The following is a 47907-nucleotide window of genomic DNA, read 5'->3' on the forward strand; positions in this document are numbered from 1 at the left end:
CCCTGCTGAAGCAGGTGGCGCCGCAGGTCAACCTGTCCGCCGGCATGCCGGCCGAGGCCTCGATCCAGACCGGCACCCGCACCGCCCTGCAATACGCGGTCGACCCGCTGGTCCACGCTTTCCAGCGTAGCTTCGTCGAGGATTGAGAGGCGGCTGCCCCTCAAAACCGGAGCGCATTGGCCGACGCTGCCGCCGGACGTGGGCATGAGGGGAGCGACTTGGGGGCCATGACGGTCTGGGAAGGAGGCCATTTGCAGGTTTCGCGAGCAGATCCGTAAAGGCAGCCCGCCCACACATCCGATTCTGCACGGAAACGAGGCTCTATGTATCGTCCAGAAAGCAGATTCCACGAGATGGCTCGACGCGAGCATGAGAGCCGGCGTCATGGGGCATTGCGGACAACTTCTTGCGCATCCGATGCTGCCGGCGACCCTATACCCTTCCTCCCGCCTCCGTTCACTATGGCGTTTCAGCCGATTGTCGACGCGGCGGACGGTTGCCGCATCTTCGCCCATGAGGCCCTGGTCCGCGGTAAGGCTGGTGAGGGCGCGCAAGCCGTTTTCGGGAGTATCGTGTCGCAGTATCGACACGGCTTCGATGTGGCTTGTCGGAACAAGGCCTTCGCCTTGGCGTCGCAGTTGAAGCTGCCTGCATGTCTGAGCATCAACTGCGGCCCCGAGGCTGTAATCGCCGGATACCATTCTCCGCAGGACATCTGCGATGCTTCTGAGCGGTCCGGTTTTCCGGTCAGTCGGGTGATCTTGGAAATAACGGAAGGGCCGATTGGCGATACCAAGCTTCTGGCCGCAGCCCTGATGGAGTTTCGCCGGGTCGGGATCAAGATCGCCTTTGACGACTATGGTGCAGGCTATGCCCGCGAAGGCCTTCTTTCCCTATTCCAGCCCGATTTCTTCAAGATCGACATGTCCCTGATCCAGCGGATTGACGACGCCGTGACGCATAGGATCATCGTCCGGAATTTTCTCCGTCTGTGTGCCGAATTCCACATCGTCCCGATCGCCGAAGGTGTCGAGACGCTTGGGGAGATGCTGGTGTTGCGCGACATGGACGTCGCCCTGATGCAAGGATATCTCTTTGCCCGATCGGCCGTCGAGAAGCTGCCTATGATCAATCTCCCATATTCCAATTCTCCCGAGAGAGCATAAATTCTGCATGTCGATTTGCTTATATCTGATGGACGATGCGAAGGACGGCATGTCGATGAAGATCGAGGCCCCGTACGGTTGAGCAAGAATGACGAACCAATCAGCGACGACATGCTGACGCGCAGGGCCGGGCCGAACCGCTTCGTCTACGTCACGATTGGCGACAGCACGGTGGCCTCCCAGGATGCGTTCCGCGACTTCGCTTCCGGAGACAAGATCGATCCGTCGGCGATCCGATGCTGACACGAATGCGGGCAACGGCAACGCTGCGGTCGTCGGCTCCTGCTCCAATCACAGATTGATCGGCGACAACGTCAACATCTCATCTGGCTCCTGGCGTTGCGGCGTCAGCTGACCGATTGCCGGGGGGAGCACTTCGATTCCAGCGGCGCCGCGTCCCGGACGCCGTCTGCCACGAGGGGCTACAGCCGATCTACCCGCTGGACACAAGCCTCGTCGCCCTTGGTCGCACGCTCTTACGATCCCCGGGACCGATCAACGTTCGAAATCGTCGGTCCACAATCCGCCTCCCCCAAGAGCTCCCGAAGCTCCGCAGAGAAGCCCCAAACCGACCGAAAATTCAATTCTCTGGAGCCAGGGCTGAATTGCGATGAGAAAGATGGACTGGAGGAGCGTCAGACGCTCCCCCAGCGAGCATGTCAGCGGAGACTCCTGGTGCAGGTCCGGATCCGGCGCATGAGTGAATTCGCATCGGACGGTCTCGCTGCCGTGGGCCTCAAAGCACGAAGTCGCCGGCCTGCAACGCGATCTCGCCGTAGAGGACGATCTGGAAGTCGACCACGCCATCGCCGGTCACTTCGCCCTCCACCAGCGTGTTGCCGCCCTTCTGCTCATAGCGCAGCCGCCCGGCTTGGCCCTCCACGAAGCTGTTGATGCCGATAAAGGCGAAACTCTGATCGCCGGACTTGGTCGTGTCGGCATCGATCCCTGACAGGTCGATGCGGTCGTTCTCGTGCGGGTCGAAATCCTCGATGCAGTCGCGATTTCCCTCGCCCGGCCTACTTTCCGCCACCGTCACATAGCCGAAGCGATCGGTTCCGTCCCCACCGGCAAGAACGTCTTTGCCGGCCGCGCCGTAGAGGACGTCCGTTCCGGAGCCGCCCCGGAGCTCGTCGCCGCCAGCGCCGCCCAAGAGCTGATCATTGCCGGAATCGCCGACCAGGACGTCTGCGTCGTCGCCACCATTGAGGAGGTCGTTGTCATCCCCGCCTTCAAGCCGATCGTTGCCGGAAGTGCCATACAGCCTATCCTTGCCCGAGGAACCCTGCAGGACATCGTCGCCGGCACCGCCATCGAGCACATCGTCTCCCTTGCCGCCATCGAGAGTGTCGGCGGCGGCATCAAGGCCGCCGCTCAGATAGTCATTGCCGTCGCCGCCGTGAAGGGAATCTGCGTCGAATTCGCCATAGAGCTTGTCGTCGTCGTCCCCTCCCTCCAAATGGTCCTTGCCATAGCCGCCCATGAGGACATCGTCGCCATTTCCCCCCTTGAGGGTATCTACGCCATCCCCGCCGAAGAGAAGGTCGATGCCCGCATCGCCACAGAGAATGTCGTCGCCACCGCGGCCATAGGCTTCGTCGTTGCCGGAGCCGCCGTGGAACTCGTCGTTGCCGCCCTCGCCGCGGAACTCATCATGGCCATCCCCCTCTGGAAGCGCATCGCAACTGTTGCGGACGAGGGGAGGGATGGTCCCAGCAGCAGGCTGGTGGGCGCTGGCCGCATCACGAGTGTCGACCGCGCTTTCGCTGCCATAGATGAGATTGACGAGATCTTCAGTCAGCCGACGCTCGATCATTTTCTTTACTCCGGATGATGGCATGGTGTTGCGAGCGGGCCACATGTTGGAGGGCAAGCAAAGCCCGGCATGGTCATCGCGCTCTCTGTATTGAGAGATTCCGCTACCGTGACGGAGAGTCAATAGGAAATATGGCGAATGATGTTCAAATTACCAAATATAGTATTTTTATAACCAGAAATATTTTGAATTTTGAGCGATTTTATGAATTTCATTGTTCATGGTGTTGAAATTTTTTTGGGTGATATTGGATTATCGTAAGAATGATATATGTGGTGCCTTCTGCAGATGTGGGAAGATCGAATGGATCCGGGTCTGCTGCACCAAGCTGCACGGTCTTTCTTTCCAGAGACCATCTCGATTCCCAGCCCAGGGTGGCCTAGGGCTCCGGCGATGTCGGCGATGAGCGACGTGTGGCCGGACTTGTGGAACGGCCAGCGATCGGCCAAGTGTCACCGGCGAAACATTGAAGCGTCCCGACAACGCAGCGCCCAGGCGTCGGGACGGAGGCGGCGATATTGAACCTCTCGAAGCGCCGGTGTGCTGGAACGGGGCTACGACAGTGGCATTGGCGATGTCGGAGACGTCAATAAAGTCGCGGGCGGCACCGAGACAGCCCATGCGGATCTCGGGTCGTGACGGTCCTATGCGCTTCAGGACCTGGAGGATCAGGCGCGGGGCGGCCTCGCCCGGGCCGAAGAGGTGTCTGGCGTCAGGCGATTGGATCGCCGATGAAGCCGGCCCCGCAATCGAATGCGCATGAAATCCCGCGCCCTTGCTCAGAGAGGTGGCATCGTCGTCCTCGTCATCGACGTCAGGCGGGCATGGACGACGTCGGCTGCGGCGAGAGGCGAGGTTGGCCTGCCGAGGATGTTCTGGGGATGATCGAGCCGGGACCCGCGAGCGGTCTCACGCCGAGCGCCGCCTGAGCCTCCGATCTGGCCCCATAGCTTGGTTTTCCCCGTTCGCGGCCGCGACGACGGCATCGCGATCACGCACCGGCATCAAGCGCCATCTGCCAGAAATCGGCCTCCAGCCGCGCGGCCTTGGCGAAGATGCTGCAGAGTTCAGGGAAGCGGCGTTCCGTGAGAGATCGAGCCGCAAGGCGAGACAGGTGTTCGCGGGCAAGGTGCGCAACGGCTTGATAGGCATGGCCACCATATTCTTCGATCCAGTCACGATAAGGGTGGTCTGCAAGGAACGCGGCTCCTTTCGTGGCAAGTCCTCGGCCGATCTCGGCGTAACCGATAACGCAGGGAGCCAGGGAAACATGGAGATCGAGGAGATCGCCCGAGGCCCCGCAGTCGAGCACGAAGCGGGTATATGCGACGGTTGTCGAATGCTCTGGCGTCGCCTCGATCTCGTCGGGGGACAGACCCCATCGGCCGCAGAGTCGGACATGCAGGTCCATTTCGACATCAAGGATCGCGGAAAGCGCCTTCTGCGCCGCGCGCATCTCGGCCAGTGTTCGGCTCTTGTAGATGGCGAGCGCATTGGCGCGCGCGAACTGGATCAGGAACAGGTAGTCCTGGACCAGGTAGGCCTGGAATGCGGGTTTCGGCAGCGTGCCGTCCCCCATACTCTCGACAAAGCTATGATCGACGTAGCAAGACCACTCTGTGGCGCATGCCGCCTTCAGACGCTCGAAGACATCCATCATCATGTTCGTCCTGCGGTCTGCTCCGGGCGCCTTCTCGACCCGGCAGAGAGCGCACCGATGTCGTCAACCGCGCAGAGCCGCCTCGTCCGCATACACGGCATCGAAGAATGACCGCTCGAGCGCCACGGTGCGACGAAAGAAATCGACGCACAGGTTTCTCTCCGTTGGGCCCACCCGGTCCAGCTCGGCGCGGAGGAAATCGACGAAGGCGCGGAAGCCCGTATTGTCGTGCAGCATGATCCATTCGGCATAGATGAAATTCTTCGGCAAGGATCTGGGCGCACGCATGGCCCAATCGAGATAGAGCCACTCTGCCGCCGTCAGGACCGATAGGGCTGCGGGGTAGCTGCGAGTCACGGCCGCCTGGCACATGATAGCCTTGAAGCCGGCTGTCGCCTGCGTGTCCGGAATGCCGACTCGTTGTTCGGAGGTCGTTCCGAGCGCTTCGAAAGCGCGCAGGAAATACGTGTTCTCCTCGCCCGACACGAGGCCGGTGAAGCGGCCGAACCGCAGACGCGCCTCGAAAGTGTCGGCACTGGCCATCGCCGCCCCCAGAAGCATCAGGAAGCTGTCGAGGAATCTGTGATCCTGCACCAGATAGTGGACCATTACGGCATCGGGCACTGCGCCTGCAAACAGGTCCGAGATGAAGCGGTGTCGGACGGCCTCTGTCCAGTTGGGCTCGCTGGTGGCGCGAAGGGTTTCGGTGAAGCGCTCATGCGCGAGCGGCGGTGGCTCCCAGACCGGCACGCCAATCTCCGGTTTCGTGTTCATCAGAGCACCTCATTCGTTGTCATGCCCCACATGTGACCCTGCAGGGACGGGAACGCGCGCTTGTGCATCTGGCCGCCACCGACCGGGATGCGACCGAGCCGCCCTGGCCTCACATGATCGTGCGTGCGCGGGCGGTGATGTCTCGGGGCAGGCCTTTGGCCGGCGGCCTTTGATCGGCGCGGCAACCTCTCTGTCGTGGCCCCAACGGCATCTCGGAAAATTTGGTGAATCATGGTGCTCCCACTTGCCAGCGGACCAGCAGACGAGCGCCATGATCGACCACGGCGTAGAGCGCCAGCGCGACGACCATCACGATGACGACGGCTGCGAACAGAAGATCAGTCTGCATGCGGGAATTGGCCTGCAACATCAGATGGCCCAGCCCTGCACTGGAGCCGACCCATTCGCCTATGATTGCACCGATCGGTGCCACGCCCGCCGCCACGCGGACGCCCGACGCCATCGCCGGCAGCGCCGCGGGCACCCGGATCTGCCACAGGACGGCGCCAGGTCGGGCGTTCATGACTCGAGCGAGGTCGAGCCAGCCGCGTTCGATCCGCCGGAGTCCGTCGAAGAAGGAGGTGGTCACCGGGAAAAAGATGATGAGCACGGCCATGACGATCTTAGAGCTCATGCCGTAGCCGAGCCACAGCACCAGAAGCGGCGCCAGAGCAAAGACGGGGAGAGCCTGGCTGCCGACCACGATCGGCATCAGCCAGCGCCGGGCCGCTTGGGATGCCATGACGAGCAGCGCCAGGCCCGCGCCGATCGCAGTGCCGAGCACGATGCCGAGCACGATTTCGGTGAGGGTGACGAGCGCATTGCGGAAGAGGAGGCCTGGCTGTGCGAGCATGGAGGCGATGACCGCGCCAGGGCTGGGCAGGATGAACTTGGGCAAGCCGGCCAGGTGGACAAGCAGTTCCCAGACGAGCAGGAGCCCTGCTGTCGTGATCACGATGCGAAGCGCATTCATCAGCCAGCGCCGTGGCGTGTGGGATCTTGCGACGAACTGCATCAAACTCGCGCCACTCGCTGTGACCGCGACGATGCCGAGCACGACCTCGGCAAGTCGGTCGGATCGGAAACTGGTACCGAGGTTCGCCAAAAGCACGTCAGCACCGCGATGCGGGAAGACCTCATCTGCGTCCTCCGTCCATGGGCGGGAGGAGAGCCAGCTGGCGGAGGAGGCGAGCTTCAAGATCGGATGCTGCGGGATCATCGATCGGTCGCGGCGGGCGGCCAGGCGGCCGAAACACATCGAGGGCGCGTGCCGGCGTGCCGCCCAATACAATCACCCGATCGCCGAGGCGAAGCGCTTCCCTCGGGCTATGCGTCACCAGCACGACGGTTCGGCCCTTGAGCAAATTGGCGGCCAGCTCCTGCAGGCGATAGCGCGTTATGGCATCCAAAGCCGAGAACGGCTCGTCCATTAGGACGAGCGGACGGTCCTCGATCAGAGTACGAGCAAGGGCGACGCGCTGCCGCATGCCTCCCGAGAGTGTTACGGGCAGGCTGCCGCGGCGGTCCCCGAGACCGAGCTGCGCGAGAAGCTCGCCGGCTCGTATCCGTAGGCGGCGCAGCTCCGAGCGTCGCGCCCCGCGCAGGCGATATCCGAGGAGGACATTGTCTTCTGCAGTCAGCCAGGGCAGAAGCTGGTCTTGCTGGGCCATGAGAGCGACGCCGCATGTGAAGGCTGCCCCTTCGCGGGAGAGCGTTGCTCCGGGCAGCAATCCGCCGATCATGTGCAGCAGGCTGGTCTTGCCGACGCCGGTAACGCCGAGAATGCAAGTGCAGCGACCGGCGTCGAGGCCCATTGTGAAGTTTCGGAACAAGGTGCGGCCGCCCAGGGCGAAATGCTCGATCGCGACGGCAATATCCGATGGCGCGGGCCCCCGCGAGGCGAGCTCGTGATCTTGGCCCAAGGGGAGGGGGGCCCCGGTTTGACCGATCGACTGAATGGTCATGCGGGATGTCCTCTCCATTGATGAGATATATCTGCTGCGGTCAGCGCATCGCGTCAGCGGGCTTGGTCCGACAGGGCTTCTGAATGACAGATTTTGCCTTCCAAAGATCATGGAAGTGGTGAACGGGACCACGACCCCGCCCGATAGCGAGGACGTCTGCGGCCGCAATGGCATCCGCCACATAGGTCTTTGCAACCCGTACGGCATCGGGCAAGGAAAGTTCTTGGGCAAGCAAGGCGGCGATCGCCGCCGAGAGCGTACAGCCGGTACCGTGTGTCCGTCTTGTCGGCACACGCGCTCCGCAAAGCCAAAAGCGCGCACCCTCGCAATCAAGGAAGTCCGGGCTGTCGTCACCTTCGAGGTGTCCGCCCTTGAGGAGGACTGCCGCGGCCCCTTCGGCCCTGAGCCGATCGGCGATCAGAGGCATCTCGCCGCGAGTGGCGACAGATCCTTCATCGAGTAGGGCCGCCGCTTCCGGAAGATTAGGGGTGACGAGGCTCGCCAGCGGCATCAGCCGCGATCTGAGGATGGCGATGGCGGCCGGATCCAGCAGATTGTCTCCGCCCTTTGCGACCATGACGGGATCGAGCACGATCCAGCGCGGCTGCCAGAATTCCAGTGCCTCGGCGACAGCCTCCACGGTTGCCGCGGAGTGCAGCATCCCGATCTTGACAGCCGAGACGTCGAGATCGGCAAAGACCGCGTCGATCTGCTGTCGGACGAATTCGGGAGCGAGGGCGACGATGGCAGCTACGCCGATCGTGTTCTGGGCGGTCACGGCCGTGAGGGCGGTGCAGCCGTAAGATCCGAGCGCTGAGATGGTCTTCAGATCGCCTTGGATCCCAGCGCCACCGCTGCTGTCGGAGCCGGCGATCGTGAGCGTGATGGACGTCATATCTCAGCCTCTCTTAAGCGCCGATGGACCTTGGCGGGTACGACAGTTCCGTCACGGCGCCGTCGCGAACAGATCCACCGCGTAGCTGCTCAGAGGCGGCAGATTTATCACCGAGTGCTGCGCCTCCAGGAATGCTGCGAAGCGCTGATACTTACCGAAAGCCAATGCGGCCGGGCTCTGCGCAAAACGTGGCCACGTGTCCTGCCATGCGCGTCGGTTGAGTTCGTCGTCGAGACCGTCGTCGCTGGCCTTGAAGACATCCCAGGCCTCGGCTGGATGGTTCAGTATCCAGTACGTGGCCTGCTCCAACGCCAGTAGGAAGCCTCTGAGTTCGGGCGCGGCAAGCTTGTCGCGCCGGGTAACGTATATGAGCTCCTCATAGGCAGGCACGCCCTCATCCTCGAGAAAGAAGGCCCGTCCGGGATGGCCATCGATCGCCATCTTGTTGAGCTCGAAATTGCGGTATCCGCCGATGATGGCATCGACCTGATGGGACAGCAGCGCCGGCAGGAGGGAGAAGTTGACGTTAACGAGATCCACGTCATCGAGCGTCAGTCCGGCGCCGGCCAGAACGCGCGCCAGCAGGACCTGTTCGGTGCCTGCCACGGAGTAGCCGATGCGCTTGCCGCGCAGATCCGCAATGGTCTTGATCGGGCCGTCACGCAAAACGATCACCGTATTGAGCGGCGTCGCGATCAGTGTGCCGAACCGGACAAGCGGGAGGCCAGCTGCGATCTGCAGCGGCAACTGCGGCTGATATGTCACGGCGATGTCGCCTTCGCCAGCGGCGACGAGCTTCGGAGGGTCGTTTGGATCAGAGGGCACGCGCAGTTCGACATCCAGACCTTGGGCAGCGAAGAACCCCCTGTCGCGAGCCACGATCAGCGGGCCGTGATCCGGATTGATCGACCAATCGAGATAGACGACGAGCCGCTCGGCCGCCGATGCGGATGGCGTGGCCAGGAAAAGCAATAGAAGGATCGCCAAAAATCTCGCCATGGACTTCTCCCTCATTCCGTGATTGGCAGATGGCCGGCTGCCTTGTGACTCGGGGAAGGCGAGCGCAGACGTTGCGTGGGATATCGGGTGCGACGGCTACTTCGCCGCCCAGGTGTTGAAGCGCTCGGTCAGGCTGTCGATGTTCTCCAGCCAGAATTCGGCGTTCAGCTCGATCGCCTGGGACATGTTGGCCGGGTTGGTCGGCAGGCCGGGCAGGTACTGGGCCGGGATCAGCGGCGTCGCCGCCTTGTTGGTGACGCCATAGGTGATCTTGGTCGGCAGCTTGGCCTGATTCTCCGGCTTGCCGACGAAGGCCAGGAACTTGGTGGCGGCGTCGACATTGGGCGAACCCTTCAGGATCACCCAGCTGTCGATGGTGAACAGGCTGCCGTTCCAGACGATCCGGAAATCCTTCTTGTCGGCGTCGTTGGCGGCGGCGATGCGGCCGTTATAGGCGGTGGTCATCGCCACCTCGCCCGAGGCCAGCATCTGCGGCGGCTGGGCGCCGGCGGCCCACCAGATCAGGTTTGGCTTCAACTCGTCCAGCTTGCGGAAGGCGCGGTCCACGCCCTTGGGCGTCGCCAGCACCTTGTAGACATCGGCCGGGGCCACGCCGTCGGCCATCAGCGCGATCTCCAGGTTGGTCTTTGGCCCCTGGCGCATCGCCCGCTTGCCGGGGAACTTCTTCACGTCCCAGAAATCGGCCCAGCTCCTCGGCCCATCAGGTAACCTCGCGCCGTCGTAGGCCAGCACATAGCTGTAGATCACCGAGCCAACGCCGCAGTCGTTCACCGCGGCCGGCAGATAGGCGTCGCGGCCGCCGATCGCGTCCCAGTTCAGGAGTTCGAACAGCCCTTCCTCGCAACCCAGCGCCAGGCTCTCCGCCTCAGCCTCGACGACATCCCAGCTCGAATCGCCGCCCTCGACCTTGGCGCGCAGCACACCGATGCCGCCATCCCAGGTGTCCTCCCGCATCGGTATGCCAGTGGTGCGGAACGGATCGAAGTAGATCTCCTTCTCCACCTGCTGATAGGCACCGCCCCAGGACACCACGGTCAGGTCCCGGGCCGCGGCCGGCGTGGCGATAGCGGCCGCCAGAATCGCTGTTGGCAGGACAAAGACGTAAGGGCGCATAACATTCTCCGAATGGGACGGAAGGAGATTGAAGCGGTTCGTCCAGCCACACACGCGATCGCACGGCCACCCGTTACATCGGCAACCAAATCCTCTCCGGATCAGGTCGCGTGCAGACCCATGCGGCTTCCAATGACAATTTGGCGAGATGGCTCGGGGTCTGTTGGCCGGAGTCGTGCCCTCAGCTTGAAAAACTCCAATATCAACCGCCCCAATTCATTATCAACAATGCGAGGATTTGGCAATAGGCTTAAATAGTTTCATCAATTATAACTGATGATTATTCAGTAATATAAAAATGTTATAGTTAATGCTTATAGATCTGAGTTTGGATCTATGAGATCTTAATGACGATGAAGATTCGGTGCGCGCCGACCGGTCTCGTCGACTATTGAGTGTGGTGCGAAGCGCCTCCCTGGGAATCCGGACGCCAGAGCGATGACAGGATCGCGCTCCGGATCTTGGCCTCCTTCTGTGCCTCCGGCGATCACCGGAAAGGAGATCTAGTGATGCTTCGGTGTCATTCGAAATTCGATCTGTATCTCGTAACCGATCGCGCGATTTGCGCGGAACGGGGATTGGTCTCGATTGTCGATGCCGCCTCGTCGGCCGGTCTCGACGCCGTGCAGATTCGAGACGACGTTACGCCAGACGCCGAGTTGATCGCCCTCGGGCTCGAGTTGCTCGCGTTCCTTCGCCCGCGTGGCGTGGCTCTGATCATCAACAATCGGGTCGAGATCGCGGCGGCGATCGGTGCCGACGGCGTTCACATCGGCCAGTCCGACATGCCGCCCGCCCAGGCGCGGGCCATGCTCGGGCCATCGGCTGTTATCGGACTCAGCATCAACGACCCTGCTCAGGTCGCGGCGGTGGATCCCGATATCGTGGACCATCTCGGTGTGGGGCCAATCTATGGCGTCGAAGTCAAGACGGATGCCGCTCCGGCCATGGGGCTGGAGGGGCTCCGGAGGTGCCGCAAGGCGACCTCGCTGCCGATCGTCGCCATCGGAGCGATTCACACTCACCACATCCCTGAATTGATTCGCGCTGGCGCAGACGGCATCGCTGTGGTCCGAGCCATCATATCCGCCGATGATGTTGCCGGCGCAACACGTGGGCTCGCATCGCAGATGGCCGAGGCCAAGATGCGCCACACAGTCTGATGCGATCCACACTGGCCCGACGGGCGATCGCGAGAGCATCGTGGGTGAGAAGGGACTCCCCGGACCCCAAAGCCGCCGCGAGCCGGCCGGGATCATCACGGCAACCACTCCCTCGGCAAGGCTTTGCCAGAGTACGGCGCAGGAATCCGCCTGGAAAATCGGCATGAGGCTTCTCGGAGGGGTGGATTCGTGATGCAAGCTCGGGCGAGGCAGAGATGAGACCGGATTGCCGAGATCGCCCGGAAGACTAAGTGCCGCCCTTGGGTTTGACGAATGAAGAATGGAAGCGGATCGCGCTGCTGATGCCCGAGCCATCGCGTCGGAGGAGACCGATCTGAGGGCAGTGATCGGCGCCCAGCGCTGTTGGGCTACGCTGGGAGTTGTTGCCGGTCCATTTCATCCCTGGCAGACGGTCTACTGGCGGTTTCCCCGGCTGATGCGTCGGTTCCTGTTCCAAGAGCATCCCTGACCTCTGGCTGACGTGCGACGGAGAGCAGTCCAGGTGAGAGGATTCTCCGTGACCGACGGACGAATGGTCATCAAGGCGGTGTCGGTCAGATCTGACCCAATAGTCGGTGAGCGCCTTCCGACCGGGCATCGCAATCCTGGGAACAATACGATGTCATTCACATCGGCTTCCGTGTTGATGCCGCTATGACACCCAATATCTTTGGCCGCGTCGGCCAGGATTGCGGCGCGCAGCGGCTATCGCTGCGGCTCTGTGTCCTCGATGCTCGGCGCAAAACCTGTCTGCAGTGCACTGAGGACGAGGTCCAGAAGCGCTGCCCTGCGATCGCCTCTGCCGACCAGAGCGATGATGTCCAGCACAGGGAAGTCGGCGAGGGGAACGATCCGCGCGCTGCTGCCTGGCACGGCGTTCCGGGCGACGTGCCGTTCGACCAGAGCAATTCCTGCTGGACTACTGATCGCCAAGGATGCGGCGGCACGCTGCGTTCTGGCCTCGAGCCGCACGTCAGGTGTCAGCCCGGCACGCAGGAACATCTGATCGAAGAGTGCTCGAAGCGGATGTGGCGAGGAAACCAGAATCAGCCTTGCGGTTGCGAGATCGGCAACCGTCAGTTGCTCGGCGACGCTCAGCGGATGGCCATCAGGGACCACGGCCACGAGCGGCTGCTGGCCGAGAATGATCGGCTCCAGTTCGGGCGGGCAGACGACGGGGCCGATCAACACGCCGACCTCCGCGTGCCCCAACGAGACGGCCCGGACGATGCCCTCGTAGTTGTCGATGTTGAGGGCGATCTTCACATCGGGATGCGGGCCGAGAACCTTGCTGACGATCTTCGGGATGGTCTCTTCGCCATAGGCCGGCAGGGTGCTGATGCGGACCAGGCCGCGCGCGCCGCGCTTGATGGCCTCGATCTGGGTCTTGATCTCATCGAGGCCTATCAGATTCCGCCTCACCGTCGAGAGAAAGATCGAACCCTCCAGGGTTGGCCGCATCCCGAAGCGCCCGCGCTCGAACAAGGTGAGGCCCGTCTGGGCTTCCAGATTGGCAATGGATTTCGTGATCGCCGGCTGGGTCACGCCGACCTTCTGAGCCGCCAACGTCGCCGAGCCAGTTTCGACGACCGCCTGGAACATCTCGAGAGACCGGAAATCGATCATCAGTTCACCCAGTATGATTCTGTCGGCTGCTCTCCTTGCTCTTCCACGACGAACTGAGCGCAAGCCATATGCCGAGGCGGGGATCGCATGGCAAACTATCCAGAATATAAAGATGATTCCGACAGAATGCAAGAATGTAATTCAATAAAAATAAGTTATGCAAGTTTCTGTTTTTGTAATATCGCAAGTTATCCAGATAATTATCGGCGTATTGGCATTGCAGACATTCGGCGGCTCGTGCTGGAATGATCAAAAGATCGAAATTGGTCACAGGGATCGCAGTATTCGACCGATTCTGCAGCGGCCGCCTTGTGCGGCGCGATCGCGGGCGGCATGGGGCGGGACGTTGAGCCCAAAGATCGGGGACGGACGGACTAACGGCCGAAGCGTCACCGCTCATATGCTCCGACTCGTCCTTTCGGCTGATCTGGTTTGTCCTTCCAGCCGATATCCGGACGGACGAGCCGACGCCGAACCTCGCTCGCGACGTTGGCCGAGGGGATGGATCCGCCTGTCAAGTTGATGCTGCTGCAAGTGACTGCTGCTGAAAGGTGGACGCAGATGAAGCGATTGGACAGCCATACCGTCGAAGTGTTTCGTGCCGTCGTCGAGGCGGGGTCGGCCACGCATGCCGCCGCTTCACTTGGGATCACGCAGCCGGCGGTCACGAGGGTGATCAGTGGGTTCGAGAAGCATTGCGGCTTCCGTCTGTTCGAACGGGGGCGGTTCGGGATGCGTCTGACACCCGATGGCCGCGTGATCTACGAGGAAGCTCAGCGCAGTGTTGTCGGTCTGGACAGATTGCAGCGCTGCGTGGCGTCGGTCCGCGACGGCGTCGGTGCCATGTTGAGCCTCGGCCTCGTCGCGACGCTGGCGGAGGGGCGGATGGGACAGCGGCTCGGGGACTACATCAGACGGACCCCGGGTCTTCACGTCCAAATCGCCGTCGATCCGCCGAGCCGGATCGTGAACGATCTGCTCCTCGGCCGCTGCGACGCGGGAATCATCTGCGGGGCTTATCTCGCGGATCCGCGGGTCGAGGTCACAGTTCTGGGGCGGCGCGCGCTCGCTGCCGTCATGGTGCCCGACCATCCGCTGGCGCAGCGTCCAAGGCTCGAGCCGTCCGACCTCGCGAGAGTTCCCTTGATCCATCTCGAGCAGAGCGATCCTTTGCGCCGCCTGTTGGACGGTGCCTTTGCGCGAGCGGGTGTGGTTCCGAATGTGGTCGGCGAAGTCTCGACGCAGAGAGCCGCCGCGACCATCGCGTCGGGGAGCGCAGGCGTCGCTCTGGTCGAGATGGAACTCGCGGCCCAGATGTCGCCGCTCGGACTCGTCAGCGTACCGCTCTGGGACGTTGGCTGTGAAGTCTTGGCGATCATGCTGCGATCGAAGATCCGCACCGCGGTGCTCGATCGGCTCCTCAATTGGATTGCCAGACCCGATGATGATGCCGATCAGCCCGACTTCGACGGCCACGGGAGCGGCGACTCGGCCCCGCGAAAGGGTAACGGTTGGCAACCGCCGCCGACCGATGTTCAGGCAGCCCACCCCGACTAAAAGTCATGCAACCAATAACCAAAACAAGGATATCTATTACTCATAGTGATTTGAAATCTACTTCCATCACGGCTACTTATTGTGGTGCGTGTATGTGGGTATTCCGTTGCACGGGCGTGACGTGATCTGGGTGGGCGACGCGTTTCAGCGCAAGCTTCCACGGGCCGAGATCCGCAACGCACCGAGGCATTCGTGGTCCGCGGCCGGGGTTAGAGGCATGAAGATGGATGAGGGAAAGGCCGGGCTCGGATCTGATCCTATCCCAGGCCTGTCGGCGGTCGGCGAGAGCGTCCGATACAGTTCGGAGTTCGAGGCTCTGGAGGCGCAGATCCGGCTTCTCGATCGCCAGGGGCCTGCCGCGGTCGACTGGGGGGAAGTCGAGAGTCGATCCGCCGATATTCTGCGGAACAGATCGAAAGACATCCTTGCTGCAATCTATCACGCCTACGCATGCTGGCGGCGTGATAGCTTCGCCGGCCTTGCAGCCGGGCTGACCGTCCTCGACGAGTTGTGCGCGTCCTATTGGGAGGATGCGCTTCCACCCAAGACGCGAATGCGGGCTCGGATCATTGCCTTCGAGTGGCTGGATGAGCACCTGGCTGCCGACCTGGGCGCCCGTCAGGACAACAGGGCGCCACCGGAAGCGGTCTGCCAGGCTCATGAGGCGTTTCGGCATCTGCTCGACAGCCTCGCCGCCGTCGGTGGCCTTGATCGCATTTTCGGGAAGACCTCCTCACCATTGCGCACTTTGGACGAGCAGGCTCGCAGTCAGTTGCAGCGGGTATCGCAGGAGGATAGGAGCGCGGACGGCGCCATGGCGGCGCATGCGACCGAGGCATCCTTGCGTGACGCAGCCAGCGGTGCCGACGGAGTGCCCCTGGCGCGGGTGTCCGATCCGGATCGGGCGATCGAGATCTTGCGGGCGGCGATGTCCGATGTCGGTCTTACACGGCTGGCGGCCGATCCATTCGATGTGCGTGCCTATGCGCTGCTCGGCGAGGCAACGTGGCTGTCCGTGCCGGCTCTGCCTGTCGCGGACGGGGGGCGAACCGGCCTGACCGCGCCGGCGCACGAACAAGTCCAAGGGCTGACAGCCTTGCGGGCGGACGACCCGCGGCGATGCCTCATGGAGCTCGAGCGCTTCTGCTCGGGGCCGGGTCTCTTCTGGCTCGACGGCCAACGTCTGATCGCGGAGCTCCTGGCGCGTGCGGGAGATGCGGCGCAGCCCGCGCTGCGGTGTCATGCCGGGAGGGTTGGACTGGCGCTGCGGCGCCTTGACGGTCTGGAGACCTTGGCGTTCAGCGACGGTCAGCCCTTCGCGGACGCGGCGACACGCGCCTGGCTTGGAGGCCTGAGCGCAGGCGATGGCGAGGCCAACGCAGTGGAAGGCCCGCCGCCTTGGGAGACCGCCTTCGAGGAGGCATCCGCCCTCGTTGCCGCCGGACGGGTCGAAGATGGATTTAAGCGGCTGCGGCCGCCCGCGTCGTCGTCCAAGGGTAGGGAATGCGCCTGCTGGCTCGTCGCGCAGCTTCGGCTCTCGATCCACGCCGGTGAGATTGTCGCCGCACAGGGGCTCGCACGTCATCTGGCCGGCCTTGTCCGGGATCACAGGCTGGACTGCTGGGAGCCGGATCTGGCAGCCGACATCCTTGAAATGGCGTGCCGCTGCCACCCCGCCGTGGACATCGGAAACCCGGAGCGGTCCGCGATGGTCGACGGGTGGATGACGCGGCTCGCGGGGCTCGACCTGTCGAAGGCGCGTGCCGTTCTCTCGAACCCATCAATCCGTTGACGCGAGAAAGGATTCGAACATGAGTAACGATGGTTCCGTGGCACCCAAGGACCGGGTCAACATCCGCTATATCCCAGCCGGTGGGGACCAGAAAGAAGAAGTTGAGCTGCCCTTGAAGCTTCTGGTCATCGGCGAGTTCGCGACCAGGGCGGACGACTCGCCGATCGGCGAACGCGAATTGATCTCCATCGATAAGGATACCTTCAACGACGTGATGCGGGGCCAGAACCTCAGTCTCGATCTCAAGGTCCCGAACCGTCTGAGCGATGCGGATGCGTCGGAGGAGAAGGAGGATCTCGCCTTCAACCTGACCTTATCGACCCTGAAGGATTTCGATCCGGACGGCGTTGCCGCCCAGGTGCCTGAGCTCCGGAAACTCCTTGAACTCCGGGAGGCGCTGCTGGCGTTGAAAGGGCCACTCGGGAACGTGGCCTCCTTCCGGAAAGCCCTTCAATCCCTGTTGGGAGACGAGCAAGCCCGGGCCCGGCTGCAGGAAGAGCTCCTGCGCATCCCCGGGCCCGACGCCTGACAGCCCGCTGGATCGCTTGATCGTCCCGTTGCTTCATGGAGAGATTCATGCCCTCAGATGCACTGACCAACCAGGCGGCAATCGCTGCGACCACCGCCACATCCGGTTCCCTGCTCGACGAGATCCTTCAGAAGACGCAGCTTCGCCCCAGTGACGACGGGTATGACGTGGCCCGAAGAGGCGTCGCGGCCTTCGTGTCCGAACTCCTCAAGCCATCCGCCGAGAATGAACGCATCAATGTCGGCCTCGTGGACAGCATGGTGGCGGAGATCGACTTGAAGCTGGGAGCTCAGGTCAACGAGATCCTTCATACGCCGGCATTCCAGAAGCTCGAATCTGCGTGGCGCGGTGTCAAGTTCCTGGTCGATCGGACCGACTTCCGTCAAAACATACGGTTGAACCTGCTGACCGCGAGCAAGACGGAGCTCCTGCAGGATTTCGAGGACTCGCCCGAGATTTCGAAGAGCGGCCTCTACAAGCACGTCTATACGAACGAGTTCGGTCAGTTCGGCGGGCGACCGTTCGCGGCGATGATCGCCGACATGCCGTTCGGACCAGGCACGCAGGACATCACGCTCCTGCAGGACATGTCGAGCGTCGCCGCCATGGCGCATGCGCCGCTCATCGGAGGGGCGTCTCCGGAATTCTTCGGCGTCGAATCATTCGAAGGCTTGGCTAATCTGCGCGACATTCAGGCGATCCTGGAAGGCCCCAAGTTCACGAAATGGCGCGCGTTCCGGGATTCGGAGGATTCGCGATATGTCGGCCTCGCCATGCCACGCTTTCTCCTCCGCGAACCCTATCATCCCGGATCGGTCCAGGCGCGCAGCTTCAACTTCGAGGAGGAGGCCGCAGGCCGGAGCGCGAACTACTTATGGGGAAATGCCGCCTTCGCCCTGGCGTCACGCCTGACCGAGAGCTTTGCCGATTACCGCTGGTGTCCCAACATTATCGGGCCGCAGTCTGGAGGCACGGTCGAGGACATGCCTGTTCATCTCTTCGAGAGCATGGGCCAGACCCAGGCGAAGATTCCGACGGAAGTCCTCATCTCCGATCGACGCGAATATGAGCTAGCGGAGCAGGGGTTCATTCCTCTGACGATGCGCAAGGACAGCAACAACGCGGCGTTTTTCTCGGCCAATTCGGTCAAGCGTCCCAAGGTGTTCTCCAACACGCCGGAAGGGAAGGCAGAGGAACTCAACTATCGGCTCGGAACGCAACTGCCGTACCTCTTCATCGTGAGCAGGCTCGCGCACTATATCAAAGTCATGCAGCGCGAGAATATCGGCTCCTGGAAGAGCCGCACCGAGCTGGAGACGGAGTTGAGCAACTGGATTCGCCAATACGTCTCTGATCAGGAGAATCCTTCGGCCAGCGTCCGGTCGCGACGGCCCCTGCGCCGCGCGGAGATCAGGGTGGAAGACGTCGAGGGTGAACCCGGTTGGTTCCGTGTCGCGCTGACCGTCCAGCCGCACTTCAAATATATGGGGGCCGATTTCTCGCTCGGCCTCGTCGGCAAGCTGGACAAGGCCTAATCCCGAACGCGTCATCAGGTACAGCGATCATGTCGGAATGGACGTTGTTGGAACGGCTGAGCAGGCCGTCCGCCCTGCGCCAGACCGGCGCGGGGCAGATCGAGAGCATTGTCGGGAACCTTTCTGCTCTCTTCAACTCCCGACAGAGCAGCTCGCTCTCGCGCCCGGACTACGGCCTGCCTGATTTCAACGACCTGCTGCATGAGGTCCCGGGCATCATCCCGAGGCTCGTTCGGATCATCGAAGAGCAGATCGAATTGTTTGAGCCGAGGCTGGTCCGATGCCGGGCGAGCCATGTCGATGATGCGGAGACCTCTTTGGTTCTCAAATTCCTACTCAATGGCGCCCTGGCCGAAAATCCGGATGTGCGGATCCGGATCGAGACTTTCGTCGGCCTCGGGGGACGCTTCAAGGTCAGGCTGTGACGATGAGCATGCGTCGATACTATGAAGAGGAGCTGGCCTATCTTCGGGATCTCGGAGCGGAATTCGCCTCCGAGAATCCCGGTCTGGCACCCTACCTCATGCGCGGCAGTCAGGATCCGGCCGTCGAGCGGTTGCTCGAGGGATTCGCATTCCTGACTGGGCGCCTGCGGGAGCGGCTTGACTCTGAGCTGCCGGAGCTGACGCATGGGCTGCTCGAGCTCCTCTGGCCGCAGATGCTGCGGCCCATTCCCTGCACGTCGGTCGTCAGCTTCGAGGCCCGTGCGGACACGGGCTTCAAAAATGAGAAGATCGCGGCCGGGACGCAGGTCCAGAGCCGGCCGGTCGCCGACGTACCCTTCATCTTTCGAACCTGCCATGATCTCATACTGCGGCCGGTGCGGCTGTCCGCGGCGACGTTGAGTGATGTCGCCGGACGCTCCGTGCTCAAGATCGGTCTTGCCTTTCTTGGCGGTGCGCCCGCGGAGCTTCAGGATCTCAGTCCTCTCCGGCTTTTCCTCAATTTCGGCTGGGACCGACACGTCGCCAGCGACCTCAGGCTGATGCTGTTGAGGCATGTCCGATCCTGTTCGGTTCTCTGCGAGGACGGCCGCACCATCTCGTTGGAGACGAACTGCATCCATCCCGTCGGATTCGAGCCGTCCGAGGCGGTGTTGCCGGTGCTCGACAGCGCCTTCGACGGATTCCGGCTTCTTCAGGAATACCTGATGATTCCGGACAAGTTCATGTTTGTCGACGTCGTCGGACTGCCGCCGGGACAGGTCCTCGGAGCGAGCTTCACTTTGATCTTCGAGTTCGAACACGCCGTCCCGACCAACATCCGGCTGAGCCCCGACCAAATCCAGGTGAACTGCACCCCTGTGATCAATCTCTTCGAAATCGATGCCGAGCCGATCACGATGCATCGTCGGCGCAGCGAATACCGGCTGCGCATACCCTCCAGCCGAGCGGTTCAGCGTCGACTGTACCAGGTTCTGGAGGTCGCAGGCTGGCAGCGGGGCAGCGCCCGCCGTGTCGCATACCTGCCGTTTGAGCAGTTTGCGATTCTCAACTCCGATCAGGCGGCCGGCTACTACCGGCTTCGCTTCCAGTCGGGCCTATCCGAGGGCGTCGAAGCCTATCTGTCCTTTGTCGATCGACACGACCGACCGATTCCTGCAGCAGCTGAGACGATCGTCGCCTCCGTTCTCGCCTGTGACGGATTCGGCCCGGAGGCGCTCGGCGTGAACATGATCGATCAGCCGACCACGGACTCTCCGACCTTTGCCAATTTCCGCAATCTGACGCCACCGACGGCTTTCGTGAACGCCCCGATCGGCCGGCACGGCCTTTGGTCGGTCGTGATGATGCTGGCCAGAAACTATCACTCGCTGATCGATCTGGAGGGGCTGCGGATCCTGCTCGCGCAACTCAATGTGCGTGCCGTCCACGATCGGGATGCCCAAAGCCGCCAGGAGCAGATGGGGCAGGCCCTGCTGCGTATCCAGACGCAGGGCATGGACACTCTCATCCGCGGGCTTCCTGTGCGGGGGCGGCGGATCCAGCTGGATGTTAACGAGATGCAACTGGGGGGCATCGGCTCAGCCATTCTCTTCGGGGACGTCTTCGATGCCTTCCTGCGCATGTTCGCGACGGTGAATTCCTGTCACCAGTTTGTCCTTCGCTGCGCCAATCGCAATGCGGTGTACCAATGGCCGACGCAAATCGGATCGACGCTGCCAATTTGACGGCGGCCCCGTTCTCCTTCGATTTCTTCCGGGCGGTGGCCGTGACGGAAGAAGTCGTGGGCGGGGGGGCCTTGATCGGCCAACTCGGTCCAGCGCAGGCGGAAGTGGTGCGCTTCCATACGCATAGCGGATTCGAATTCCCGGCCAGCGAGATCGTCTCCGCGGAGGTGCTGCCGGCGGCTGAAGGTGGTCCCGTTCCGGAGCGGCTGCATCTGACCATCACATTCTTCGGTCTGAACGGCACAGTGTCGCCGCTGCCCACCCACTACGCCGAAAGTCTTCTCTTCACGGTGAACGACAACACCCGTGATCTGTTCGATCTGTTCAATCACCGTCTGATCTCGCTGCTGTATCGGATCTGGCGCAAGTACCGATTCGAACTGAAATCCAGCGACTCGGACGTTTTTATCAGCTGTCTTCTGGCCCTGGCCGGTATACCGGCGGAACGCAGGGGCGATGCCGGGTGGCTGCAGGCGGACCGGGTGCTCGGTATCCTCCCGCACGCGATCCACTGGTGCCGGTCGCCGGCCAGCATGGCCGTGATCCTGCGGCACTGGTTCGAGGGCATTCCATTCAGAATCGTCGAGTTTGAGCGGCGGGAGGTCTCGATCGATCCATCGCAGCTTTGGGCGCTTGGGTCCGCCGCGCTGGATGGCGAGGCCGTTCTCGGCGACGTTGTGGAGGACATCGCCGGCAGCTTCCGGGTGGTCTGCGGGCCGCTCGATCGCGGCTTCCTGATGCGTCTTCTTCCCGATGGAGAAGACTACGGGGAACTGATCCACATCCTTCGGTTCCTGTCCCGCGACGCTGCGAGCGTCGTTCTGCAACTGACGCTCAAGTGGGAGGAACTCACCGGTATGACGCTGGGATCGGACGACGATCGGCTCTCCTTCTGCGGCTGGCTGGGCCGTCCTGACGTCGATGACGAGATCGAGTGGCCCTGCTTCGTATTGGAGGACCTGTGAGCGCCGCAATGGGCAAGAACGCGCCCTCTGACGACTGGATGGCGTCCGCCACGCCGGCTCCCGAAAGAGGGCTTTCCTGCGACGCCGTCGAGGAGGTCCTGCAACTCGGGACTTTGCTGGCGACCGAGCGGGATCCCGATCGCCTGCTCGATCTGATCCTCGAGGCCGCATGCCGGCTGACCCGTTCGGGTTGCGCTCGGATCTACGTGCTCGACGCCACGAAGACCTTCCTCGTGCTCCGGGCCTGTCATCCCGAGCCGGTTCAGACTCGCGGACCGGGGCCGTCCATTCCGCTCTATGCCGGCAGGACCCAGAACCTGGCCGAGCCGCGGGCCCACGCGGCGCTGACCGGCCGCACCGTCAGGCTCGCCGATATCCGTGAGCCGACCGGCTACGACTGCAGCCTCATGCTGGCGGACCAGAGGGAGGGGCCGGCCTTTACCGCCTTGCTGGTCGTGCCGCTCAGCGACCCGGGGCGATTGACGCTCGGCGTCCTGGAGCTCGGCGATCCGTGCTTGGCCGCGGTGGGCGATGTGTCATGGTCGTCTGACGCCGTGGAGCGGGTGACCCGGGCCTTCGCGTCTCTGGCCTCGGCGGCGCTCACGAACGCGGCTCTCTTGGTCGGCAACGGCGCACGCATCGAGGTGCTTGATCGCGAGAAGACCACTCTTCGACGCGATAACATCCGGCTCCGCTATCAGCTGGGCGCCGCCCCGGACGCCCGTTTCGAGACGATCATCGGCAAGAGCTTGGCGATGGAGCGGGTCTTCGTGCTGGTCGACCGGATCATCGACACCCATGTCCCTGTCCTGATCACCGGTGAGACGGGTACGGGCAAGGAACTCATCGCGCAGGCGATCCATCGCAACAGCCCCCGGCGCGACAAGGCGTTCATCGCCCAGAATTGCGCTGCGATGCCGGCCGAGCTGCTGGAGAGCGAGTTCTTCGGCTATCGACGGGGAGCGTTCACGGGCGCGGTCCAGGACAAGATCGGTCTTTTCGAGAAGGCGAATGGCGGCACGATCCTTCTGGATGAGATCGGAGACATGCCGCTCAATCTTCAGGCAAAGATCCTTCGTGTTCTCCAGGAGGGCGAGATCCGCCCGCTCGGCGATACCAAGAGCCGCACGGTCGATGTGCGCATCCTGGCAGCCACCCACCGGGACCTCCGCGCCCTGATTGAGGCCGGACAGTTTCGGGAGGACCTGTTCTACCGTCTCTCGGTGTTTCCCATCCGCCTGCCGGCTCTGCGGGAACGGCCGGAAGACCTCCCGCAGTTGGTCGACCATTTCCTGCGGAAGTTCGCGGCGCTGCACCAGCGGCCGATCGCGGGGCTCGACAAGGAGGTGCGGACGGCCCTGGACCGCTATCCGTTCCCCGGGAATGTCCGGGAGCTCGCCAACATCGTCGAGCGGGCGGTCCTGCTCTGCCCGCCAAATCAATCGATCATACCGCAATATCTGCCCTCCGAGGTGCTCGATGCCCGCCACGTCGAGCCGCGGGAAACGTCGCTTCCGGTCGTTGAAGATGATCAGGGTCTGCGTGGAATCATGAGGCGCTTCGAAGCAAACGTCATCGAGTCCTATCTGGAGCGCCACGCCTGGAACCAGACGCGCGCCGCGGATGCGCTGGATATCTCGCGGCGCAGCCTGATCAGCAAGATGGATCTCTACGGGTTGCGACGGACGCGACGCCCATGAATTTCAAAGCGGGGCGATGGAACCACGCTCTTCGCCGCCCTCAGCGTTCTCGATGGCACCGCGGTCGGCCGCAACATGCAGCGCCACCGGCATCAGGAGTTCATAGGGAGCACGTCGCGGCCTTTGGACGCGGGCGGCCGGAGAGGGATTGGGGCCGGCGGTTGGCCATGCGACGGATGATAAGGATCTATGCGATGGGCAACACCGATCCGCCCATGTCAGTCCAGTGAAGCCTGCGCAGATTCCTGCGCAACTGCGCAAGCTGTTTCGCAGCGGGAGCCGCAAACATTTGCTCCGGGACGAACGACCGTCCTCTACATTGCTCGGTCGGCCGTGGCTCTCGATCCGTCGGAGCATTCTCCAGGTTTGGCACGATTCTTGATTGCCGGAGGCAGGCGTCCCCTCTCAAGACCTCGGATGACGTCCTCCTCCGAGACGGAGATCCGAGAATGCCGACCTGTCTGACCGCCATCGGTGTGAAGCAAGGATTGATTTCCAAGGGAACTGGCGCAGGCGTCCGGCAGTGCAGGCGCCGATGGGCTGCAGTCCGATACACGTGGACGCACTGATCGGATCTTGTCCCTTGCCGTCGGCCCGGTACCGAGATCCGGCTCGACGGCCGATCGTCGAGGCAGAGTCGTGACGGTTCCCCCACCCCCGTCCGAATCGGCCTCGATCGATCCCGCGCCCTGGCCGCGCCAAATGGCGGGCCGGGCGCGGGGCGTCTTTCGACCTGCGGGGCCGGCAGAACGTTCATGGTCTTCAGTCGCCACTGCCCGCACGCCTTTGACGGACGCGGGCTGCCTCGCTGCGGGAGTGCCCTATGTCCGCCATCCATTTGAAATCCCTGATCAGCAAGCTTGATGCAGATTGCCGCCGGGCGTTGGAAGCAGCGGCCGGTCTCACGCTCTCAAGCAGCCACTTCAATGTCGAAATCGAGCACTGGCTGCTCAAGTTGATCGAAGATTCCCAGACCGGTCTTGCGACTTGGCTCAGGCGCTATGCAATCGATCCCGATCGGGTCGCTGGCGACTTGACGCGATCTCTCGAGCGTCTGAAAACCGGTAACATGCATCCCCCCGCGCTGTCGGCGTCAGTCGTGAACTGGGGGCGGGAAGCTTGGCTGCTGGCGACGCTCGACTACGGCGAGCAGCATATCCGGTCTGGCCATCTTCTTGCGGCATTGATCTCCAACGACATCCTGGCCCAGCAGGCCCGCGGCGCCTCGTCGCGGCTTGGCCGAGTCCCGGTCGATACGCTGCGTCAGGACCTTTCACGCGACTATGATCCGGCGGCGGCATCGACATCCGAGGATGCTGTCGAAGCACCGCATCCTGCGGCCGGCGCAACGCCCGCCCTTGATCGCTATACGGTGGACCTGACGGATCGTGCTCGCCGCGGTCTGGTCGATCAAGTGCTTGGCCGCGACGCTGAAATCCGCCAGGTCGTCGACATCCTGACCCGTCGGCGGCAAAACAATCCTATTTTGACAGGCGAGGCGGGGGTCGGCAAAACCGCCGTCGTCGAGGGCTTTGCGTTACGCATCGCGGCCGGCGATGTCCCGGACCCGCTCAAGCCAGTCAGCCTTCGGCTGCTCGATCTCGGTCTCCTGCAGGCTGGTGCCGGGATCAAGGGCGAGTTCGAGAACCGTCTCAAATCTGTGATCTCAGAGGTCCAGGCCAGTCCGCGACCAGTCATCTTGTTCATCGACGAGGCCCACTCCATGATTGGCGCCGGCGGCGAAGCCGGCCATGGGGATGCGGCCAATTTACTGAAGCCGGCGCTGGCCCGGGGCGAGTTGCGCACGATCGCGGCAACCACCTGGGCGGAGTATAAGAAGTATTTCGAGAAGGACGCCGCGCTGACCCGTCGCTTTCAGGTCGTCAAGATCGATGAACCTGACGAGGCTTCGGCAATCGACATGATGCGGGGTTTGGTCTTCATGCTCGAGCGCCACCACGGCGTCCGCATCCTCGATGAGGCCGCGATCGAGAGTGTACGTCTGTCGAAGCGCTACATTGCCGGGCGCCAGCTTCCAGACAAGTCGGTCAGTCTCTTGGATACCGCATGTGCCCGGGTTGCAATGGCGCAGACGACCACCCCGGCCGCGATCGAGGATCTTGCCCGTCAAGTCGCGACGTTGGAGCTTCGAATTGGCGCCCTGCGTCGTGAGCAGGCTACGGGAACCGACTGCGCAGAGGCGCTCGCGGCGATCGAAGCGGCCCGTGCCGAAGCTGAGGAGCGGCGGCAGGCGCTGACGGAGCGCTGGCAAGTCGAGCGCGGCCTGGTCGATCGCATTCGTGCCGAGCGCAAGCGCCTTGAGGGCTTCAAGGAGGGTGGCACAGAGGCCAGCCCGGCGGACGCAAGTGCTTCTGATATGCGACAGGCCTACGCGGCGCTGCGCTCGGAGTTGGCTGCACTCCAAGGCGAAGCGCCGTTGATGCCCGCCGAGGTCGATGCTCAAGCGGTCGCGGCGGTAGTGGCAAATTGGACCGGTATACCTGTCGGCCGGATGGTGGCCGATGAGATCCGCAGCGTATTGGCGCTCCGGGATCGAATGGAGGAGCGTATTATCGGCCAGGGCCAGGCGGTCGAGGCCGTCGCCCGGGCAATCCGCACGTCGCGGGCGAAGCTGACCGATCCAAGAAAGCCGATTGGCGTCTTTCTCTTTGTTGGTACCTCCGGTGTCGGCAAGACCGAAACGGCACTCGCTTTGGCGGATCTGCTCTACGGTGGCGAGCAGAACCTGACGGTGATCAACATGTCCGAGTTCAAGGAGGAGCACAAGGTTTCGCTCCTGCTCGGGTCTCCGCCGGGTTACGTCGGCTATGGCGAGGGCGGCGTGCTGACCGAGGCGGTGCGGCGACGGCCATACTCCGTGGTGTTGCTGGATGAACTCGAGAAGGCGCATCCCGGCGTGCAAGACATCTTCTATCAGGTCTTTGACAAGGGGATGCTGCGTGACGGAGAGGGACGCGACATCGATTTCCGCAATACCGTCATTATCCTGACGTCCAATGCCGGGACCGAGCTGATCGAGCGGCGCTGCGCCGACCCCGACGCCATGCCTGATGCAGCCGAATTGGTGCGGGCTTTGCGTCCGGAACTCCTCCGAACCTTCAAGCCGGCCTTCCTCGGTCGGGTCTCAGTTGTACCCTTCTTTCCGCTTGATGATGGGGTGATGCGCCGCATCGTCCGGCTGCAGCTCGACCGTGTAGGGCGCCGCGTAGCGGAGGCCTATGGTGCCACGTTCAGCTATGGCGACGATCTGGTCGAAGGATTGCGGATGCGCGCAACCGAGCGCGAAAGCGGCGCCAGGGCGATCGAACATATCCTGTCCCGGACCCTCCTGCCCGAGCTGGCAGGGCGCATCCTCTCTCGAATGGCCGAGGGAGCGCCTGTGAAAACCCTGGCGGTGTCGATGACGGCGGACGGATTATTCGACTATCAGATCTCATGATTTCGCGACGAGGAGCAGCGTATTCATTGGAGAGCGGTTTCGGCAAAGGAGGATGACGCCAGTGTCGGGCAAGAGATTCTTGAGCACGTCGTTCTCGTTGATGCAGGTATCCTCGAGCGAGACAGCGCCGAAGCTCGGTTCTAGACGTTCGGTTCGTTTTTTTTTGGAGTAGATTGAGCGAGAATCACTCGGGCTATTTTGTCCAGGTCTTGCGGGTCAATTCCTGTGTTGTGAGGGCTTTGAGCCGAAGCCCGGGGTTTAGGCAGCGACGAAGTCTTGAGGTGCTGCCAAGGACGCCACCGCTCGCTCCTCGGCACACGCGTCAGCATGCGCAGCGAAAGGCCTCCCAACGCATAGGCGAAACACAGCCGTAGCAGGTCTTGCGCCGACCTGATCCAGTACCGTTGAATCAGCACCTTCGCTGCCCGATCGCAGGCGCCCAGCCTCTTGGCCGCCCCCCACCGATCGACCAGTTCATCCCAATTCGGAAACCCAAGAAAAGCCCTCACGCACAACCAGATCTGGGAGGTGATTTGGTGACGTCGCTGTGGGAGAGGTCCACTCCGGTGCGGCGGAGATCGTCGGCTCTTTGTGGGTCCTCGGCTTCACCCAGTTCGGCGGTGGTCGAAGGGCCACGCCTGCTCACGGATCGAGGTGAGGTCGACCACCTGCATTGCATTTTCTAACAAATCTGTGTGACCGATTTAAATAAATAAACGGAATAGGTTCTGAATTAAACGATAATGGTTGGAACGATTTTTGATTTATATTGAAAATTTCGATTGCTTCTTTATTTTGTCCACCAGCGGAGATGTGCGGGTTTGCCCTTACCTTCGGCGTCTGCACGGATTGTACCTGGGCGCTGCATCTGCGGGAGAACGATTATACGCGACACACATCTCCTGATGGCCTTGCACTTCGGCCAAGAGACCAACTGGGACGTGCCGGCCGGACGGACGTGCTGCGATGCCGCTCAGGGTTTGCTTGCGGGTGTCGTCGTCCACGTTGGCGACCGCCATGACACGCTCGACGGCCTTCGGGTCATCGAGGGCGGCCAAGGGCCCGATACGATCTCCGGCACCAACGACGATGATGAGATCTACGGCGGCGGTGGGGACGACCGGCTCGATGGCGGTGATGGCGTCGACATACTGCGAGGCGGGACGGGTGCGGATGTGCTGATCGGCGGCTTGGGGTCGGACGTCGCCAACTACGAGGACTCCTCGGCCGGGGTTCGGGTGGATCTGCGGTCGGGGATGGGGACAGGGGGCGACGCCACGGGCGATACGCTGTCGGGAATCGAGAACCTGTGCGGATCAAGCTGGACCGACGAACTGGTCGGCGACGAGGGACGCAATATCCTCAGCGGCGGGTCCGGTGACGACGCTTTGGTGGGAAATGGCGGCGACGACGTGCTGGGCGGTGAGGATGGCGGCGACTATCTCGATGGAGGCGAAGGCAATGACCATCTGATCGGCGGCGCAGGCAGTGACCTGCTTGATGGCGGCGACGGCAACGACACGGTCTCCTATGCCGACTGCGTCGAAGGCGTGGCCGTCGATCTCTTGTCCGGCCGCGGCTTCGGCAGCGATGCCGACGGCGACGCTTATATCAGCATAGAGAATGTCGAGGGGTCGGCCTGGGACGACGAGTTGGTCGGTGATGCCGGGGCGAACGGGCTGCGGGGCGGTGTCGGCGACGACGTGCTCGAGGGTGCGGCCGGCGCTGACTGGCTCGATGGCGGTGATGGCATGGACACGGCGTCCTATGCCGGGTCGGAGGTCGGGGTGACCGTCGATTTGGCGGCTGGCCACGGCTCTGGCGGCGATGCGGAGGGGGACACCTATGTCGGCATCGAGGGGGTCGAGGGGTCGAATCTGAGCGACATATTGGCCGGCGACGACGGCGCCAACCGGCTCACTGGTAACGGGGGGCGGGATATTCTCCGCGGCGAAGACGGCAACGATGTGCTCGAGGGAGGCGATGACGAGGACCAGCTCCGTGGCGGAGATGGTGGCGATCTGCTCCAGGGAGGGGCCGGAGCCGATAGTCTCGACGGCGGCGTGGGGGCCGACTCCATCGAGGGAGGCCAGGGGTCGGACATAGCCTCCTATGCCAGCAGCTCCGCAGGGGTGAGGGTCGATCTCGCGACCGGTCGCGGGACCGGCGGCGACGCCGAGGGCGACACGCTGAAGGAAATCGAGAATGTCGAGGGCTCGGCTTGGGATGACCTGCTGATCGGCGAGCATGGTGTCAATCGGCTCGACGGTGGTGATGGTGACGACACATTGCGAGGCGGGGCGGGATCGGATGTGCTGATCGGCGGGTCGGGGTTGGACGTCGCCAGCTACCAGGACTCGTCTGCCGGAGTGAAGGTGGACCTGGGCTACGGGACGGGATGGGCCGGCGACGCCACGGGCGACACGCTATCGGGAATCGAGAACCTGTGCGGATCAAGCTGGAACGACGAACTGGTCGGCGACAACGGCGCGAACCGGCTTTGTGGTCAGGGCGGCAACGATGCTCTCAATGGCAATGACGGCGCGGACGTTCTCCGTGGCGATGACGGCGATGACCGGCTTTTTGGTGAAAGTGGTGACGACGTGCTCGACGGCGGTGCCGGCGGCGATGTCCTGGACGGCGCCGAGGGCGTGGACACGGTGTCCTACGCCGACAGCATCGAAGGGGTGACGATTGATCTCACGAGCGGCTATGGCTTTGGCGGTGACGCCGAGGGCGATGCCTATATTGGCATCGAGAATGTCGAGGGATCGACCTGGGACGACGAGTTGGTCGGTGACGCCGGAGCGAACAGGCTGCGGGGTGGCGTCGGCGACGACGTGCTCGAGGGGGCGGCCGGCGCTGACTGGCTCGATGGCGGCGATGGCGTAGACACGGCGTGCTATGGCGGATCAGAGGCTGGGGTGACCGTCGATTTGGCGGCTGGCCGCGGCTTTGGCGGCGATGCGGAGGGGGACGCCTATGTCGGCATTGAGGAAGTCGAGGGGTCGAATCTGAGCGACATGTTGGCCGGCGACGACGGCGCCAACCGGCTCTCTGGCGGCGGAGGGCGGGATGTTCTCCGTGGCGAGGGCGGCAACGATGTGCTCGAGGGTGGTGACGGCGAGGACCAGCTCCGTGGCGGAGATGGTGGCGACCTGCTTCGGGGAGGCGCTGGAGCCGATAATCTCGACGGTGGTGTGGGGGCCGACGTCATCGAGGGAGGCCAGGGGACGGACACGGTCTCCTACGCCAGCAGCGCCGCGGGGGTGACGGTCGATATCGCGAGCGGTCGCGGCTCCGGCGGCGATGCCGAAGGCGACGCGCTGGAGGAGGTCGAGAATGTCGAGGGCTCGGACTGGGATGACCTGCTGATCGGCAACGGTGTCGACCGGCACCGCGACGGTGCGAACCGGCTCGACGGGGGCGATGGCGACGACCAACTGCGGGGAGGGGCAGGAGCGGACCACCTGATCGGCGGGTCGGGGTCGGACTTTGCCAACTACCAGGGTTCGTCGGCCGGTGTGAAGGTGGACCTGAGTTTGGGGATGGCGGCGGGCGGCGACGCCGAAGGCGACGTGCTGGTGGAGATCGAGAACCTGTATGGGTCGAGCCATGACGACACGCTGGTCGGGGACGACGGGCGCAACATCATCGGCGGCGAACTCGGCAGCGATATCCTCGTGGGACACAGCGGCGATGACGTACTGTCCGGCGAGGATGGCAATGACAGCCTTGATGGCGGCGACGGCGACGACAGGCTGGTCGGGGCCGTTGGGGTCGATACCATCTATGGCGGGACTGGCGACGACTCGGTGGATGCCGGGAGCGACAGGGATCGGGTTGATGGCGGGGCCGGGGACGACGAGCTCTATGGCGGGGCCGGGGACGATAAGCTCGAGGGCGGCGAGGACAACGACATCCTCGAGGGGGCGGCCGGGGCGGATGAGTTGATCGGCGGCACGGGGATCGACACGGCGAGCTATGCCAGTTCCAGCGCCGGGGTGGTGGTCGACCTGGCGACCGGCGCTGCCTCGGGCGGCGACGCCGCGGGCGACAGCCTCACCGGGATCGAGCAGCTGATAGGCTCGGCCTGGAACGACCGGCTGGCCGGGGATGCCGGGGTGAATGGGCTGTGGGGCGGCGCCGGCGACGACGTGCTGACGGGGGGCGGCGGGGCCGACAGCCTGAAGGGCGGGGCCGGAGCGGACCGTTTCGTCTACACCGCGGTCGGCGACAGCACGGCGGCGGTCCGGGATACGATCCGCGACTTCACCTCCGGGGACCGGATCGACCTGTCGGCGATCGATGCCGACGGAAATGTCGGCAACGGCGATCAGGCTTTCACATTCGTCGGTGATGCGAACTTCACCGGCACCGCCGGGGAGGTGCGGGTGGTGACGAAGGGGGCGACCCAATACGTGCTGGCCGACACCGACGGCGACAGGAGCGAGGATCTGGCCATCGCCGTCGACGCCGACCACGCCCTCACCGCCGCCGACTTTGTGCTCTGAGAGCTGTCTGTTGGCAAAGGCTCTCTCCTCAGCCCGAGCTGCCTCGCGCCGGTTCTCGCGCGGAGGATCTCTGCCGCGTGATCTGCCTGTATGGGGATGTGAGGATTTGAATTGGTATTAGAATCCAAGAATCTGGCGAGCCTCCTGCATAGAAGCGCCTCCAGAAGCGCTGGCAACGGCTGGACCATGCTCGGTGACGGAGATGACGTCTTCGAGGGCGACGACGCCACGGACTGGGTCAGGGGTGGAGCCGGCGACGACACTTCTTCTGGTGGCGGCGGTGGCGATACGTTGCTGGGTGAGGCTGGCGATGATGATCTCCTGGGCGGTGCCGGCAACGACGTGCTTGCGGGCGGAGACGGTGCCGATTGGCTCTATGGTGATGCCGGCGACGACAAGCTCCTCGGTGGCCACGGCGGGGATGTCCTGATCGGAGGCGACGGTGACGACACCGTCTGCTATGCCACCAGCACTGGCGGCGTGATCGTCGATCTCCGGACCAACCGCGGTGGCAATGGTGATGCCGAGGGCGATCACTATAGCCAGATCGAGAATGTCGAGGGTTCGGATTGGGACGACACGCTCTTTGGCAACGATGTCGCCAATCGGCTCTTGGGGCAGGGTGGCGACGACTTTCTCAATGGCGGTGGCGGCGACGACCTGCTCAACGGCGATGTTGGCGATGATGTGCTGTATGGCGAGAATGGCCGCGATATCCTCAATGGCTGTGATGGTGATGATTTCCTGAGCGGCGCGGCCGGGGCCGACCAACTTGATGGTGGCACCGGCACCGATACTGTCGATGGTGGTGCCGACAACGACTGGCTCAAAGGCGGTCTAGGCGACGATATGTTGCAGGGAGGCAGTGACGACGATCTTGTTGAAGGCGGAGACGGCAATGATCGTCTCGAAGGTGGGGATGGCGTTGATCAACTGAGTGGCGGGGAAGGCCAAGACGATCTCCATGGCGGAACGGGTGCCGATCGGCTCTACGGTGATGACGGCAATGATCGTCTCGAAGGTGGAGACGACGTTGATCTACTGAGCGGCGGGGAAGGCCAAGACGATCTCCATGGCGGAATAGGTGCCGATCAGCTGTATGGTGATGACGGCGACGATCGTCTCGAGGGGGGCGGCGGCCAGGACCAATTGTACGGTGGGAGCGGCGCGGACACCTTCGTCTACAGTGCAGTGAGCGACAGTGCGCCGAATAAGGCGACGCGGGACCATATCTTAAATTTCAGCCAAGCGGAGGGAGACCAGATCGACCTGTCGGCGATCGATGCGGATATTACAAGTGATGGCGATCAGGCCTTCCATTTCATTGGTGACAGTCGCTTCAGCGGTAGAGCTGGGGAGTTGCACTACGAAAGGTGGGCCGATGGGAACTACAAATATTCGCTTGTGAGCGGCGACGTGGACGGCGACGGAGCAGCCGATTTCGAGATCCGGCTCGATGGCTGGGTCGACCTGACAAAAGGCGACTTCAATCTTTGAGAACCAGCTTCGAAGCGGTGCGACGCACCGGAGAAGCAAACATGACCTAGTGGCGTAGAGAGAGGCTCTGGCGGACGGCCTCCGGACAGTCGATTCCGCCGACCGCTTCTGGCGTGACCGCGAAGCGCAGCCGATGCAGAGATCCGACGATCGCTCCGCCTCGGGGCCTGCGAGGGCTGCGGCGGCATCCCAATCCCAGCAGCAGCGGAGATACGATGAGGCAGAGCCATGGCCGGAATGACACTATCGATGTGCTGCGCGGCCTCGCCATAACCATGGTCCTGCTGCTCCACTTCAGCCTGACCTACCAGTTGCAGGACGGACCGCTGGGATACCTCTTCGGAGTGGATGCGGTCGCGGCCGTGGTGATCTGGGGCAATTTCGGGGTGACGATGTTCTTCGTCGTCTCTGGCTACCTGATCACCCGCCACACGCTCCAGCGTTACGGCAGCCTTGAGCGCGTCGACCTCCGCGCCTTCTACATCTTCCGGATCGCGCGGATCCAGCCCTGCCTGCTGCTGGCGCTGGCGGTCATCGTGGCCTTCGGCCTGTCCGGGATCCCGATCTTCGCCGGCAAGGGCGGTCCGGCCGAGCTGCTGGCCGGCACGGGCACCGTGCTGACCTTCACCCACAACCTGCTGATGGCGCGGTGGGGCTATTTCAACTACTGCCTGAACGTCTACTGGTCCCTGTCGGTCGAGGAGACCTTCTACCTCCTGTTCCCGCTCGCCTGTCGGCTCCTGCGGCGGAGCTGGCGGGTGGTCGCCCTCTGTCTCGCGCTGATTGTGGCCGCGCCGCTGTATCGGGCCGCGCATGCCGATGACGACATCCTTTACCTCTACGGGAACCTGGCCTGCTTCGACGCCATCGCCACCGGCTGCCTGACCGCCCTCGCGACGCATCGCCGGCAGCCGTCCGGGCCTACCGCCACGGCGCTTCGGGCCGTCTGCTCCCTCACCCTCTGCGCCGTCTGGCTGCGCGGCTTCGGCGAGGATGTGGTGGCGAGCTTCACGCTGATCGCCCTGGCGACAGGCGGCATCATCGCCGGCAGCCTGGTCGACGGCCCGGCCCGGTGGATCGGTTCGGTGCCGGGCCGGGCGATCCGCTGGCTCGGCCGCCACAGCTACGAGCTCTACCTGCTCCACATCATCATCCTCGCCGGGATGCGCTCGTTGGTTGGGCATGAGGCGTTGATTGATGCGCTGCAACTGCCCTGGCTGGCGCTCTACCTGACGCTGTCCGCCCTGGTGGCCGGGGGCGTCCAGCGCTTCATCGGCGATCCGGTCAATGCGAGGCTGCGGGCGCTGTTCGCGCGCCGCCGCGAGCCTGCCGTCGCGCCATCGTGATCGGGGACTCTTGGACTGGTACGCCGTCGCGCCTACCACATTCGAATTGACCTTCAGGAACGGCTTCCAGATCTTAGCGTCGGCGGGCCGATTTGCTCGACGGCGGGGCACGGCGCGATCGGCCAGAGGACGTGCACAGACGGGAAGGCCGGGATCGGCATCAACCCACAAGGCATCGATCCCCCGACGCGCCAACGGCCGGCGTATCGTCGACAAGGGGCGATGACGGCGACTACTGCCATATGCGGTGGGTAAATCCTTGTTTTTCCGCCGAGGCGATGAGCCTGTTGCCATGTCCGGCGGGTTGGACCGATAGTTGGCGGCAGCATCCCGAGAGCATTCCCATTGGCATGATGCCGGCGCAGTCACGCGGGTAGACATGCCGTGGTACGAGCATGACAGGACTGGGGGTACCATGGCACGCCTCGAGCGGCGACCTGTCTTCATCGGCCTGGGCTGGCTGGCTGCTGTCTGTTTGCTTGCCTCTTTGTCCTCCGTTGGCGCTCATGCCGAACAGACCGGCGGCATTCCGGACGCCCCTAGCCCAACAATGATGATCGACGGCCGCCACCTGCCTCGTCCTTCGCCGGCGTTCGGCGGCGTGATCGGTCTCGACGCCGCGCACTCGACGCCCTCCTGGCCTCCGAACGTCGCTCCACCGCAAGGTGCGCCCAACGTATTGTTGATCATCACCGATGACGTCGGCTACGGCGTGCCGAGCACCTTCGGCGGGGTCATCCCGACACCGGCCTTGGACCGGATCGCGAAGGCGGGCCTGCGCTACACCACCTTCCACTCCACCGCACTCTGCTCGCCGACGCGCGCGGCGCTGATCACGGGCCGCAATCATCATTCCGTGGGCTTCGGAGTCGTGGCCGAGTTGTCGACCGGCTATCCCGGTTACGATTCCACGATTGGCCTTGAGAACGCTACGATCGGTGAGATCCTGAAGCAGAACGGCTATACGACTTCGTGGTTCGGAAAGGACCACAATACGCCGGGTTGGCAATACACCCTGGCAGGCCCTTTCGACCAATGGCCGACCGGGATGGGCTTTGAATACTTCTATGGCTTCCTTGGCGGGGAGACCGACCAATGGACCCCGTATCTTTTCCGCAACACCACGCAGATCTTCCCGTGGATCGGGAAGCCCGGCTACAACCTCACTGGTGATCTGGCGGACGAGGCCATCACCTATCTGCGCCAGCTGAACGCAGCGGCCCCCGACAAACCGTTCTTCCTGTACTATGCCCCGGGCGGTCCCCATGCGCCGCATCAACCGCCGCCGGAGTGGATCGACAAGTTCAAAGGCCGCTTCGACCTGGGCTGGAATGCGCTGCGCGAGCAGATCTTCGCGAACCAGAGGCAGCTCGGTGTCATACCAGCGAACGCGAGGCTGACGCCTTGGCCGGACGAGCTGCCGAGATGGGAAACCCTCGCTGCGGAGGAGAAGCGACTCTTCGCGCGGCAGGCCGAGGTCTTCGCGGCCTATGCCTCTTACACCGATCACGAGATCGGACGCGTCGTCCAGGCAATCGACGATCTCGGCAGGCTCGACAACACGCTCGTCATCTACATCAGCGGCGACAACGGTGCGAGCGCCGAAGGCTCGCCGATCGGCACGTCCAACATCCTGGCGTCGTACCAGGGCGTGCAGGTTCCCGTCTCCGAGCAGATGCGACTATACGACGTCTGGGGCTCCCCTCAGACCTACCCGCACATGGCGGCTGCGTGGTCCTGGGCGTTCGACACGCCGTTCAAATGGACCAAACAGATGGCATCGCATTTCGGCGGGACCCGGCAAGGGCTCGCCATTGCCTGGCCGAACCACATCAAGGACGCCGGCGGGATCCGCAACCAGTTCCACCATGTGATCGACATCGTTCCGACGATCCTCGAAGCTGCGGGGATCGTGTCGCCGACCATGGTCAACGGGACCGCGCAGACGCCGATCGAAGGCGTGAGCATGGCCTACACATGGCCCATGGAGAATGCCGGCGTGCCGTCCCGCCGCCGGACGCAGTACTTCGAGATGCTCGGCCACAGGGCGATCTATCACGATGGCTGGATCGCGGCCACGACCCCACCCGCGCCGCCCTGGGCGATGGGTTTGGCCCGCATGCCCGACGTGGTCGATGGCTACAGATGGGAGCTCTACAACGTCGCCGAAGATTATTCGGCGGATACCGATCTTGCCGATCGGATGCCAGACAGGCTGCGCCGGATGCAGGAGCAGTTCCTGGTCGAGGCGTCGAGGCATGATGTCTTCCCGCTGGACAATTCAGTGGCCCAGCGCCTCCTCGCACCGAGGCCGAGCGGTGCCGGCGGGCGAGCGATCTTCACCTATGCGGGGGAGATCTCCGGCATCGATCCCGGAAGCGCCCCGAACCTTCTGAACAGATCCTATGTCATCACGGCGCAGGTTGAGGTTCCTCCCGATGGCGGCAACGGGATGATCGTCACGCAAGGCGGCCGGTTCGGCGGGTATGGGCTTTATCTGCGTCACGGCCGGCCGGTGTTCCTCTACAACTTCCTCAACCTGGAGCGATTCCGCTGGGAAGGTCCGGAGGCGCTCGGGCCCGGCGGGCATACCGTCGTATTCGACTTCACCTACGACGCTCCGGGATTCGGGAAGGGCGGCAGCGGGGTTCTGAAGGTGGATGGCCAGACCGTCGCCAGCAGCAGAATCCCGCGCACCATCCCGTTTCTCATGCCGTTGGGCGAGACCTTCGATATCGGCGCGGACACCCGCACGCCGGTGGCAGATGAGGACTACCAGCCGCCGTTCCGATTCAGCGGCAGGCTCGTCGAGCTGACCTTCGGTCTCCGGCCAATGGAACGATAGGCGGGACTGCAGGAGGCCGGTCCAAGTCGGGGACGTTGACGTCTCGATCTGCGGTACGGCGCCGCCATGGTGACCCGTGCGATATCCGCGGTCGAACAGCCCAGCCGGCTCGAGGAGGGCCGCTTGGTTATGCAATAATGATACTGACCTCGCCCCGATCCAGATCGTAGCGCGCGCCGACGATCTTGAGACGGCCGGCCGCGAGAGGCTCCTGGAGCAGCGGGCGATCGTCCTTCAGGCGGGAGACGACCCGGCGGATGTTCTCCCTGACCGCGTTGTCGACCAGGTCGCCGGGCATGGTCGCGGCCTTCAGGACCGCCGGCACGATCGGCTCGACCACGGCCGTGATCGCACCAGGGAACTCCTCCCCGGTCTCCACCAGCGAGACCGCCGCCTCTACGGCGCCGCAGCGCTCATGGCCCAGGACCATGATCAGCGGCACACCCAGACGGCTGACGGCGTATTCGATCGATCCGAGAGCGATGGGATCGAGGGTGTTCCCGGCATTGCGCACGATGAACAGCTCCCCCAGGCCCTGATTGAACACGACCTCCGGCGGATAGCGGCTGTCCGAGCAGGCGATGATTGCAGCGATGGGATGCTGCGACTGTGCAATCTCACGCCTCCGTACGGAGTCGGTCAAGCCGTCGTAAGGCTTCCCCTCCATGAACGTCCTGTTGCCTTGCCGCAGCAGTCCCAGCGCGTCGTCGGCGGACAAGCCGGACGGCGGGGCCGCCTGTGCCGGGCGCGCCGAGGCGCCGAGCGCGGCGAGGCCGGCGACGGCCGAGACGCAACACAGAAGGCCCCGGCGGTTGAGTACATTCGGATAGGCGCCCTCAGCATCGCAGTCGTGGCACATGGCTGTCTCCCTGTCGATCCAGGTTCTCGCATCGGCCCGGGCGTCGCCAGGCCCTCTCGGTTCGCTAAGGGCAGCGGAAGCCGGTGAGGCTCTGGAGATTGAAGACATCGGCACCCGAATCCAGGGTCACGCTGTACTCGGCTTTGAGATCTCCCAACGCGACTGTGATCTCCGCGATGCCGGCACCGTCGCGACCGCTCCGGCCGAGCAGGCGGAACAGCGCCCAGGGGCCTGCAATCGTCTGGCTCACAGATTTTCCATTGAGATCCGTCAGGATCAGTGTCGCTCCGCCGGCCTGGCCGGTCGGCGGCCATTCGAGATGCCACTTCGGCGGTGGCTCATGCTGGTAAACTAGGCGTTGATCGCCGACCTGGAGGGTCGAGCGGAGGGCTCGAGGGTCGAGATAGGTGGGTGAGATGGTGAAGCCGAACCCCAGCTTGTCGCCATTGAAAAAGGCAGACCGTACCCGGGCACCCTGCGCGAACACATCGGCCATTCTGGAGGCGGCGCGGGTATCGCCCTCCGACTGCTGCAACTGCTGCTCAAAGCGCTCGAGCGTGCCGCCAGGGCCGAAGAACGCAACGAAGTCATTGAGTGCGATATCTTGCTGCCCATTGGGATCAACCGGAAAGCGGCCTGCGATCCGGGTCTTGCAGAGCGCGTCGCCGGAATCGCGCCAGGAACCATCGATCTGTCGACGCTTGAGGCCATTCAGGAGCGCGCTGACATTGGCCGCGACCTGCGTCAGCACTCGGTCGACCGGGGTAGGAAATCCGGGCGCCTGACTGCGGAGATTGACGAGGGCGCTGTTGGAGGTGCCGCCCAGTTGGTCACTGGATGTCGAATCCAGCGATGATTCCATCGTCTGCAGCAGGCCGACGGCGCCGCCGACAAGGGCCTTGGCCTGATCCGTCGTGGCTTGCTGATGGTCGCCGCGACCGCTCATCGCGATCAATGCGGTGAAGCGGGATCGGATCCGCTCCCCCGGCCAGACGGAGAATGCCGAGGACCAGTCCTGGTCTGCGGACGGCGTCTGGATGGCCTTGGCCGCAGCCTCCGCCGCTCCTGCGGCTGTGGTGGGCGCCTCGGCGGCGGGCGGAGGCGGGGGAGCTGCCAGATCGGTGTTCTGGGCGATGGCGCCCACGAGCTTGTCGAGCGGCGAATCGACGCCGGACAGGGTGCCGAGGACCTGGAGGCCCGAGCCGGCATCGCGGAAGGGGCGAAGCTCGACCCGCTGGGTCAATGTCATCCAGGAGGCGACATAGTCCTCCGCATAGAGGGTCGCGACCTGATCGAGGAGCATCTTCTGGTCGGTGGCGCGCCGCGCGGGATCCCCGAGGATCCACTGATCCTGCTGGATGATCGAGAATTCGCGCGGCAGGCGCCGCAGCACATAGGCTTCGAAACCGGCCCGCGTGTAGAGACCTGGAATATCGAGGCTGAGATTCGGCGAACCGGTCAAGGTCAGAGCGGCTGGGCCCTGAGGGGCCAGTGCCGCGTCGAGATGAAAGGCGGGCAGGCCGCTGTCCCCTGTGGCGGCACGCTTCATCTCATTGTAGATCGTGCGGGCGGGCGGGAACTGCAGCAACAGATTCCGTGCCTGGGTCACGAGTTGCGAATCCTCGCCTTGTGCGACCGGGAGATACGGCAGGAGAGCTTGAAGATGCGCGCTCAGCCGGGGCGCGAGCTTCGGGTCGACCTGTGGGTCCTGCCGCCAGGCGACGTCGAACCACTGTGCCACACGATTGGCGTCATAGTGCTTCGCGTCGCCGAGCATCAGATAGATGGGCAGCGCCCGGAAGACACCATTCGTGTCATTGGCTGCGATCTGGCGTTGAAGTGTGTCCTGCAGCTCCCTGCGGAGCTCGGGGAGCAGGGCCGCGCGGAGGACACGGCCATAGAGCGCGTCGGTATGGGGGATGATCTGCCTTTCGATGGACAGGCCGGCTCCGCGCATCAGGGATCCGAACCACCACCCAGAGTAGGGGCGCCCCAGATCGTGGGTCTGATCGAGGAGCGGCAGGATGGCCTGGGGGCCAACATTCGGCACTGAGCGCTGCCAATTGGTCTCGAGCGCCTGAGCCTGGCGCTCGGTATCCGAAAGTTGGGTCTGCCATGCGGCAAAGTCCGCGGCCCAGACCAGTGTCATGGCCGCGATGGCGGCGGCTGCGCCGGTATAGGCCAGGAGGTGGAGCCGGCGCCGCCGTCGCTCCAGGCGGGGATCGAAGCTCGCCAGTCCCTGCTCGGCGAAGACGAAGTCCTCGAAGACGCCCCGCACAAAAAAAGCCTGCTCTCCGATCGCCGCCGGAATCTGGCGCCGGGCCGCGATCCCGACCTGCGCCGCGGCCTCGTGAACGACGGAGTCGAGGGCTTGCTCACCCGGGCGGGCACTTGTCAGGAAGATGCCGCGCAGCTGCGGCTTGACCTCGTAGCGGCTGGACCAGAACACCTCAAGGACCGTTTCGGCGATGCGCGGCAAGAACGCCGCCAGTTGCTCGGGAAAGGCGAAGATCCTGTGCAGTCTGCCGATGTCCGTTTCCTGTCCGAGCCATGCCGTACGCTGGGCCAGCGTCCGATCCTGCAGGCTGTCGAGACCGTCCGCGATGATCTGCCCGGACTGGGCGTTGCGGAACTCGAAGCCGGTCGGCACGGCGATGCCCCAGCTCTGCGACTGTCGGTCCTGCGGCAGCAGCTCCATGCTTTCCGTGAAACCGCTGACGACGTCGCACTTGGTCACGACAAGATAGACCGGAAGCTGCATGCCGAGAGTGCGCAACAGCTCTTGGAGCTTGCGCCGCAGGAGCAGGGTCTGCGCTTCGGATTGCTGCGAACCGGCGCCCAGGAGATCCACCGCGCTGAGCGTCAAGATGACCCCGTTCAGGGGCTGGCGCGGCCGGTGCCGCTTCAACAACGCGAGCAGGCTCTGCCACTCGCCACGATCCAGCTCCTGGTGCATGGTCTCTGACAGGAACCGTCCCGCCGTGTCGATCAGGACCGCCTGATCCGTGATCCACCAATCGCAGTTGGCGGTGCCGCCGAGGCTCCGCGAACCATCCATGCCGAGCTGGTCGGCGAGGGGAAAGCGCAGCCCGGAGTTGCGCAGGAGCGTCGTCTTGCCGGTGCCTGCGGCGCCGATGACGACGTACCAGGGCATCTGGTAGAGGAAGTTCCTCTGTCCACGGCCGTTGTCGACACTGCTCCTCAGAACGTCCTTCACCCGGTCAAAGCGCTCGGTCATGTCGCCATCGGCGCGGTCGAACCGGGCCGCCGCGGGCTCTCCGCCCAGCTTGGTCAGATCCTGGACCAGTCGGCGATTGCTCCGATACCGATGCCAGAGGCGGAAGCCGAGATAGAGGAGGTAGCAGGCGACGATGGCCGCAAAGGTGGCGATCCGTGCCGTCGGGCTGAGAAGTGGCTGCCGGCCGAACACGTGAAGCGACGTGCCCAGCATCCAGACCAGGACGCCAAGGCCGAGCATTCCGAGGATTCGAAAGAGGCCGCCGCGGCTGAAAACGTTGAGCAGAAGGTACATGGGCGGGATCCCCAATCGCGTGGTCGCCGTTCGGCGTCAGAATGTCGAGGAGTCGAGGCGGTGGATCAGTGGCTGCGCCTCGTGCATGAGGCCCGTCTCGAATCCTGCATAGATCAGAAGGATGATGACGGCCGTCAGGACCGCGACGACCCACAGCGGAATCGGCGCTCTGAGTTTCCGCAGCCGGCCGGATGGCAAGGGCGGTGGCGAGAAGCCTGTTTGCCGGCGGGAGATCATCGCGACGGCCCGGGCGAGGTCGGAGCGATAGTTCTGGAGCAGCAGCCGGCCATTCGGCTGGATCCGGTACTTGCCCTCGAAGCCGAGGCCGAGCACGAGCAGGCCCAGCTCCAGAAGCCCGGGATAGCGGGCCGGATCTTGGCGGAGCCGATCAAGCAGGCTGAAGACCTTCTCCCCGCCCGTCGTCTCGCCGTGGAACTCCGACAGGAGGCTCAGGCGGCTCCAGCGGGCCTCGTCCGCCCAGCTCGTGCTGACGACGGCCTCGTCCAGAGCCGAACACAGAATGTAGCGGGCTGCGAACACATCGTCCGCCGGGCAGCCGTTCTCGATGGCGATGCGCTCGAACTGCACGATCTGCTGTGCCAGCAGATAGCGCAACGAGTCGAGATCGGGGGGCGTGTCCACCCGCGCGATCCCGATGATGGTCAGGAGCAACGGCATCGCCGCGGCGACGATGGGCGCCTCATGCTGTTGCTGGAGAGAATGGGAGGGCGCCGCGAAGGCGAGCCGGTCCGGATCCCCGGAGATCGATGTGCCGTCGGCACGCCTGTGCGCGATCGGCGAAGCGCCGGTCGTCATTTTGAATCCTCCCGTATCGCCCAGAACTCCAAGGAGAGCTTCGGCAGGGCTGCGCCGACATGCAGCGCGAACGCCGCGGATCCCTTCATGAGGCCCCAGACCTCATGGGTCTTCGAAAGCTCGAAATAGGCTGCGTCCGGATGGTAGGGCAGCTCACGCGGGACGATGGGGATCGCCGTCAGGGGAATGCCCGGCAACTGCAAATTGATCAGATTGCGGATCTCCTCGGCCGGCCCGATCTTGATCTGGCTCGGAGCGTTCTCTCGGAGTGATGCTGTGTGCCCTTCGCCCGCGACGAGAAGGATGAACCTGGCATCGCTCAGGAGGGCGCGGTCCAGGATCGGCGAGAGCCAGATGCCGTAGCGGCTCTGTTGCAGCGGCAGGGGAATCGCGGTCTGCTCCCGCACGTCGATCAGGGCCACGCGAATGGCCTCGAGCGCCGCGTGGAAGCACTCGGACAGATGCCCGTGGTCATAGGCGGGAAGGTCGGGCGGTTGACGCTGCGGCGTGATGAAAGTGCCGAGCTCGCCGGCCAGCGACAGAAGATCGCGATAGGCGGTCTCCGGATGCAGGCCGGCCAACCGGGCATCGTGCGCCATCAGCAGCCGATGACGGTTCAGGGTCTGAAGCATGTACAGGTCGAGCATCGCCTCCGTACCATCGAAGAACCGCGCCGAGCCGCTGCGCCTCGCGATGCTGTCGGCCCGCGACCGCAGCAGCATCTCGATCTCCCGCAGGATGGACTTGATCGGCGGCGCAGCCTGGACATCGAGGGTCGGTGGGATGAATGTCTCGTCCAGGCGGATGCCGTCCCGGACATCGCCGATCCGCGCGATCGGCACGGTGACGAGATCGCTGCGGGGTTCGCCTTCGAGCACTAGCTTCAGATTGGGCAGCGCGACCTCGATCGGCAGCGGCTCGGAATTCGGTCGCGCGATGTCGCGCAGGGCGAGCGAGTGGGAGCGGAAGCGGATCATCTCCGCCTCCTCGCCCGCGGCAGAGACCTCCAGCCCGTCGCCGATGTGAAGAGGCAGGCCGAGGAAGACGCGCTGCTCGCCGATGCCGGGATCGATGCTCCGCGGCTGCGGCGGGGGGGCCTGGTCCGGTACCGCCACGAACTCGCCGTCCGGGAACACCACGACGCAGCTTTCGATCGCGATCTTCCCGATGCCGAGGAGCTTCCGGTCGAGGGCCAGCTCCTTGATCCCCCAGGCCGCCGGGCGAAGTGCGCTGGTCCGGCCCCGCGCTACAGCCTCGACATGGCGCCCGAGCTGCTGCAGATGCTGTGGCTTCATCAGCATGCCGCGCCGCCAGACTGGCTTGCTGGTCAGGGTCATCGGATCATTTCCTTGGATCGCATCATGGCCTCTTGGCCCAGCCGCTCGGGTTCAGAACCATGAGTCGTCTCGGGTGGCGGTCAGGCTCAGCCGATCGAGGGTGACCTTGACCGTGTTGCTGTCGCCCTGGTCGACGGTCACCACGGTGCGCCAAGTGGCATTGGTGATGTCGCGGTAGCCGGCCACGATCCCGAGAAATCTCGTCTGATCGCTCAGATCGCGCTCCATCGTCTCGTTGGTTCCTGGAATGAGATCCTTGGAGATGGTGTTGAGGAGCGCAGCCCCGAGTGCTGTCGACGGGTTGTAGAACAAACCCTGGAAATCGGCAGCGTCGAAGGAATCGCGGGTCGTGAGCTCGTAGAATCTGACGGCAACGGGCGCCGGCCGGTCATCCGGGCCGGGATTGACGTTTCCCGACGCGTCCACAGTGGCCTTCAGCCGCGTCTTGGAGGAGCCGAACAGAGACGAGCAGCCGGTCAGGGCGAGCAGCCCAGAGCACAGCGCGAGCCGCCGAGAAATCTTACGCACTGCCGTTCTCCTTCGATGGGGGAGGGGGGGGCGACTCATCTCCTGCGGATGGCGTTTCGATGGGCTCGTGGAAGAGGTAGGCCGCCATGGCCGCGTCCACGAGGTCGCGGAAATGGGCGCAATACATCTTCCAGGCGTTGGCTGGGCCGTCGCGCCGGGTCAGGTCGATCTCGAACCGCTTGGCGAACTGCACTGGGTCGAACCGCAGGAGCGTGGCCTCCAGCGTAGCCCTGTCGCGGCGCCGGCGGGCGACGGAGTGCCGGCGGATCGTGGCGGCGGCGTTCCGTGTCTCCCGCTCGATCGAGCCGGTGGATCGCTGTGGATTGTTGATCAGCTCCGAGACCGCGAGAAGGCCGGTCGGGAACGCCCCGTACGGATTGCCGGGCATGACGCCGGCGGCGTCGTGCCCGAGCTCGACCATCATGTCGGCGAGCGCTCCGAAGGTCCGGCCGATCTCGTAGCCCAGCACCGCCATCCGCTCCTCCGACAGCGCCGGGACCTGCAGTCCCAGCCCGCGGATCAGCCCGATCGCGAACATGCGCGGGGCAAGGTCGTCCGGGAGGTCGATTCTGACGCCTGAGGGGGCGCGTGGTTGTTCATGTTCATCCTGCAGGGCGGAGGCTGGAGCGGGGATCTCCTCTGGCCGTAGGACCTCCGCGCGACCGGCGCTCTGAACGGGGTAGCCGTCCGGGGACAGAGGGCGTGGCATCGCTGGCCGCCGCGCCGAAAGGGGCGCGACGAAGGGGGACGACATCGGCCGATCGGCGTCTGTCGAACCGCAGAGCAGAGCGCTCAGCGGCCCACGCGCGACATCGGCCTTCAGGACCTCGTCGCGCAGAGTCTGAACCGGTTTTGCGCTGTGCGGCGAGCCGGAAGGGGGCTCCAGATCGTGGCGTGGGTCTGGATTTGCCGACAGCCCGGGCGGGGCCGATCGCGCCGGGGGATCCGGCAACGAGGCCGAGAGGCGTTCCCGGGCAGAATCGGCGGTCGATCGCAGGGGGGGCGCAGAGGGCCGGCGGTCCAGCAATGCGCCCAGCTCGGCCTCCCAATCCTCCGGCAAGGTCGGATCTGGGGGGCCGGCTGCGCCCGAGCCGGTGGCCGCGGCCGGAGAGATGCCTATGAGCCGCGGCTGTGGCGCGGCCGTTGCGCTGTCTGTGCCGTCGCTTTCGACGAGCAGGTTGAATGGTCCGATGCGCAGCCGATCGCCGGTTGCGAGTCGGGCGGTCGATCCCATCGGCAGCGGCTTGTCCCCTTCGTTGATCCGGACGCCGGATGGGCTCGCGCTGACGATCAGATAGGCGCCGCCGACATAGAGGATGCGGGCATGATGGGTGGCGACCTCGCGGCTGGGGTCGGGCAGGGCCCAGGCGCAGTCCGCGCCGCGCCCGATGGTGCCGCCGGTGCTGTCGAAGACCTTCCGGTGCAGCAGGCCGGGCAGGGGAGGCGGATCGACGATGCGCAGGATCAGGCCGCGGTCTTCAGGCATTGCCGTCTCCTGGCGCGTCGTCGGGGAAGGCCTTCGCCATCATGGCTTCGGCTTCGACCTGGGCCAGTCGGTGCAGCTCCGCGCCGGTGCGCGCGGTGCGGAGCCGCGCGAGGACCTCCGGCGGGAGCTTCAGCGCCGCGATGTCGTTGACGATCTCCTGGACGGCGGCTGCCTCCTGCTGAGGCGTCAGGGGCTGTGGGGCTGGCGGCGGTGGCGGTGGTGTCCACTGCGGTTTTGCGCCCTGGCGCAGCGCCTCGAAATGCGCTTCGGCGGGCTTCGGCGCCTCGGCCATCGGCTCGCCGACCACGAGGGCCTGCTCCATATCCTTGGCCCGTGGATCGTGGACAGCGGTCGCGGCGCGCCAGGTCAGGTCCACAGTCATGGCGTCGCTGTCCACATGCACGCTGTCGAGGACCGTCGCGATCTCCTCGTATCTTCCTTCGCCCGACGCTTCCCTGCCTGCGCGGATGATGAAGGTGCGGACTCGCAGCCCGGGCAGCATGGCATCGAAGGCGGGATGCTCGGGATGGAGATTGGCGAAGAAAAGCCGCTCGTCGCCGCGAAGAAAGCCCTCGAACTGCTGGTCCCGGGGCGCGACGTTGTAGAAGCCCCAGTCGAAATCCTCGGGCGGCAGAGGGCGCCGATGGTAGAGCCAGTGTGCGTCATGCGTGCCCCTGAGCCGCCCTCGCGCCTCCATCTCCGGCGCCAGCGGGCCGAAGCCGGCCGGCGGCCGGTCCTGGTCCGGGGCGGTGTGCAGCGCGTCCTGGGGATGGATGTTGGCGACCGGCAGGCGCGAGCCCGGCTCTGTGCCGATGGCGCCGAAGCCCTTGCCCCAGGGATTGTGTCGGGAGGTGACGCCGCCGAATGACTTTTCGTAGCGCAAGGGCATGCTTTGGAAGGGTCGGGGATCGGACACAGCGATCCCGCCAGCCACGTCGCGGACCCAGTTGCTGTCACCGAAAACGCGCATGCTCTTGCGCCAATCGCCGAGCCCGATGGTCACGTCGAGGCTGGTGACGGGTCGCCCGGTGGGGGCATGGCAGGTGCCGAGCAGGGTGAAGTCCGCGCGCGGCTTGTGCGGGGCGAAGTCGCCGCCATAGACGGGGCTGCCCCCGTCACCGTCCTCATGGGATTGAAGGCCTCCGGGCACGGGCTGGTCCTCCTCCGGCAGGGGGACGCAGGCCGCCCCGGGGACGAGACGGGCCCGCATCGTCGCGATAACCGTGAGGAGATAGTCGTCCCGGCGATAGCGCCCGACGATCGAAGCGATCTGAAGTGGGGACTGGGCGTTCGTGATCATGCATTAACTCCTGACCTTCAATCCTCCCATACCTACCTCCTGGGCCCCATGGGAGGCTCTCGGTAAGCTGAGAGGGGAGGAGGTACGTAATTTTCCATGGAAGGGTCAGCGGACAATGAAGCCGTTTTCCCGATTCCGGCCGCGACGGTGTAGGCGGTGAACGGGCCCTGCACCATCGCCGACCCCGTTACCGAAGTTGGGCCGATTATCTCGGTCGGGCTCAGTATGTAGGTTCTGAGGGCATTTGCAGTAATGTCCATCGCGGATACTTCAATTCTGTTTGCCAGTGTTGTATCTTTGATTGCTACTATCGGAGCGCTAATCGAGATTCCTGCCTCTGTAATCTCGATTGCGCTCGTTCCGACTCGGAGGGTAATGCCCAATGGTCCAATCGTGATTGTGGGTTCAACAATCGATGCCATCAGTGCAGGTCGTTCGATTTTCTTGTAGGTGCCGGCGACCGTCGCCGCGACGATGGCCGCTGCCGTCGCTGCCGCCGGCGCGGCGGCGCGCGAGACCACCGCCGCCGTGGTGCTGAAGAAGGCTGGGGGAACGTTATCGATATATGCCGGGCCCAGCGTATCGAGCGTGGCCGTCAACGAGCCCGCCAGGGCGGTGAGTTTCGTCACCTTGGACGTAACCCCTAAGGCCGCGATGTTTTCCGCGACAATGGGGGTGCCGGTGGCAGGGCGGGAGCCGATGACGACGGTGCCGGGGGTGAAGAAGGTCTGGCCAAGCGCGTTGAAGGAGCCGCCGGCCCCGAGATTGATATCGCCCTCACCGTTGAGGTTGCTCGTATCCTGGCCGGCGCCGTACTGGTTGATGGTCCAACCCGAGTAGTGCGTGTAGGACGCGGTGGTCGATACAGCGAGGCTCAGGCTGGTGTCGACGGCATAGCGCAACTCGGTGTTGTAGGTGACGCTGGTGCCGAAGCTGGTGCTC

Annotated in this window: 33 protein-coding genes and 1 pseudogene; 17 read left to right on the forward strand and 17 right to left on the reverse strand. The window is 64.0% G+C overall.

Going from position 1 to position 47907, the window contains the following annotated elements:
* The first annotated feature begins 461 nt into the window (after positions 1 to 461).
* Together ACTOWL_RS27655 and ACTOWL_RS27660 are read left to right on the forward strand one after the other, a co-directional pair.
* Entirely contained in the window at positions 462 to 1166 is a 705-nt protein-coding gene (locus ACTOWL_RS27655; RefSeq protein WP_441324502.1) for an EAL domain-containing protein, read from the forward strand.
* Between the two features lie 78 nt (positions 1167 to 1244).
* Positions 1245 to 1409 carry a M10 family metallopeptidase C-terminal domain-containing protein gene (locus ACTOWL_RS27660; RefSeq protein WP_441324503.1) on the forward strand — a complete coding sequence of 55 codons (165 nt, stop codon included), beginning with the start codon at positions 1245 to 1247 and terminating at the stop codon, positions 1407 to 1409.
* Between the two features lie 493 nt (positions 1410 to 1902).
* Here the strand turns inward: ACTOWL_RS27660 and ACTOWL_RS27665 are convergent, their stop codons facing one another.
* From ACTOWL_RS27665 to ACTOWL_RS27700, 8 genes are all read right to left on the reverse strand, one after another.
* Positions 1903 to 2982 (reverse strand): calcium-binding protein, encoded by a 1080-nt coding sequence (locus tag ACTOWL_RS27665; protein WP_441324504.1) that lies wholly within the window; start codon positions 2980 to 2982, stop codon positions 1903 to 1905.
* Positions 2983 to 3973: 991 nt separating this feature from the next.
* Entirely contained in the window at positions 3974 to 4642 is a 669-nt protein-coding gene (locus tag ACTOWL_RS27670; protein WP_441324505.1) for a TenA family protein, read from the reverse strand.
* A gap of 63 nt (positions 4643 to 4705) precedes the next feature.
* The gene (locus tag ACTOWL_RS27675; protein WP_441324506.1) at positions 4706 to 5416 is read right to left on the reverse strand and encodes a TenA family protein; all 711 of its coding nucleotides are present in this window, start codon (positions 5414 to 5416) and stop codon (positions 4706 to 4708) included.
* A gap of 229 nt (positions 5417 to 5645) precedes the next feature.
* The gene (locus ACTOWL_RS27680) at positions 5646 to 6614 is read right to left on the reverse strand and encodes an ABC transporter permease (protein ID WP_441324507.1); all 969 of its coding nucleotides are present in this window, start codon (positions 6612 to 6614) and stop codon (positions 5646 to 5648) included.
* Positions 6553 to 7380: an ABC transporter ATP-binding protein gene (locus ACTOWL_RS27685; RefSeq protein ID WP_441324508.1), complete on the reverse strand. Its 828-nt coding sequence runs from the start codon at positions 7378 to 7380 to the stop codon at positions 6553 to 6555. Before ACTOWL_RS27685 ends, ACTOWL_RS27680 begins: the two co-directional genes overlap by 62 nt.
* A gap of 40 nt (positions 7381 to 7420) precedes the next feature.
* Positions 7421 to 8275: a bifunctional hydroxymethylpyrimidine kinase/phosphomethylpyrimidine kinase gene (thiD, locus tag ACTOWL_RS27690; RefSeq protein ID WP_441324509.1), complete on the reverse strand. Its 855-nt coding sequence runs from the start codon at positions 8273 to 8275 to the stop codon at positions 7421 to 7423.
* A 51-nt stretch (positions 8276 to 8326) separates the two neighbouring features.
* The gene (locus tag ACTOWL_RS27695) at positions 8327 to 9274 is read right to left on the reverse strand and encodes an ABC transporter substrate-binding protein (protein WP_441324510.1); all 948 of its coding nucleotides are present in this window, start codon (positions 9272 to 9274) and stop codon (positions 8327 to 8329) included.
* Positions 9275 to 9370: 96 nt separating this feature from the next.
* Entirely contained in the window at positions 9371 to 10408 is a 1038-nt protein-coding gene (locus ACTOWL_RS27700) for an ABC transporter substrate-binding protein (RefSeq protein WP_441324511.1), read from the reverse strand.
* Between the two features lie 509 nt (positions 10409 to 10917).
* On the opposite strand from ACTOWL_RS27700, the gene thiE reads away from it, so the two are divergent.
* Complete coding sequence (gene thiE, locus ACTOWL_RS27705) at positions 10918 to 11571, forward strand: thiamine phosphate synthase (protein ID WP_441324512.1); 654 nt, start codon at positions 10918 to 10920, stop codon at positions 11569 to 11571.
* 225 nt (positions 11572 to 11796) lie between these two features.
* Positions 11797 to 12028: pseudogene (locus ACTOWL_RS27710) on the forward strand (transposase); the annotation flags it as partial.
* Between the two features lie 248 nt (positions 12029 to 12276).
* Here ACTOWL_RS27710 and ACTOWL_RS27715 read toward each other — a convergent pair.
* On the reverse strand, positions 12277 to 13197 hold the full coding sequence (locus tag ACTOWL_RS27715) for a LysR family transcriptional regulator (protein ID WP_441324513.1): 921 nt from the start codon (positions 13195 to 13197) through the stop codon (positions 12277 to 12279).
* A gap of 561 nt (positions 13198 to 13758) precedes the next feature.
* Here ACTOWL_RS27715 and ACTOWL_RS27720 point away from each other — a divergent pair.
* The 13 genes from ACTOWL_RS27720 (at position 13759) to ACTOWL_RS27780 (ending at position 37107) form a co-directional block, all read left to right on the forward strand.
* The gene (locus ACTOWL_RS27720; protein WP_441324514.1) at positions 13759 to 14754 is read left to right on the forward strand and encodes a LysR substrate-binding domain-containing protein; all 996 of its coding nucleotides are present in this window, start codon (positions 13759 to 13761) and stop codon (positions 14752 to 14754) included.
* A gap of 217 nt (positions 14755 to 14971) precedes the next feature.
* Positions 14972 to 16546, forward strand: coding sequence for a TssA family type VI secretion system protein (locus ACTOWL_RS27725; RefSeq protein ID WP_441324515.1), 1575 nt, complete (start codon positions 14972 to 14974; stop codon positions 16544 to 16546).
* Positions 16547 to 16565: 19 nt separating this feature from the next.
* Positions 16566 to 17075 (forward strand): type VI secretion system contractile sheath small subunit, encoded by a 510-nt coding sequence (gene tssB, locus ACTOWL_RS27730; protein ID WP_441324516.1) that lies wholly within the window; start codon positions 16566 to 16568, stop codon positions 17073 to 17075.
* A gap of 47 nt (positions 17076 to 17122) precedes the next feature.
* Positions 17123 to 18610 carry a type VI secretion system contractile sheath large subunit gene (gene tssC, locus ACTOWL_RS27735; protein ID WP_441324517.1) on the forward strand — a complete coding sequence of 496 codons (1488 nt, stop codon included), beginning with the start codon at positions 17123 to 17125 and terminating at the stop codon, positions 18608 to 18610.
* 29 nt (positions 18611 to 18639) lie between these two features.
* Positions 18640 to 19035: a type VI secretion system baseplate subunit TssE gene (gene tssE / locus ACTOWL_RS27740; protein ID WP_441324518.1), complete on the forward strand. Its 396-nt coding sequence runs from the start codon at positions 18640 to 18642 to the stop codon at positions 19033 to 19035.
* A gap of 2 nt (positions 19036 to 19037) precedes the next feature.
* Positions 19038 to 20780 (forward strand): type VI secretion system baseplate subunit TssF, encoded by a 1743-nt coding sequence (tssF, locus tag ACTOWL_RS27745; RefSeq protein WP_441324519.1) that lies wholly within the window; start codon positions 19038 to 19040, stop codon positions 20778 to 20780.
* Positions 20744 to 21745 (forward strand): type VI secretion system baseplate subunit TssG, encoded by a 1002-nt coding sequence (tssG, locus tag ACTOWL_RS27750; RefSeq protein ID WP_441324520.1) that lies wholly within the window; start codon positions 20744 to 20746, stop codon positions 21743 to 21745. Before tssF ends, tssG begins: the two co-directional genes overlap by 37 nt.
* Before the next feature lie 8 nt (positions 21746 to 21753).
* Positions 21754 to 23445 (forward strand): sigma-54-dependent Fis family transcriptional regulator, encoded by a 1692-nt coding sequence (locus ACTOWL_RS27755; protein WP_441324521.1) that lies wholly within the window; start codon positions 21754 to 21756, stop codon positions 23443 to 23445.
* 823 nt (positions 23446 to 24268) lie between these two features.
* Positions 24269 to 26905, forward strand: coding sequence for a type VI secretion system ATPase TssH (tssH, locus tag ACTOWL_RS27760; protein ID WP_441324522.1), 2637 nt, complete (start codon positions 24269 to 24271; stop codon positions 26903 to 26905).
* 905 nt (positions 26906 to 27810) lie between these two features.
* Complete coding sequence (locus ACTOWL_RS27765) at positions 27811 to 31419, forward strand: calcium-binding protein (RefSeq protein ID WP_441324523.1); 3609 nt, start codon at positions 27811 to 27813, stop codon at positions 31417 to 31419.
* A 186-nt stretch (positions 31420 to 31605) separates the two neighbouring features.
* Entirely contained in the window at positions 31606 to 32916 is a 1311-nt protein-coding gene (locus ACTOWL_RS27770; protein ID WP_441324524.1) for a calcium-binding protein, read from the forward strand.
* A 215-nt stretch (positions 32917 to 33131) separates the two neighbouring features.
* Positions 33132 to 34262, forward strand: coding sequence for an acyltransferase family protein (locus ACTOWL_RS27775; protein ID WP_441324525.1), 1131 nt, complete (start codon positions 33132 to 33134; stop codon positions 34260 to 34262).
* A gap of 415 nt (positions 34263 to 34677) precedes the next feature.
* Entirely contained in the window at positions 34678 to 37107 is a 2430-nt protein-coding gene (locus ACTOWL_RS27780; RefSeq protein ID WP_441324526.1) for an arylsulfatase, read from the forward strand.
* Positions 37108 to 37234: 127 nt separating this feature from the next.
* On the opposite strand, the gene ACTOWL_RS27785 is transcribed toward ACTOWL_RS27780, so the two are convergent.
* The 8 genes from ACTOWL_RS27785 to ACTOWL_RS27820 all read right to left on the reverse strand — a co-directional run.
* Positions 37235 to 37966, reverse strand: a complete 732-nt coding sequence (locus ACTOWL_RS27785; protein ID WP_441324527.1) for a carbonic anhydrase — start codon at positions 37964 to 37966, stop codon at positions 37235 to 37237.
* Between the two features lie 64 nt (positions 37967 to 38030).
* Positions 38031 to 41498, reverse strand: a complete 3468-nt coding sequence (gene tssM / locus ACTOWL_RS27790) for a type VI secretion system membrane subunit TssM (RefSeq protein WP_441324528.1) — start codon at positions 41496 to 41498, stop codon at positions 38031 to 38033.
* Between the two features lie 36 nt (positions 41499 to 41534).
* Positions 41535 to 42314 (reverse strand): type IVB secretion system protein IcmH/DotU, encoded by a 780-nt coding sequence (icmH, locus tag ACTOWL_RS27795; protein ID WP_441324529.1) that lies wholly within the window; start codon positions 42312 to 42314, stop codon positions 41535 to 41537.
* Complete coding sequence (gene tssK / locus ACTOWL_RS27800) at positions 42311 to 43651, reverse strand: type VI secretion system baseplate subunit TssK (RefSeq protein ID WP_441324530.1); 1341 nt, start codon at positions 43649 to 43651, stop codon at positions 42311 to 42313. Before tssK ends, icmH begins: the two co-directional genes overlap by 4 nt.
* Before the next feature lie 51 nt (positions 43652 to 43702).
* Positions 43703 to 44179, reverse strand: coding sequence for a type VI secretion system lipoprotein TssJ (gene tssJ / locus ACTOWL_RS27805; protein ID WP_441324531.1), 477 nt, complete (start codon positions 44177 to 44179; stop codon positions 43703 to 43705).
* A complete protein-coding gene (locus ACTOWL_RS27810) occupies positions 44172 to 45665 on the reverse strand; it encodes a type VI secretion system-associated FHA domain protein (RefSeq protein WP_441324532.1) in 1494 nt (497 codons plus the stop codon). The genes tssJ and ACTOWL_RS27810 overlap by 8 nt, the downstream gene beginning before the upstream one ends.
* A complete protein-coding gene (locus ACTOWL_RS27815) occupies positions 45658 to 46965 on the reverse strand; it encodes a DUF2169 family type VI secretion system accessory protein (RefSeq protein WP_441324533.1) in 1308 nt (435 codons plus the stop codon). The genes ACTOWL_RS27810 and ACTOWL_RS27815 overlap by 8 nt, the downstream gene beginning before the upstream one ends.
* 32 nt (positions 46966 to 46997) lie before the next feature.
* Positions 46998 to 47907: hypothetical protein (locus tag ACTOWL_RS27820; RefSeq protein WP_441324534.1), on the reverse strand; the 910-nt coding region annotated here is incomplete at its 5' end.

The sequence above is a fragment of the Inquilinus sp. CA228 genome (genome assembly GCF_052078665.1).
Taxonomy (GTDB): Bacteria; Pseudomonadota; Alphaproteobacteria; order DSM-16000; family Inquilinaceae; genus Inquilinus.

Excerpts from the sequence above, each read along its gene's own strand:
- ACTOWL_RS27655 (WP_441324502.1), top strand. The coding sequence starts at position 462 with ATGGCGTTTCAGCCGATTGTCGACGCGGCGGACGGTTGCCGCATCTTC.
- ACTOWL_RS27665 (WP_441324504.1), bottom strand. The coding sequence starts at position 2,982 with ATGATCGAGCGTCGGCTGACTGAAGATCTCGTCAATCTCATCTATGGC.
- ACTOWL_RS27670 (WP_441324505.1), bottom strand. The coding sequence starts at position 4,642 with ATGATGGATGTCTTCGAGCGTCTGAAGGCGGCATGCGCCACAGAGTGG.
- ACTOWL_RS27675 (WP_441324506.1), bottom strand. The coding sequence starts at position 5,416 with ATGAACACGAAACCGGAGATTGGCGTGCCGGTCTGGGAGCCACCGCCG.
- ACTOWL_RS27685 (WP_441324508.1), bottom strand. The coding sequence starts at position 7,380 with ATGACCATTCAGTCGATCGGTCAAACCGGGGCCCCCCTCCCCTTGGGC.
- thiD (WP_441324509.1), bottom strand. The coding sequence starts at position 8,275 with ATGACGTCCATCACGCTCACGATCGCCGGCTCCGACAGCAGCGGTGGC.
- ACTOWL_RS27695 (WP_441324510.1), bottom strand. The coding sequence starts at position 9,274 with ATGGCGAGATTTTTGGCGATCCTTCTATTGCTTTTCCTGGCCACGCCA.
- ACTOWL_RS27700 (WP_441324511.1), bottom strand. The coding sequence starts at position 10,408 with ATGCGCCCTTACGTCTTTGTCCTGCCAACAGCGATTCTGGCGGCCGCT.
- thiE (WP_441324512.1), top strand. The coding sequence starts at position 10,918 with ATGCTTCGGTGTCATTCGAAATTCGATCTGTATCTCGTAACCGATCGC.
- ACTOWL_RS27715 (WP_441324513.1), bottom strand. The coding sequence starts at position 13,197 with ATGATCGATTTCCGGTCTCTCGAGATGTTCCAGGCGGTCGTCGAAACT.
- ACTOWL_RS27720 (WP_441324514.1), top strand. The coding sequence starts at position 13,759 with ATGAAGCGATTGGACAGCCATACCGTCGAAGTGTTTCGTGCCGTCGTC.
- ACTOWL_RS27725 (WP_441324515.1), top strand. The coding sequence starts at position 14,972 with ATGAAGATGGATGAGGGAAAGGCCGGGCTCGGATCTGATCCTATCCCA.
- tssB (WP_441324516.1), top strand. The coding sequence starts at position 16,566 with ATGAGTAACGATGGTTCCGTGGCACCCAAGGACCGGGTCAACATCCGC.
- tssC (WP_441324517.1), top strand. The coding sequence starts at position 17,123 with ATGCCCTCAGATGCACTGACCAACCAGGCGGCAATCGCTGCGACCACC.
- tssE (WP_441324518.1), top strand. The coding sequence starts at position 18,640 with ATGTCGGAATGGACGTTGTTGGAACGGCTGAGCAGGCCGTCCGCCCTG.
- tssF (WP_441324519.1), top strand. The coding sequence starts at position 19,038 with ATGAGCATGCGTCGATACTATGAAGAGGAGCTGGCCTATCTTCGGGAT.
- tssG (WP_441324520.1), top strand. The coding sequence starts at position 20,744 with ATGGCCGACGCAAATCGGATCGACGCTGCCAATTTGACGGCGGCCCCG.
- ACTOWL_RS27755 (WP_441324521.1), top strand. The coding sequence starts at position 21,754 with ATGGGCAAGAACGCGCCCTCTGACGACTGGATGGCGTCCGCCACGCCG.
- tssH (WP_441324522.1), top strand. The coding sequence starts at position 24,269 with ATGTCCGCCATCCATTTGAAATCCCTGATCAGCAAGCTTGATGCAGAT.
- ACTOWL_RS27765 (WP_441324523.1), top strand. The coding sequence starts at position 27,811 with ATGGCCTTGCACTTCGGCCAAGAGACCAACTGGGACGTGCCGGCCGGA.
- ACTOWL_RS27770 (WP_441324524.1), top strand. The coding sequence starts at position 31,606 with ATGCTCGGTGACGGAGATGACGTCTTCGAGGGCGACGACGCCACGGAC.
- ACTOWL_RS27775 (WP_441324525.1), top strand. The coding sequence starts at position 33,132 with ATGAGGCAGAGCCATGGCCGGAATGACACTATCGATGTGCTGCGCGGC.
- ACTOWL_RS27780 (WP_441324526.1), top strand. The coding sequence starts at position 34,678 with ATGGCACGCCTCGAGCGGCGACCTGTCTTCATCGGCCTGGGCTGGCTG.
- ACTOWL_RS27785 (WP_441324527.1), bottom strand. The coding sequence starts at position 37,966 with ATGTGCCACGACTGCGATGCTGAGGGCGCCTATCCGAATGTACTCAAC.
- tssM (WP_441324528.1), bottom strand. The coding sequence starts at position 41,498 with ATGTACCTTCTGCTCAACGTTTTCAGCCGCGGCGGCCTCTTTCGAATC.
- icmH (WP_441324529.1), bottom strand. The coding sequence starts at position 42,314 with ATGACGACCGGCGCTTCGCCGATCGCGCACAGGCGTGCCGACGGCACA.
- tssK (WP_441324530.1), bottom strand. The coding sequence starts at position 43,651 with ATGACCCTGACCAGCAAGCCAGTCTGGCGGCGCGGCATGCTGATGAAG.
- ACTOWL_RS27810 (WP_441324532.1), bottom strand. The coding sequence starts at position 45,665 with ATGCCTGAAGACCGCGGCCTGATCCTGCGCATCGTCGATCCGCCTCCC.
- ACTOWL_RS27815 (WP_441324533.1), bottom strand. The coding sequence starts at position 46,965 with ATGATCACGAACGCCCAGTCCCCACTTCAGATCGCTTCGATCGTCGGG.